At 67.6% G+C, this 54,099-nt stretch carries 59 protein-coding genes, 1 tRNA gene and 1 pseudogene (1 of these 61 only partly in view); 29 read left to right on the top strand and 32 right to left on the bottom strand.

Annotated elements, in window-relative coordinates; translation table 11 throughout:
- Window positions 1–585: the 3' portion of an RDD family protein gene (locus ACFY1U_RS44465; protein ID WP_390699784.1), read on the top strand. 45 nt of this gene lie to the left of the window's left edge; the window shows 585 of its 630 coding nt (coding positions 46–630); its start codon lies beyond the left edge, outside the window; its stop codon occupies window positions 583–585.
- A 25-nt stretch (window positions 586–610) separates the two neighbouring features.
- On the opposite strand, the gene ACFY1U_RS44460 is transcribed toward ACFY1U_RS44465, so the two are convergent.
- Window positions 611–895 carry a hypothetical protein gene (locus ACFY1U_RS44460; protein ID WP_390699783.1) on the bottom strand — a complete coding sequence of 95 codons (285 nt, stop codon included), beginning with the start codon at window positions 893–895 and terminating at the stop codon, window positions 611–613.
- A 334-nt stretch (window positions 896–1,229) separates the two neighbouring features.
- Between ACFY1U_RS44460 and ACFY1U_RS44455 the strand changes: the two genes are divergently transcribed.
- Together ACFY1U_RS44455 and ACFY1U_RS44450 are read left to right on the top strand one after the other, a co-directional pair.
- A complete protein-coding gene (locus ACFY1U_RS44455; RefSeq protein ID WP_390699782.1) occupies window positions 1,230–3,581 on the top strand; it encodes an immune inhibitor A domain-containing protein in 2,352 nt (783 codons plus the stop codon).
- 133 nt (window positions 3,582–3,714) lie between these two features.
- Entirely contained in the window at window positions 3,715–4,059 is a 345-nt protein-coding gene (locus ACFY1U_RS44450; protein WP_099929189.1) for a hypothetical protein, read from the top strand.
- A 127-nt stretch (window positions 4,060–4,186) separates the two neighbouring features.
- Here ACFY1U_RS44450 and ACFY1U_RS44445 read toward each other — a convergent pair whose 3' ends face one another.
- A complete protein-coding gene (locus tag ACFY1U_RS44445; protein WP_390699781.1) occupies window positions 4,187–4,777 on the bottom strand; it encodes an isochorismatase family protein in 591 nt (196 codons plus the stop codon).
- 127 nt (window positions 4,778–4,904) lie between these two features.
- Complete coding sequence (locus ACFY1U_RS44440) at window positions 4,905–6,251, bottom strand: nicotinate phosphoribosyltransferase (protein WP_390699780.1); 1,347 nt, start codon at window positions 6,249–6,251, stop codon at window positions 4,905–4,907.
- A 139-nt stretch (window positions 6,252–6,390) separates the two neighbouring features.
- Here ACFY1U_RS44440 and clpS point away from each other — a divergent pair, with 139 nt between their 5' ends.
- The 7 genes from clpS (at window position 6,391) to ACFY1U_RS44405 (ending at window position 11,103) form a co-directional block, all read left to right on the top strand.
- Window positions 6,391–6,708, top strand: coding sequence for an ATP-dependent Clp protease adapter ClpS (gene clpS, locus ACFY1U_RS44435; RefSeq protein WP_030943626.1), 318 nt, complete (start codon window positions 6,391–6,393; stop codon window positions 6,706–6,708).
- Between the two features lie 12 nt (window positions 6,709–6,720).
- Window positions 6,721–7,323 (top strand): DUF2017 domain-containing protein, encoded by a 603-nt coding sequence (locus tag ACFY1U_RS44430; protein ID WP_365842136.1) that lies wholly within the window; start codon window positions 6,721–6,723, stop codon window positions 7,321–7,323.
- A 322-nt stretch (window positions 7,324–7,645) separates the two neighbouring features.
- Window positions 7,646–9,079 carry an amino acid permease gene (locus tag ACFY1U_RS44425; protein WP_351476019.1) on the top strand — a complete coding sequence of 478 codons (1,434 nt, stop codon included), beginning with the start codon at window positions 7,646–7,648 and terminating at the stop codon, window positions 9,077–9,079.
- 80 nt (window positions 9,080–9,159) lie between these two features.
- Window positions 9,160–9,582, top strand: coding sequence for a Mov34/MPN/PAD-1 family protein (locus ACFY1U_RS44420; RefSeq protein WP_037710631.1), 423 nt, complete (start codon window positions 9,160–9,162; stop codon window positions 9,580–9,582).
- A gap of 79 nt (window positions 9,583–9,661) precedes the next feature.
- Window positions 9,662–9,763: a putative leader peptide gene (locus ACFY1U_RS44415; protein WP_390699779.1), complete on the top strand. Its 102-nt coding sequence runs from the start codon at window positions 9,662–9,664 to the stop codon at window positions 9,761–9,763.
- Between the two features lie 105 nt (window positions 9,764–9,868).
- Window positions 9,869–10,147 (top strand): MoaD/ThiS family protein, encoded by a 279-nt coding sequence (locus ACFY1U_RS44410; RefSeq protein ID WP_115907918.1) that lies wholly within the window; start codon window positions 9,869–9,871, stop codon window positions 10,145–10,147.
- Between the two features lie 5 nt (window positions 10,148–10,152).
- Window positions 10,153–11,103 (top strand): cysteine synthase, encoded by a 951-nt coding sequence (locus ACFY1U_RS44405; RefSeq protein ID WP_115907919.1) that lies wholly within the window; start codon window positions 10,153–10,155, stop codon window positions 11,101–11,103.
- Between the two features lie 25 nt (window positions 11,104–11,128).
- Here ACFY1U_RS44405 and ACFY1U_RS44400 read toward each other — a convergent pair whose 3' ends face one another.
- Entirely contained in the window at window positions 11,129–11,581 is a 453-nt protein-coding gene (locus ACFY1U_RS44400; RefSeq protein WP_390699778.1) for a type II toxin-antitoxin system PemK/MazF family toxin, read from the bottom strand.
- A gap of 267 nt (window positions 11,582–11,848) precedes the next feature.
- Here ACFY1U_RS44400 and ACFY1U_RS44395 point away from each other — a divergent pair, with 267 nt between their 5' ends.
- Window positions 11,849–12,601 carry an MBL fold metallo-hydrolase gene (locus tag ACFY1U_RS44395; protein WP_390699777.1) on the top strand — a complete coding sequence of 251 codons (753 nt, stop codon included), beginning with the start codon at window positions 11,849–11,851 and terminating at the stop codon, window positions 12,599–12,601.
- A gap of 68 nt (window positions 12,602–12,669) precedes the next feature.
- Here ACFY1U_RS44395 and ACFY1U_RS44390 read toward each other — a convergent pair whose 3' ends face one another.
- Window positions 12,670–13,935, bottom strand: coding sequence for a PTS transporter subunit EIIC (locus tag ACFY1U_RS44390; RefSeq protein WP_390699776.1), 1,266 nt, complete (start codon window positions 13,933–13,935; stop codon window positions 12,670–12,672).
- Between the two features lie 256 nt (window positions 13,936–14,191).
- Here ACFY1U_RS44390 and ACFY1U_RS44385 point away from each other — a divergent pair.
- From ACFY1U_RS44385 to rdgB, 4 genes and pseudogenes are all read left to right on the top strand, one after another.
- A pseudogene (locus ACFY1U_RS44385) lies at window positions 14,192–14,431 on the top strand (glucose PTS transporter subunit EIIB); the annotation flags it as partial.
- A gap of 105 nt (window positions 14,432–14,536) precedes the next feature.
- A complete protein-coding gene (rph, locus tag ACFY1U_RS44380) occupies window positions 14,537–15,274 on the top strand; it encodes a ribonuclease PH (RefSeq protein WP_030943652.1) in 738 nt (245 codons plus the stop codon).
- Between the two features lie 142 nt (window positions 15,275–15,416).
- Window positions 15,417–15,818, top strand: coding sequence for a hypothetical protein (locus ACFY1U_RS44375; RefSeq protein ID WP_390699775.1), 402 nt, complete (start codon window positions 15,417–15,419; stop codon window positions 15,816–15,818).
- A gap of 33 nt (window positions 15,819–15,851) precedes the next feature.
- Complete coding sequence (rdgB, locus tag ACFY1U_RS44370; protein WP_390699774.1) at window positions 15,852–16,457, top strand: RdgB/HAM1 family non-canonical purine NTP pyrophosphatase; 606 nt, start codon at window positions 15,852–15,854, stop codon at window positions 16,455–16,457.
- Between the two features lie 44 nt (window positions 16,458–16,501).
- Here rdgB and ACFY1U_RS44365 read toward each other — a convergent pair.
- The 4 genes from ACFY1U_RS44365 to bcp all read right to left on the bottom strand — a co-directional run bounded on the left by ACFY1U_RS44365 (window position 16,502) and on the right by bcp (window position 18,508).
- Window positions 16,502–16,576 (bottom strand) — tRNA-Leu (locus ACFY1U_RS44365).
- A 15-nt stretch (window positions 16,577–16,591) separates the two neighbouring features.
- Window positions 16,592–17,254 (bottom strand): HNH endonuclease signature motif containing protein, encoded by a 663-nt coding sequence (locus tag ACFY1U_RS44360; RefSeq protein WP_390699773.1) that lies wholly within the window; start codon window positions 17,252–17,254, stop codon window positions 16,592–16,594.
- The gene (locus tag ACFY1U_RS44355; protein WP_390699772.1) at window positions 17,251–17,901 is read right to left on the bottom strand and encodes an HNH endonuclease signature motif containing protein; all 651 of its coding nucleotides are present in this window, start codon (window positions 17,899–17,901) and stop codon (window positions 17,251–17,253) included. Before ACFY1U_RS44355 ends, ACFY1U_RS44360 begins: the two co-directional genes overlap by 4 nt.
- Before the next feature lie 139 nt (window positions 17,902–18,040).
- Complete coding sequence (gene bcp / locus ACFY1U_RS44350; protein WP_115907926.1) at window positions 18,041–18,508, bottom strand: thioredoxin-dependent thiol peroxidase; 468 nt, start codon at window positions 18,506–18,508, stop codon at window positions 18,041–18,043.
- A 108-nt stretch (window positions 18,509–18,616) separates the two neighbouring features.
- On the opposite strand from bcp, the gene ACFY1U_RS44345 reads away from it, so the two are divergent.
- Both ACFY1U_RS44345 and ACFY1U_RS44340 read left to right on the top strand, forming a co-directional pair.
- Window positions 18,617–18,946 (top strand): DUF3618 domain-containing protein, encoded by a 330-nt coding sequence (locus ACFY1U_RS44345; protein WP_390699771.1) that lies wholly within the window; start codon window positions 18,617–18,619, stop codon window positions 18,944–18,946.
- Between the two features lie 54 nt (window positions 18,947–19,000).
- Window positions 19,001–19,357, top strand: a complete 357-nt coding sequence (locus ACFY1U_RS44340; protein ID WP_030943670.1) for a co-chaperone GroES — start codon at window positions 19,001–19,003, stop codon at window positions 19,355–19,357.
- Window positions 19,358–19,443: 86 nt separating this feature from the next.
- Here ACFY1U_RS44340 and ACFY1U_RS44335 read toward each other — a convergent pair whose 3' ends face one another.
- Complete coding sequence (locus tag ACFY1U_RS44335) at window positions 19,444–21,855, bottom strand: transglycosylase domain-containing protein (protein ID WP_390699770.1); 2,412 nt, start codon at window positions 21,853–21,855, stop codon at window positions 19,444–19,446.
- A gap of 203 nt (window positions 21,856–22,058) precedes the next feature.
- On the opposite strand from ACFY1U_RS44335, the gene ACFY1U_RS44330 reads away from it, so the two are divergent.
- From ACFY1U_RS44330 to ACFY1U_RS44315, 4 genes are read left to right on the top strand one after another with little or no spacing between them, the layout of a single operon-like run.
- The gene (locus tag ACFY1U_RS44330) at window positions 22,059–22,859 is read left to right on the top strand and encodes an ABC transporter permease (RefSeq protein ID WP_390699769.1); all 801 of its coding nucleotides are present in this window, start codon (window positions 22,059–22,061) and stop codon (window positions 22,857–22,859) included.
- A gap of 49 nt (window positions 22,860–22,908) precedes the next feature.
- Window positions 22,909–23,673 (top strand): ABC transporter permease, encoded by a 765-nt coding sequence (locus ACFY1U_RS44325; protein ID WP_390699892.1) that lies wholly within the window; start codon window positions 22,909–22,911, stop codon window positions 23,671–23,673.
- Window positions 23,674–23,694: 21 nt separating this feature from the next.
- On the top strand, window positions 23,695–24,693 hold the full coding sequence (locus tag ACFY1U_RS44320; RefSeq protein ID WP_390699891.1) for an ATP-binding cassette domain-containing protein: 999 nt from the start codon (window positions 23,695–23,697) through the stop codon (window positions 24,691–24,693).
- 33 nt (window positions 24,694–24,726) lie between these two features.
- Window positions 24,727–25,563, top strand: a complete 837-nt coding sequence (locus ACFY1U_RS44315) for a DUF1707 domain-containing protein (RefSeq protein ID WP_390699768.1) — start codon at window positions 24,727–24,729, stop codon at window positions 25,561–25,563.
- A gap of 124 nt (window positions 25,564–25,687) precedes the next feature.
- Here the strand turns inward: ACFY1U_RS44315 and ACFY1U_RS44310 are convergent, their stop codons facing one another.
- Window positions 25,688–27,022 (bottom strand): SGNH/GDSL hydrolase family protein, encoded by a 1,335-nt coding sequence (locus ACFY1U_RS44310; RefSeq protein ID WP_390699767.1) that lies wholly within the window; start codon window positions 27,020–27,022, stop codon window positions 25,688–25,690.
- Between the two features lie 219 nt (window positions 27,023–27,241).
- Here ACFY1U_RS44310 and ACFY1U_RS44305 point away from each other — a divergent pair, with 219 nt between their 5' ends.
- Together ACFY1U_RS44305 and ACFY1U_RS44300 are read left to right on the top strand one after the other, a co-directional pair.
- Window positions 27,242–28,549 carry a DUF445 domain-containing protein gene (locus tag ACFY1U_RS44305; protein WP_390699766.1) on the top strand — a complete coding sequence of 436 codons (1,308 nt, stop codon included), beginning with the start codon at window positions 27,242–27,244 and terminating at the stop codon, window positions 28,547–28,549.
- Between the two features lie 162 nt (window positions 28,550–28,711).
- Window positions 28,712–30,238 (top strand): MFS transporter, encoded by a 1,527-nt coding sequence (locus ACFY1U_RS44300; RefSeq protein ID WP_390699765.1) that lies wholly within the window; start codon window positions 28,712–28,714, stop codon window positions 30,236–30,238.
- A gap of 24 nt (window positions 30,239–30,262) precedes the next feature.
- Here ACFY1U_RS44300 and ACFY1U_RS44295 read toward each other — a convergent pair whose 3' ends face one another.
- Window positions 30,263–31,756: an alginate lyase family protein gene (locus ACFY1U_RS44295; RefSeq protein WP_390699764.1), complete on the bottom strand. Its 1,494-nt coding sequence runs from the start codon at window positions 31,754–31,756 to the stop codon at window positions 30,263–30,265.
- 222 nt (window positions 31,757–31,978) lie between these two features.
- On the opposite strand from ACFY1U_RS44295, the gene ACFY1U_RS44290 reads away from it, so the two are divergent.
- The gene (locus ACFY1U_RS44290; RefSeq protein ID WP_390699763.1) at window positions 31,979–32,281 is read left to right on the top strand and encodes a hypothetical protein; all 303 of its coding nucleotides are present in this window, start codon (window positions 31,979–31,981) and stop codon (window positions 32,279–32,281) included.
- Window positions 32,282–32,347: 66 nt separating this feature from the next.
- Here ACFY1U_RS44290 and ACFY1U_RS44285 read toward each other — a convergent pair whose 3' ends face one another.
- From ACFY1U_RS44285 to ACFY1U_RS44275, 3 genes are all read right to left on the bottom strand, one after another.
- Window positions 32,348–32,866: a signal peptide protein gene (locus ACFY1U_RS44285; protein ID WP_390699762.1), complete on the bottom strand. Its 519-nt coding sequence runs from the start codon at window positions 32,864–32,866 to the stop codon at window positions 32,348–32,350.
- A gap of 337 nt (window positions 32,867–33,203) precedes the next feature.
- Entirely contained in the window at window positions 33,204–33,980 is a 777-nt protein-coding gene (locus ACFY1U_RS44280; protein ID WP_390699761.1) for a polysaccharide deacetylase family protein, read from the bottom strand.
- A gap of 481 nt (window positions 33,981–34,461) precedes the next feature.
- Entirely contained in the window at window positions 34,462–34,584 is a 123-nt protein-coding gene (locus tag ACFY1U_RS44275; RefSeq protein ID WP_390699760.1) for a hypothetical protein, read from the bottom strand.
- Between the two features lie 123 nt (window positions 34,585–34,707).
- On the opposite strand from ACFY1U_RS44275, the gene ACFY1U_RS44270 reads away from it, so the two are divergent.
- Window positions 34,708–35,346: a dihydrofolate reductase family protein gene (locus tag ACFY1U_RS44270; RefSeq protein WP_390699759.1), complete on the top strand. Its 639-nt coding sequence runs from the start codon at window positions 34,708–34,710 to the stop codon at window positions 35,344–35,346.
- Between the two features lie 227 nt (window positions 35,347–35,573).
- On the opposite strand, the gene ACFY1U_RS44265 is transcribed toward ACFY1U_RS44270, so the two are convergent.
- A complete protein-coding gene (locus ACFY1U_RS44265) occupies window positions 35,574–36,998 on the bottom strand; it encodes a non-reducing end alpha-L-arabinofuranosidase family hydrolase (RefSeq protein WP_390699758.1) in 1,425 nt (474 codons plus the stop codon).
- Between the two features lie 391 nt (window positions 36,999–37,389).
- Here ACFY1U_RS44265 and ACFY1U_RS44260 point away from each other — a divergent pair, with 391 nt between their 5' ends.
- Window positions 37,390–37,884 carry a VOC family protein gene (locus ACFY1U_RS44260; protein ID WP_390699757.1) on the top strand — a complete coding sequence of 165 codons (495 nt, stop codon included), beginning with the start codon at window positions 37,390–37,392 and terminating at the stop codon, window positions 37,882–37,884.
- A 70-nt stretch (window positions 37,885–37,954) separates the two neighbouring features.
- On the opposite strand, the gene ACFY1U_RS44255 is transcribed toward ACFY1U_RS44260, so the two are convergent.
- On the bottom strand, window positions 37,955–38,818 hold the full coding sequence (locus ACFY1U_RS44255) for a helix-turn-helix transcriptional regulator (protein WP_390699756.1): 864 nt from the start codon (window positions 38,816–38,818) through the stop codon (window positions 37,955–37,957).
- 147 nt (window positions 38,819–38,965) lie between these two features.
- Here ACFY1U_RS44255 and ACFY1U_RS44250 point away from each other — a divergent pair, with 147 nt between their 5' ends.
- Window positions 38,966–39,745: an NAD(P)H-dependent oxidoreductase gene (locus tag ACFY1U_RS44250; protein ID WP_390699890.1), complete on the top strand. Its 780-nt coding sequence runs from the start codon at window positions 38,966–38,968 to the stop codon at window positions 39,743–39,745.
- A 132-nt stretch (window positions 39,746–39,877) separates the two neighbouring features.
- Here the strand turns inward: ACFY1U_RS44250 and ACFY1U_RS44245 are convergent, their stop codons facing one another.
- The 10 genes from ACFY1U_RS44245 to ACFY1U_RS44200 form a co-directional block, all read right to left on the bottom strand.
- Window positions 39,878–40,483, bottom strand: a complete 606-nt coding sequence (locus ACFY1U_RS44245; protein WP_390699755.1) for a DUF5753 domain-containing protein — start codon at window positions 40,481–40,483, stop codon at window positions 39,878–39,880.
- 34 nt (window positions 40,484–40,517) lie between these two features.
- Window positions 40,518–40,985, bottom strand: a complete 468-nt coding sequence (locus tag ACFY1U_RS44240) for a hypothetical protein (protein ID WP_390699754.1) — start codon at window positions 40,983–40,985, stop codon at window positions 40,518–40,520.
- Between the two features lie 87 nt (window positions 40,986–41,072).
- The gene (locus ACFY1U_RS44235) at window positions 41,073–41,297 is read right to left on the bottom strand and encodes a DUF397 domain-containing protein (protein WP_390699753.1); all 225 of its coding nucleotides are present in this window, start codon (window positions 41,295–41,297) and stop codon (window positions 41,073–41,075) included.
- A gap of 556 nt (window positions 41,298–41,853) precedes the next feature.
- Window positions 41,854–42,684, bottom strand: coding sequence for a helix-turn-helix domain-containing protein (locus ACFY1U_RS44230; RefSeq protein WP_390699752.1), 831 nt, complete (start codon window positions 42,682–42,684; stop codon window positions 41,854–41,856).
- Window positions 42,668–43,201, bottom strand: coding sequence for a DUF6879 family protein (locus ACFY1U_RS44225; protein WP_390699751.1), 534 nt, complete (start codon window positions 43,199–43,201; stop codon window positions 42,668–42,670). Before ACFY1U_RS44225 ends, ACFY1U_RS44230 begins: the two co-directional genes overlap by 17 nt.
- Window positions 43,185–43,394 carry a hypothetical protein gene (locus ACFY1U_RS44220; protein ID WP_390699750.1) on the bottom strand — a complete coding sequence of 70 codons (210 nt, stop codon included), beginning with the start codon at window positions 43,392–43,394 and terminating at the stop codon, window positions 43,185–43,187. The genes ACFY1U_RS44225 and ACFY1U_RS44220 overlap by 17 nt, the downstream gene beginning before the upstream one ends.
- 154 nt (window positions 43,395–43,548) lie before the next feature.
- Window positions 43,549–44,226, bottom strand: a complete 678-nt coding sequence (locus ACFY1U_RS44215) for a class I SAM-dependent methyltransferase (protein ID WP_390699749.1) — start codon at window positions 44,224–44,226, stop codon at window positions 43,549–43,551.
- Between the two features lie 152 nt (window positions 44,227–44,378).
- Window positions 44,379–44,909 carry a hypothetical protein gene (locus ACFY1U_RS44210; protein WP_390699748.1) on the bottom strand — a complete coding sequence of 177 codons (531 nt, stop codon included), beginning with the start codon at window positions 44,907–44,909 and terminating at the stop codon, window positions 44,379–44,381.
- 7 nt (window positions 44,910–44,916) lie between these two features.
- A complete protein-coding gene (locus ACFY1U_RS44205) occupies window positions 44,917–45,444 on the bottom strand; it encodes a DNA/RNA non-specific endonuclease (RefSeq protein ID WP_390699747.1) in 528 nt (175 codons plus the stop codon).
- Between the two features lie 117 nt (window positions 45,445–45,561).
- Window positions 45,562–46,593 (bottom strand): hypothetical protein, encoded by a 1,032-nt coding sequence (locus ACFY1U_RS44200; protein ID WP_390699746.1) that lies wholly within the window; start codon window positions 46,591–46,593, stop codon window positions 45,562–45,564.
- A 101-nt stretch (window positions 46,594–46,694) separates the two neighbouring features.
- On the opposite strand from ACFY1U_RS44200, the gene ACFY1U_RS44195 reads away from it, so the two are divergent.
- Entirely contained in the window at window positions 46,695–47,270 is a 576-nt protein-coding gene (locus ACFY1U_RS44195) for a hypothetical protein (protein WP_390699745.1), read from the top strand.
- Here the strand turns inward: ACFY1U_RS44195 and ACFY1U_RS44190 are convergent.
- Window positions 47,263–47,463 (bottom strand): DUF397 domain-containing protein, encoded by a 201-nt coding sequence (locus tag ACFY1U_RS44190; RefSeq protein WP_390699889.1) that lies wholly within the window; start codon window positions 47,461–47,463, stop codon window positions 47,263–47,265. The genes ACFY1U_RS44195 and ACFY1U_RS44190 overlap by 8 nt on opposite strands.
- A complete protein-coding gene (locus tag ACFY1U_RS44185) occupies window positions 47,463–48,311 on the bottom strand; it encodes a helix-turn-helix domain-containing protein (RefSeq protein ID WP_390699744.1) in 849 nt (282 codons plus the stop codon). Before ACFY1U_RS44185 ends, ACFY1U_RS44190 begins: the two co-directional genes overlap by 1 nt.
- Before the next feature lie 173 nt (window positions 48,312–48,484).
- On the opposite strand from ACFY1U_RS44185, the gene ACFY1U_RS44180 reads away from it, so the two are divergent.
- A complete protein-coding gene (locus ACFY1U_RS44180) occupies window positions 48,485–49,162 on the top strand; it encodes an ATP-binding protein (protein WP_390699743.1) in 678 nt (225 codons plus the stop codon).
- A gap of 15 nt (window positions 49,163–49,177) precedes the next feature.
- Here ACFY1U_RS44180 and ACFY1U_RS44175 read toward each other — a convergent pair whose 3' ends face one another.
- From ACFY1U_RS44175 to ACFY1U_RS44165, 3 genes are all read right to left on the bottom strand, one after another.
- Complete coding sequence (locus ACFY1U_RS44175; RefSeq protein WP_390699742.1) at window positions 49,178–52,327, bottom strand: DUF3427 domain-containing protein; 3,150 nt, start codon at window positions 52,325–52,327, stop codon at window positions 49,178–49,180.
- 113 nt (window positions 52,328–52,440) lie between these two features.
- Entirely contained in the window at window positions 52,441–52,716 is a 276-nt protein-coding gene (locus ACFY1U_RS44170) for a hypothetical protein (RefSeq protein WP_390699741.1), read from the bottom strand.
- Window positions 52,717–52,799: 83 nt separating this feature from the next.
- Window positions 52,800–53,810, bottom strand: coding sequence for a hypothetical protein (locus ACFY1U_RS44165; protein WP_390699740.1), 1,011 nt, complete (start codon window positions 53,808–53,810; stop codon window positions 52,800–52,802).
- Between the last annotated feature and the right edge of the window lie 289 nt (window positions 53,811–54,099).

The following is a 54,099-nucleotide window of genomic DNA, read 5'->3' as shown; positions in this document are numbered from 1 at the left end:
GACCTCTTCAGGAAGCAGCCCCCTCCCGGCCAGGGATCGGGCTCGCCGTACGACGCCCCTGGTGGCGGCGGGCAGCCCCCGCCGTACGGCGGTGACCCCTACGGCGGCGGCCAGCACCCCACCGACCCCCTCGCCGGTATGCCCCCGCTCGCCGACAGCGGCAGGCGCACCCTCGCCCGGATCATCGACCTGATCCTCGTGGGCATCGTCGTCTGGCTGCTCACCTGGGCGTTCAACGTCCACGAGTACGACGTGAACGGCAACAACCTCTCCTACACCAAGTCCTTCGCGCAGTCGCTGATCGCAGCCGTGCTCTACATCGGCTACGACACGTATCTGATCAGCAGGTCGGGACAGACGCTCGGCAAGAAGTGGCTGGGCATGCGCGTGGCCAACCTCGACAACGGCTCCACACCCTCCGTGCAGACCACACTGATCCGCTCGGCGGTCCTGTGGATCCCGTTCGCGTTCTGCTGCGCCTGTATCTGGACCGCCATCTCGGGTGGCTGGAGCTACTTCGACCGCCCCTACAAACAGGGCCTGCACGACAAGGCCGCGAAGACGGTCGTGGTGAGCATCAGTTGAGTCCGCTCCCCAAAGGGGCGCGGGTTCAGGAAGCGGCGCGCTCCCGCACCGGCTCGGAGGCCGCCGCCGAGGCGACCGCAGCCGGCACGGGCGCCTCCTCCACAACCGCCGGAGGCTGCTGCACCGCAACGACCCTCGGCCTCGGCAGTGGAACCGTCATGGCGACCAGAAGCCCGAGGGCGAGTGCCGCGAAGGCGATGACCGCGATCCCCACGCCCGAACTCGTCTGCGACAGCAGCAGCATGGCGAGCGTCGAGAAGATCACGGTGCACGAACCGTAGACGAACTGGGCGGGCGTCGGACGAGGCATGGCAATCGTGTCCTCGGAAGTGGGGGTCCACGGGTGAGTCGGCCTGGGTTTCTGCCGATTTCCGGGCAGTCCGCCATCCGACTCTAATCGCGTGCATGCCCGAGCGGAACGAACGGTAAGCGTGACCTAACCAACACGTCCGGTGCACAGGGGGCGCACGGAGTCATGGCGTCCATCAAGTGGACGTTCGAACGCGCCGGTCAGGGGTGTCCGTAAAGCGAACCCCAACTCCGCATAGTGCAATTGTTGTGTCCAAGTCAAGATCTGTTTTTTCTTACCGACCTCTAGTCAAATTGCGTCACTTGACTTGCCACCTTGACCAAGAGGAACTCAAGTGACTCCAAAACCCTGGACGTTCAGAGCAACCGCGATCGGCGTCGCGCTCGCGGCGGCCACCGCCACGTTCTCGACGTTCGCCGTGGCCCAGGCCGCCGACCCGGCCGCGACGGCCACCCGTGACCGCCATGACCCGGCGGCGGTCAAGAGCATGGAGCAGGACGACCTCGACGGTCCGCTCTCCAAGACCCAGGATGCCCGGCGCCAGGAGGCCCTGAACCAGGTCATATCCGGCCAGGCCCAGGTCACGGACCGGGGCGGTTCGCAGGTCGTCCAGTTGAAGGGCAAGAAGGGCGACCGCAAGTACGTGGAGCTGGGGCGGGAGAAGACCGACAAGATCTTCACGATCCTGGTCGAGTTCGGCGACAAGACAGACAGCACGTACGGCGGCACGGCGGGCCCCGCGCACAACCAGATAGCCCAGCCCGACCGCACGAAGGACAACTCGACGGCCTGGCAGGCGGACTACAACCAGAAGCACTTCCAGGACCTCTACTTCGGCACCGGCACCGCTTCCATGAAGTCCTTCTACGAGAAGCAGTCCTCGGGCCGCTACTCGGTGGACGGCGAGGTCGCCGACTGGGTCAAGGTCCCCTACAACGAGGCCCGCTACGGCAACAACGCCTGCGGGTCCACCAACTGCCCGAGCGTGTGGAACGTCGTCAGCGACGGCGTGAACGCGTGGGTCGCCCAGCAGAAGGCGGCCGGCAAGTCCGACGCCGACATCAAGACGGACCTGGCGAAGTTCGACCAGTGGGACCGCTACGACTACGACGGCGACGGCAACTTCAACGAGCCCGACGGCTACATAGACCACTTCCAGATCGTGCACGCCGGCGAGGACGAGTCCGCGGGCGGCGGCGTCCAGGGCAAGGACGCGATCTGGGCGCACCGCTGGTACGCCTTCGGCAGCGACGCGGGCAGCACAGGCCCCACGGGCAACAAGCTCGGCGGCGCGCAGATCGGCGACACCGGCGTCTGGGTCGGCGACTACACCATCCAGCCGGAGAACGGCGGACTCGGCGTCTTCGCCCATGAGTACGGCCACGACCTGGGCCTGCCGGACCACTACGACACCACCAACGCCGGTGAGAACTCGACCGGTTTCTGGACGCTGATGTCCAACGGGTCCTGGCTCGGCCGCGGCGAGGACGCCATCGGTGACCTGCCGGGCAACTTCAACGCCTGGGACAAGCTGCAGCTGGGCTGGCTCAACTACGACACGGCGAAGGCCGCGACGAAGTCGAAGCACAAGCTGGGTGTCGCCGAGTACAACACCAAGAACAAGCAGGCGCTGGTGGTCTCGCTGCCCGACAAGGCGGTCACCACCGACGTCGTCACCCCGGCGCAGGGCTCGTCCCAGTGGTGGAGCGGCAGCGGCAACGACCTCAAGAACACGCTGACCCGGTCGGTCGACCTCACCGGCAGGTCCAAGGCCACCCTCACCCTGGACGGCTACTACGACATCGAGGCGAACTACGACTACCTCTACACCGAGGTGTCGACCGACGACGGCGCCAACTGGACCCCGCTCGACGGCACGGTGGACGGCCAGGCCGTCCCGCGCGACGGCAGCGGCAAGCCGGCGCTGACGGGCACGGTCGACGGCTACAAGAAGCTGTCGTACTCGCTGGACGCCTACGCGGGCAAGAAGATCGGCCTGCGCTTCCGCTACCAGACCGACGGCGGTGTGGCGCAGAAGGGCTTCGCGGCCGACGAGATCACGGTGACCGCGGACGGCGCCACGCTGTTCGGCGACAACGCCGAGAGCGCGGACCCGGGTTGGACGGCCACCGGCTTCTCCCGCATCGGCGCGTCCTTCACCAAGGACTACAAGCAGTACTACATCGCGGAGAACCGCCAGTACGTGTCGTACGACAGGACCCTGAAGGTCGGCCCGTACAACTTCGGCTTCTCGGCCAGCCGTCCGGACTGGGTGGAGCACTACCCGTACCAGAACGGCCTGTTGATCTGGAAGTGGGACACCTCGCAGCAGGACAACAACACCAGCCAGCACCCCGGTGTCGGCCTGGTCCTGCCCGTCGACTCGCACCCGACGGCGCTGAAGTGGTCCGACGGCACGCTGATGCGCAGCCGTATCCAGTCCTACGACTCGCCGTTCAGCCTGTACCGCACGGACGGCATCACGCTGCACAACGCGGACGTCGTAACGAAGCTGCCGTCGTCGAAGGGCGTGCCGGTCTTCGACGATCACGCGAGCACGTACTACGACGAGGCGACCCCCTTCGCCGGTGTCAAGATCACTGACACCAACACCAAGATCAAGATCGTGAAGGAGGCCAAGGACGGCTCGACGATCAAGGTCGAGGTCGGTCCCGCGGTGAAGTAGTCGGTATTTCCGCAGGTCAGAGACGTATCGGCGGTGACCCTCTGGCGGGTCGCCGCCGATCGTGTTTAGGTGCGTCCTGTGCTTCCCTTATTGACACCGGTAACGACATCGACTCGCACGGGGGTGTGACTGCATGGCCGCAGGAGGTTTCTGCAAGCTGCCGACAGGCAGCGTGGTGGTGGCGCTGAACCTGCCCAGCCCCACCGCCGACGGCACGGGCTGCATACGCTTCCTCGTGCACGCCCAGAACCGGGCACGCGCCCTGACCAGGCTGCGCAACCTGGGCATGCGGGCGGTCTACCTGCGCGGAAACGCAGCCCCACCGACCCCGGACGAGATCACCGCGGTCCTGCACCACCCCGACGGCCTCATCTGGCGCACGGCGCCTGACATCGGTGTCGTACACGGCCCGGAACTCCCCCAGGAGCTGTGGCACCCGGTCAGGGCCCTGCTAAGACGCCCGACGGCTCCGGCATGACCCTACGGCTTCGTAGCGCCCCGTAAGGGGCGCGGGGCGGTGTTGATTTGCGGCTACCGCCGCGCGGGCGCGACAAGCCACGACGAACCTGTAGCCGCCCGACAACCCATCGCGGCACAGCGAGGCGTCAGGCAACCACGGGCTTCCCGGACAACTCCACACCCGCCGAGCGCAGCTCCTCCAGAGCCCGCTCGGTGGTGTCCTCGGCCACGCCAGCGGTCAGGTCGAGCAGCACCTGGGTGCGAAACCCCTCCCTCGCGGCATCCAGCGCGGTAGCGCGCACGCAGTGGTCGGTGGCGATCCCGACGACGTCGACCTCGCCGACCTCCCGTGCGCGCAGCCAGTCGGCGAGCTTCACGCCGTTCTCGTCGGCCCCCTCGAACCCGCTGTACGCCGCCGCGTACGCCCCCTTGTCGAAGACGGCGTCGACCGCCCCGGAGGCGACGGCGGGCGCGAAGTTCGGGTGGAAGCCGACGCCCTCGGTGCCGGCGACGCAGTGCGCGGGCCAGGAGTGCCGGAAGTCGGGGTTGTCGGCGAAGTGGCCGCCGGGTGCGATGTGGTGGTCGCGGGTGGCCACCACGTGCCGGTAGCCGGAGCCGCCCGCCTGCCCGATCAGCTCGGTGATGGCGGCGGCCACATCGGCACCCCCGGCCACGGCGAGGCTGCCCCCCTCGCAGAAGTCGTTCTGCACGTCAACGACGATCAAGGCGCGGCGCATGGTGGGTGTCCTTCTCGACGATGGGGTCGGGGGAGGGGTGCGGGCCCGGCCATTGAACTTCCGAGCGTATTCAGTTCCCGTCCGGTAGGGGAGGGGTTGTTACGGGGCGTATCCGGCGGCACCTGCTTTAGCTACCCGAGCGCCCGTGTACGTACTCCGTCGGAATGACCGGTTCCCCGCGCGAGAGCTGGGTCGCGGACAGCGGCAGGTTGGCGCGCGCGGCCGCATGCCGGTCGCGTACGGCGTCCAGCGGCTCGCGCGCCACCACGTCACCGCCCTTGACCAGCTCGACCAGCAGCTGCCGGTCCGCCAGCTCGGCCGGGACGATGCCGGTGCCCACGACCTCGGCCTCCGCGACCCCGTCCGCGTCGAGGCGGCGCGCGGCCCACTTGCGGCCGCCGATGGACGTCTTGCCGCCGCTGGACTTCTTCGCCACCGGCTCCAGCGGCGCCTTGGGGTCGGCGGACTCGGCGCGGGCGACCAGCTTGTACACCATCGAGCAGGTAGGATGCCCGGACCCGGTGACCAGCTGCGTTCCGACGCCGTACGCGTCCACGGGCGCCGCCGCCAGCGAGGCGATGGCGTACTCGTCGAGGTCCGAGGTCACGATGATCTTCGTGGCCTTCGCGCCCAGCTCGTCCAGCTGCTGCCGCACCCGGTGCGCGACCAGCAGCAGGTCGCCGGAGTCGATGCGCACGGCGCCCAGCTCGGGTCCGGCGATCTCGACGGCCGTGCGGACGGCCTCGGCGACGTCGTAGGTGTCCACGAGCAGGGTGGTGCCCCGGCCGAGCGAGTTCACCTGGGCCTGGAAGGCGTCCCGCTCCCGGTCGTGCAGGAGGGTGAAGGCGTGCGCGGAGGTGCCGACGGTCGGGATGTTGTAGCGGAAGCCGGCCGCGAGGTCCGAGGTGGAGGCGAAGCCGCCCACGTACGCGGCGCGGGAGGCGGCGACGGCGGCGAGCTCGTGCGTACGCCGGGCGCCCATCTCGATCAGCGGGCGGTGCCCGGCGGCCGAGGACATCCGGGAGGCGGCCGCGGCGATCGCGGAGTCGTGGTTGAGGATGGAGAGGATCACCGTCTCCAGCAGCACGCACTCGGCGAACGAGCCCTCGACGCGCATGATCGGCGAGCCGGGGAAGTACACCTCGCCCTCCGGATAGCCCCACACGTCACCGGAGAAGCGGTAGGAGGCCAGCCACTCGAGGGTCGCCTCGTCGACGATGTTCCGCTCGCGCAGGAAGCCCAGCACGCCCGCGTCGAAACGGAAGTTCTCCACGGCGTCCAGGACCCGCCCGGTGCCGGCCACCACGCCGTAGCGCCGCCCCTCGGGCAGCCGCCGGGTGAAGACCTCGAAGACGCTTCGCCGTTCGGCCGTACCGGCCCTGAGGGCGGCCTGCAGCATCGTGAGCTCGTACTGGTCCGTGAAGAGCGCCGTCGAGGGAACGTCCACCGGCAGCCCAAGGTCCGCTACGTCCACCACAGCTCTCCTAGCTATGACTCTTCGGGTGCCCCCAGGTCGGCCGGGGGTTCGGGGGTTGTCCCCCGATGTGTGCAGCATGGGAAGGGATGCTACACCCCTTTACGTCAGTGTGACGATTTGTGGGGCCCGTGGCAGCATGGGCTGTGTGACGTCACCCGCTCCCCTTGAGATCGAACGCACCGAGTCGGCGGAGGAGGTCTTCGCCGTACCCGAGCCCGACGTCCCCTGGGTCACGATCGTGCACAACGACCCGGTCAACCTCATGAGCTATGTGACGTACGTCTTCCAGACGTACTTCGGCTACACCAAGGACAAAGCCACCAAGCTCATGCTCGATGTCCACCACAAGGGCCGGGCGGTCGTCTCCAGCGGCACTCGCGAGGAGATGGAACGCGACGTGCAGGCCATGCACGGGTACGGACTGTGGGCCACCCTCCAGCAGGACCGGAAGTAGCGACTCAACCTGATGCCAGGAACCTTCGAACCGCTCCCCGGCGGCGGCGCGGCCGTCGCGCTCGACGACGTCGAGATCTCCATCATCCGGTCGCTGGCCGTCCAGCTCCTCGAGCTCGTCGGGCCCGGCCCCGGTGAGGACGCCCCCGACGACCCGCTGGCCGAGCTCTTCGCCGAGGGGCCCAGCGAGCCCCCGAAGGACCCCGTGCTCAGGCGGCTCTTCCCGGACGCCTACAGCGACCCGGAGGGCACCCCCGGGCCCAAGGAGGCGGAGGAGCAGCGGGCGTACTCCGCCGAGTTCCGCCGCTACACGGAGAACGACCTGCGCGCCGGCAAGCGCGAGAGCGCCCTCGCCGTGATCCGCTCCCTGGACGCGCTCACGCCGGCGGGGGACGGCGGGGCGATCCTCAAGCTGTCCGTCGAGGAGTCCCGGCAGTGGCTCGGCGCCCTCAACGACCTGCGCCTGGCGATCGGTTCCCGCCTCGAGATCACCGACGAGGACGACACCGACCTGCTCTACCGCCTCCCGGACGAGGACCCGCGCAAGCCGATGGTGATGGCGTATCTGTGGCTGGGCGGCCTCCAGGAGACGCTCGTCTCGACCCTTATGCCCTGATCCGAGGCGTTCGGTGTTCGCTCAGAGGACGCTCAAATCCGGATAACGATGAGGTCACCAGGGCCGCCTTCTATGCGCCCGTGGGGTGGCCTTTGTCCGGTTCTCCCTGTGGTGTGCGCCACATTCTGCTCGAATGATCAAGGTTGCGGCCGTGATAAATCTTCACGACCGCCCGGCGAACACCACCCATGTTCAGCCGGGTGCGCCACCGAGCCGGCCAATCGCCGGCCAGGCACAACGCTCCATCAATCCGGGGGGATCGAGATCCGATCCGGGGCCGACGAGAGGCCCGGGGTCGGAATGGAGAAAGGCGCACCACCACATGACCTCCGCTCAGGTCGGTACGGACAACGCCCCCGAGGGGGCCGAAGAGGGGTACGAGCGCGGGCTCGGCAGCCGTCAGGTCCAGATGATCGCGATCGGCGGCGCCATCGGCGTCGGCCTCTTCCTGGGTGCCGGGGCGAACATCGCCAAGGCCGGCCCCAGCCTCATCTTCATGTACGCCCTCGCGGGCGTGATCATCTTCTTCATCATGCGGGCGCTCGGCGAGCTGCTCCTCTACCGCCCGGTCTCGGGCTCCTTCGCGGAGTACTCCCGCGAGTTCCTCGGCCCGTTCTTCGGCTACTTCACCGCCTGGACGTACTGGCTGATGTGGGTCGTGACCGGCATGGCCGAGCTGACGGCCGCCGCGATCTACGTCCACTACTGGTTCCCGCACGTTCCGCAATGGACCACCGCCCTGGTCTTCCTGGTGATCCTCTTCGGGGTCAACCTGATCTCCGTGAAGCTCTTCGGCGAGCTGGAGTTCTGGTTCTCGATGGTCAAGGTCACCGCGCTGATCGGCATGATCGTGATCGGCCTGGGCGTCCTCACCTTCGGCTTCAGCGCCGCCGGTGACACCGCCTCCGTCGCCAACCTCTGGCAGTTCGACGGCTTCTTCCCCAAGGGCGTCGGCTCGTCCCTGATGACCCTGCAGGGCGTCATGTTCGCCTACCTCGCCGTCGAGCTGGTCGGCGTCACGGCCGGCGAGTCCGAGAACCCGGAGAAGACCCTCCCCAAGGCGATCAACACCCTGCCCTGGCGCATCGCGCTGTTCTACGTCGGCGCGCTCACCGTCATCCTCTGCGTCGTCAAGTGGACCGAGTTCGCGGACGGCGTCAGCCCCTTCGTGAAGGCGTTCGCGCTGATCGGCATCCCGGCCGGCGCGGGCATCGTCAACTTCGTCGTTCTGACCGCGGCCCTGTCCTCCTGCAACTCGGGCATGTACTCCACGGGCCGCATGCTGCGCACGCTGGCGGACAACGGCGAGGCCCCGCGCGCCTTCGCCAAGCTGTCGGCCTCCAAGACGCCGGCCCTCGGCATCACGGTCTCCGTCGCCTTCATGGGCATCGGTGTGGTCCTCAACTACATCGTTCCGGAGAAGGCCTTCGGCTACGTCACCTCGGTGGCCACCGCGGCCGGCATCTGGACCTGGCTGATGATCCTGATCAGCCACGTCCTCTACCGCCGCGCGGTCGTCGCGGGCCGGCTGCCCGCCTCGTCCTTCCCGGCGCCGGGCGGCGCGGTGTGCTCGTACATCGCGATCGTGTTCCTGCTCTTCGTCACCGGTCTGATCGCCTACGACGCCGACTCCCGCGTCTGCCTCTATGTGATGGCCGGCTGGGCGGTCGTCCTCGGCATCGGCTGGGCGATCCTCAAGGCGAGCAACCCGGAGGTCACCCGGCGGCGCGAGCCCGAGCTGGAGAAGGTCGGCTGATCCCGGCCCCTCCGTTCGGCATCCGGGCCGTCCCGTACCACCCATCGGTACGGGGCGGCCCTCTGCTTATCCTGGCGAGCATGCTGACCATCACCCAGGCCCTGGTCGACCAGATCGTCGCGCACGCGCGCAAGGACCACCCCGACGAGGCGTGCGGCGTCGTCGCGGGCCCGGCCGGTTCGGACCGCCCCGAGCGGTTCATCCCGATGCTGAACGCGGCCATGTCGCCCACGTTCTACGAGTTCGACTCCGGCGACCTGCTCAAGCTCTACCGCGAGATGGACGACCGCGACGAGGAGCCGGTGGTCATCTACCACTCCCACACCGCGACCGAGGCCTACCCCTCCCGCACCGACATCTCCTACGCCAACGAGCCCGGCGCCCACTACGTCCTGGTCTCCACCGCGGACACCGACGGACTCGGCGACTTCCAGTTCCGCTCGTACCGGATCGTGGAGGGCGAGGTCACGGAGGAGGAGGTCACGGTCGTAGAGGCCTACTGATCTCGCACTTCGGTCGGAATTAGTCCAATATCCGAGATCACACTCCGGGACCGGGTCCGGGAATCGATACGATGACCCCATGGTTTTCCACGACGTGAGCGACAAGACGCCGGGCACGCTGCTCGTGGCGCGGCTGCACGTCGACCTGTGCAGGCTGCAGAGCGCCATCTGTACGCGCTGACCCCTGCCGCCGTACGGCCGTGAGCCGCGGCGCCTTGTGCACCACAAGCTCCACTGCGCTGCCGCGCGCCCACCGACTGACTACTCCCGACAGGAGCCCTGAGCCATGGCCATCGAGGTCCGCATCCCTACCATCCTTCGCACCTACACCGCCGGCGAGAAGGCGGTGGAGGGCAACGGGGACACCCTCGCCGAGCTCTTCGCCGACCTCGAGACCCGGCATGCGGGCATCCAGGCTCGCATCGTGGACAACGGCGAGCTGCGCCGCTTCGTCAACGTCTATCTGAACGACGAGGACGTCCGCTTCCTCGAGGGCATCAACACCAAGGTCGCCGACGGCGACAACGTCACGATCCTGCCGGCCGTGGCCGGCGGTATGGCCTGATCCGCATGCGCTACGACTCCCCGCTGGCCGCGGTGGGCAACACCCCTCTGGTGCGCCTGCCGCGGTTGTCGCCGTCCGAGGACGTCCGCATCTGGGCCAAGCTGGAGGACCGCAACCCCACCGGCTCGGTCAAGGACCGCCCCGCCCTGCACATGATCGAACAGGCGGAGAAGGACGGCCGTCTGACCCCGGGCTGCACCATCCTGGAGCCGACCAGCGGCAACACCGGCATCTCGCTCGCCATGGCCGCGAAGCTCAAGGGCTACCGCATGGTCTGCGTGATGCCCGAGAACACCTCGCAGGAGCGCCGCGACCTGCTCGGCATGTGGGGCGCGGAGATCATCTCCTCCCCGGCGGCGGGCGGCTCCAACACCGCGGTCCGGGTGGCCAAGGAACTCTCGGCCGAGCACCCGGACTGGGTGATGCTCTACCAGTACGGCAACCCGGACAACGCGGGCGCGCACTACGCGACGACCGGCCCCGAGATCCTCGCCGACCTCCCCTCGGTCACCCACTTCGTGGCGGGCCTCGGGACGACCGGAACGCTGATGGGCGTCGGCCGCTTCCTGCGCGAGAACAAGCCGGACGTCAAGATCGTCGCCGCGGAACCGCGCTACGACGACCTGGTGTACGGGCTCAGGAACCTCGACGAGGGCTTCGTACCGGAGCTCTACGACGCCTCGGTGCTGACGACCCGCTTCTCCGTCGGCTCGGCGGACGCCGTCACCCGCACCCGTGAACTCCTGCAGCAGGAGGGCATCTTCGCGGGCGTCTCCACCGGCGCGGCCCTGCACGCGGCGATCGGCGTCGGCAACAAGGCCCTCAAGGCCGGCGAGAGCGCGGACATCGTGTTCGTCGTGGCCGACGGCGGCTGGAAGTACCTGTCGACGGGCGTCTACACGGCGGCCACGACGGAGGAAGCCATCGAGACGCTGCAGGGACAGCTCTGGGCCTAGTCCTCGGCGGGCCTGCTCGAAGGGCTCATGTCGCCAGGTGCCGGACCTGGTCCCACAGGACCGGGTCCACCACACCCACCCGGCGCCGGAACTCCCACACCGGCACCTCGCGCAGCTCGTCCGTCTCCAGGAAGCTCGCCCGCCCCTGCGCATCGCCCACGGCCCCCGGGGGCAACGGGATCACCCCGGCCCGCTCGTCGTGGTACTTGCTGGTGATCTTCGCGACGACCGCCCGCTCCCCGTGCACCACCAGCACCAGGCAGGGCCGGTCCTTGTTGCCGGGCCGGTCCTCGTAGGGAACGTTCGCCCACCAGATCTCCGCGGGCTTGGGCCGCCCGCCACCCCGCACACCCGGCCCGCCCGGCGGCCGCGTCCGGCGCCCCGCGGGCCGTCGTCCCCGCCCCCAGCCGTCGACGAGCGTGGCGACCAGCGCGAGCAGTATCACCGCCGCGAGCGCGAGCCACCATGACGTGTCCATACGAAGACGTTACCGGCGCACGATCAGCGCCGCGCGCCCTCCGCGCAACCCGTGCTCCCCCTCACATGCCTCACCCTCCCCCACAGCCCGAAAGGCCTGGGAGACACCCCCGTCGCTTCCAGCCGAACCGGTGACACCACAGGTGAGTTCGCCCACAACAGCCCCTGCCTGAGGAGCGACCGGACGTTTTGCGCCTTACGCTCGACGGACCGCACGACCCCCGTTCTCCTTCCCGGAAAAGTTCCCGCCAGCGGAGGTTTCTGCTTCATGAAGCTCACCGTCGTCGGTTGCTCGGGGTCGTTCCCGTCCGCGGAATCGGCCTGCTCGAGCTACCTCGTAGAGGCCGACGGCTTCCGGCTGCTTCTCGACATGGGCAACGGTGCCCTTGGCGAGCTGCAGCGCCACTGCGGTCTATACGACCTCGACGCGATCTTCCTCAGCCATCTGCACGCCGACCACTGCATCGACATGTGCGCCTACTTCGTGGCGCGCTACTACCGGCACGACGGCGGCCGCTGCGACCCGATTCCCGTCTACGGACCCGAGGGAACGGAACACCGGCTGACCACCGCCTACGCCGACACCCCCACCGCCTCCTCCATGAGCGAGGTCTTCGACTTCCACACGGTCAAGCCGTCCACGTTCGAGATCGGCCCGTTCACGGTGCACACGGAACGCGTGGCCCATCCCGTGGAGGCGTACGGCATCCGCATCGAGCACGGCGGGAAGTCCCTGACGTACTCCGGCGACACGGGCACGACCTCCGTCCTGGACGAACTCGCCCGCGACACGGACCTGTTCCTGTGCGAGGCCGCCTTCACGCACGGCAAGGAGAACATCCCCGACCTGCACCTCAACGGCCGCGAGGCGGGCGAGACGGCGGCCCGGGCGGGCGCCCGGCGCCTGGTCCTGACGCACATCCCGCCGTGGACCGACCCGCAGATCAACCTGGCGGACGCCCAGGCGGTTTTCGACGGTCCCGTGGCCCTGGCGGCACCGAGGCAGACGTACGAGATCTAGCGCGGCGAACACGCGGAAGGCTCCCGGAACCAGGGGTTCCGGGAGCCTTCGTGCGCGGTGGCGTGAGGCTACTTGGCCTCCGCCTTCTGCAGTTCCGCCAGTTCCTCGTCGGACTCGCGGCCCGGCGTCGGCAGGTTGAACTTGATGATCGCGAAGCGGAAGATCACGTAGTAGAGGACGCCGAAGCACAGGCCGACCAGGATCAGACCCAGCGGGTTGGTCGCGATGCCCCAGTTCAGGCCGAAGTCCACCACGCCCGCCGAGAAGCCGAAGCCGTCCTTCATGCCGAGCGCCCAGGTCAGCGCCAGCGAGACACCGGTGAGGACCGCGTGGATGGCGTACAGGACCGGCGCGATGAACATGAACGTGAACTCGATGGGCTCGGTCACACCCGTCACGAACGACGTCAGGGCGATCGAGAACATCATGCCGCCGACGACCTTGCGGCGCTCGGGGCGGGCGCAGTGCACGATCGCGAGACAGGCCGCCGGCAGACCGAACATCATGATCGGGAAGAAGCCGGTCATGAACTGGCCCGCGGTCGGGTCGCCCGCCAGGAAGCGCGCGATGTCACCGCTCTTGCCGTGGTAGTCGCCCGCCTGGAACCACGGGAAGGAGTTCAGCAGGTGGTGCATGCCGATCGGGATCAGCGCGCGGTTGGCCACACCGAAGATGCCCGCGCCGACCGCACCCGACTTGACCAGCCACTCGCCGAAGTTGTGCAGACCCGTGCCGAGGACCGGCCAGATGTAGCCGAAGACGATGCCGATGACCAGGCCCGCGAAGGCCGACAGGATCGGCACCAGGCGCCGGCCGCCGAAGAAGCCCGCCCAGTCCGGCAGCTTGGTGCGGTAGAAGCGCTGGTAGAGCAGCGCGACCACGAGACCCATCACCACACCGCCGAGCACCTTGGCGTCGACCGGCGCGTTCACCATGACGACCTTGCCGTCGACGGCCGTCGCCACCTTCGGCAGGTTCTTGTCCGTGAACGTGGCCAGCACGTTCTTGAAGACCAGGTAGCCGACGACCGCGGCGAGCGCCGTCGAGCCGTCCGACTTCTTGGCGAAGCCGATCGCGATGCCCACGGCGAACAGCAGCGCCATGTTGTCGAGGATCGCGTTGCCGCCCGCCGCCATGAACCCGGCGATCTTCGTGAGGAACGTGGGGAAGGAGGGGCGTCCGAGCATGTCCGTGTTGCCCAGCCGCACCAGGAGGGCGGCGGCGGGCAGGACGGCCACCGGCAGCATCAGGCTGCGCCCGATACGCTGCAGCACAGCCATCGCGCCGGGGCCCTTCTTCTTCTCGGCCGCGGGAGCGGCGCTGGCCGTGGTCACAACTTCCTCCAGGGGGCAGAGCGCCGCCCGGGGACAGGGAAGAGGACGGCGGCGTCGCTGGTCCGAACCATTGTGGAACACTCAGTGGTTTAGACCTGTGGTGTAGACCTGTTGTAGCACGGTGAAGGCCGGATAAGGAACCCACTGTTTTCTGGCGGCCCGTCAGGCCTCGGCGGCGAAGCGCGGCCCCAGGTTGGCGGCCACCTCCCGGGTGGTGTAGACCAGCTACGGGCGATAGCAAACCGCGCGTGAGGAGACTGACATGGCCAGCAAGGCTGAGAAGATCGTTGCCGGGCTCGGCGGCATCGACAACATCGAGGAGATCGAGGGCTGCATCACTCGGCTGCGCACCGAGGTCAGCGACGCCTCGCTGGTCGACGAGACCGCCCTGAAGGCCGCCGGCGCCCACGGCGTCGTCAAGATGGGCACCGCGATCCAGGTCGTCATCGGCACCGACGCCGACCCCATCGCCGCGGAGATCGAAGACATGATGTGAACAGACGTGAGATGAGCCACGGCCGACCCGGCCCGCACTCACTCATGGGGGCCCCTTCCCACCGCGGGAGGGGCCCTTTCGGCTTGTACGGCTAGGCTCGTCGCCATGTCTCGAATCGACGGCCGCACCCCCGAACAACTCCGCCCGATCACCATCGAACGCGGCTGGAGCAAGCACGCCGAGGGCTCCGTCCTCATCGCCTTCGGCGACACCAAGGTCTTCTGCACCGCCTCCGTCACCGAAGGCGTCCCCCGCTGGCGCAAGGGCAGCGGCGAGGGCTGGGTCACCGCGGAGTACTCCATGCTGCCCCGCGCCACCAACACCCGCGGCGACCGCGAGTCCGTACGCGGCAAGATCGGCGGCCGCACCCACGAGATCAGCCGCCTCATCGGCCGCTCCCTGCGCGCGGTCATCGACTACAAGGCGCTCGGCGAGAACACCATCGTCCTCGACTGCGACGTCCTGCAGGCCGACGGCGGCACGCGTACGGCCGCGATCACCGGCGCATACGTGGCCCTGGCCGACGCCGTCGCCTGGGCCCAGGGCAAGAAGCTGATCAAGGCCGGCCGCCAGCCGCTCACCGGCACCGTCTCGGCGGTCTCGGTCGGCATCGTCGGCGGCATCCCCCTGCTCGACCTCTGCTACGAGGAGGACGTGCGGGCCGACACCGACATGAACGTCGTCTGCACCGGCGACGGCCGCTTCGTCGAGGTCCAGGGCACCGCGGAGGCCGAACCGTTCGCCCGTGAGGAGCTCAACTCCCTTCTGGACCTGGCGGTTTCCGGCTGCTCGGAACTCGCTGTCCTGCAGCGCAAGGCGCTTGATACGGTCCTCGAAAAGTAAAGGACGCACCAAGCGGAACGGCGGCCCGGGGCAACCTCGACGCTCCTCCCGGCGTCCCTACGAATGCGGGCGCACGGCACACCACCGTGCGCCCGACCAGTACGGGGGGCCCACGGGCCTGGACAACGGAGGGACCACAGTCATGGCCGCGAGCCGAGGCCGCCGCATCACCGTCACCGTCGCAGCACTGGCAGCCACCGTGCTGACCGCGGGCCTCACCACCGGCTGCGACGCCGTCGACAAGGCCATGGACTGCGTCCAGACCGCCGACACCATCGCCGACAGCGTCACCAACCTCCAGCAGGCCGTGGAAAACGCCTCGAACGACCCGACCCAGCTCGACGAGTCGCTCGCCTCCATCGACAAGAACCTCGACAAGATCGGCGACAAGACCGACAACGCCGACGTCAACAAGGCGGTCGACGACCTGAACAAGGCCGTCTCGAACGTCCGGACCGCCATCAAGAACGGCGACAAGACCCCGGACGTCAGCCCCGTCACGGACGCGGCGGGCGAACTCACGAAGGTCTGCACCTCCTCGTAAGGCCCCCTGCGGGCCGCGCCGTACTGTTGCCCCATGACGACGCGCTTGATCCTCGCCACCCGCAACGCCGGAAAGATCACCGAGCTCAGGGCGATCCTCGCCGAAGCAGGACTCGCTCATGAGCTGGTCGGGGCGGAGGAGTATCCGGATGTCCCCGACGTCAAGGAAACAGGCGTGACGTTCGCCGAGAACGCCCTGCTCAAGGCCCACGCCCTGGCGCAGGCGACGGGCCTGCCCGCGGTCGCCGACGACTCGGGCCTGTGCGTGGACGTGCTGCACGGCGCACCCGGCATCTTCTCCGCCCGCTGGGCCGGCAAGCACGGCGACGACAGGGCCAACCTGGAACTGCTGCTGGCCCAGCTGTCGGACATCGCGGACGAACACCGGGGCGCCCACTTCGCGTGCGCGGCGGCACTGGCACTGCCGGACGGGCGGGAGCGGGTGGTCGAGGGCCAGCTGAGGGGCGTACTGCGGCACACCCCGGTGGGCACGAACGGCTTCGGCTACGACCCGATCCTGCAGCCGGAGGGGGACTCGCGGACGTGCGCGGAGCTGACCGCGGAGGAGAAGAACGCGATCAGCCATCGGGGGAAGGCGTTTCGGGCTCTCGTGCCGGTGGTGCGGGAGCTCCTGGGCTGACACTGAAGGGCGCCTCACCTAGTAGTGGGGCGCCCTCCGCAGGGTGGGCCCGGTGGGACTCGAACCCACGACATACCGGATCTAAACCGGCATCCTCTTGCCAGCTGGGATACGGGCCCGCAGCCCTGCCTACTCTACTGGGAGCTGGGCGCTGCTCGCTGTCTGCCTCCCCTGCACCAGGTGCTGGTGATCGCGTGGCAGTTGGGGCAGAGCAACCGCAGGTTCTCCCGTCGGTCGTCGCTCCAGTCGCCGTTGATGTGGTCGACCTCCAGGGTCATGGGCCTACCGAGCCACTCGGGGCCGGTCCCGCAACGGGCGCATTCTTCGGCAACGCCGACTTGCAGAAGCGCACGACGTAGGCGCTTGGTCGTTGTTCGGTGCGTGCCGCTGTGCTGGACCAGCACCTCCTCCGGGCGCTTGGCGTTCGCTGAAGGTTTGCCTCGTTGGTGGGCCTGCCCTAGAAAGTGCGAGGTCGTGATGTCGTGTTCGGCGATCCACTTGCGAAGCTGGGCGCGTTGCGCGCCGTTGTCTGTGCGATCCAGGCGGCGTAGTACTTCCGCGAGGGAGGTCGACTTGGCGACCGCCGCTCGCAGTTCGCCCTCCGTCGGGCGAGGCCGTCTGCCACAGGGGCGGAAGTGCGAGATGCCGATGTCGAAGTGAGCGAACCGTCTCGTGAGGTAACGGCGGAGGTAGCCGTACGGCTGGGTGCCGAAGAACGCGATGACCTCGTCGATGTCCGAACACTGCGCGGCGGCTTCTGCCAGCCGTTCCCGGGTGTACTGCACGCCGTTGCTCATGAAGCCCTGCCCTTGCCGCGACCCCGGTAACTGTCTGTTGTCGAGTGACAGTTGGGGCACAGGAACCGCAGGTTCTCGATCCGGTTGTTCCGCCAGTTGCCGTCGATGTGGTCAACCTCGAGGGGGAGCGGTTCTCCGAGCCATACCGGCTCGATCCCGCACAGCGCGCAGCGCTCTTCTACGCCCAGCTCACGCATCGCCCGCTTGAGGCGGCCGCTCGCTACGCGTGTGATGTGTGGCGAAGCGTCCTCGACGAGGATTTCTTCGGGCGCCCTGCGGCGCTGGCTGTACCGCTGCCGCTCGGTGCGGGTGACCGGTGAGAAGTGCGAGGTGTCGAGACCGTACGCCCTGATGCGCCGGGAAATGTGCGTGTGGTGCCCGCCGACCATGTCGAGCCCGAGGCGCCGTAGCACCTCGTTCACGCTTGTCGACGCCGCTACCACAGGCTCAAGGATCTCCCTCGTCCACTTGGCCCCCTCGCGCTCGAAGTGCGAAACGTCCACCCCGAGCTTCTTCATCCGCTCACGGACGTACCGCCGCTTCCAGCTCTTCGGATCCACCCCCAACCTCCCCAACGCCTCCGACAAAGTCCGCGCCCCCCGAGCCGCCTCCTCCAGCCGCTCCCTGGTGTACGCACTGGCCCCCATCGAGCCCCCTCCGTTCCGGCCGCGCGTTCGCAGCCCGTACGGAGTAACGAACCGCTAATCGGACAGTCACGCCCGACATGTAAAGCGGCCCGCGCCGGGTCACCCCGGTGCGAGCCGCTCGCTCAGCGGAAGCGGACCATCAGATCCCCAGATCCTTGATGATCTTGGCCACGTGCCCCGTCGCCCGCACGTTGTACAGCGCCCGCTCGACCTTGCCCTCCTCGTCCACGATCACCGTGGAGCGGATGACGCCCATGTACGTCTTGCCGTAGTTCTTCTTCTCGCCGTACGCGCCGTAGGCCTCGGTGACCGTCTTCTCCGGGTCCGCGGCCAGCGTGATCTTCAGGGACTCCTTCTCGCGGAACTTCGCCAGCTTCTCCGGCTTGTCGGGGGAGATGCCGATGACGTCGTAGCCGGCGCCGGCCAGGAGTTCCAGGTTGTCGGTGAAGTCGCAGGCCTGCTTGGTGCAGCCGGGCGTCAGGGCCGCCGGGTAGAAGTAGACGATGACCTTGCGGCCCTTGTGGGCCGAGAGGGACACGTCGTTGCCGTCGGCGTCGGGGAGGGTGAAGTCGGGGGCCACGTCCCCGGGCTGGAGTCGCTCGCTCATCGGACCAGCGTAACCGGGGGTCCTGACAGTGCAGGGGTGGGCGGAACTGACAGACTGTCCCGAACAAGTAGCAGCAGGCAGGCACCAGGCGACTTCGGAGGCCCCACGGTGGCGGACACGTCGGACACCAGAACCCCGGCGCAGATCGAGGCGGACATCAGGCGCCGCCGCGAAGTGCTGGCCGAGACGCTCGACGAGATCGGGGTGCGGGTGCATCCGAAGACGATCGTCGGCGATGCCAAGGCCAAGGTCGTGTCGAACATCGACCAGACCCTCGGGCGGGCCTATGTCGGGGTCAACAGGGTCGTGAGTGATGTGAAGGCGCAGTTCGTGGACGAGGAGGGCGCGCCCCGGCTGGAGCGGATCGTGCCGGTCGCGGTCGTCGCCGTGGGACTTGTCGGGCTGCTTGCGCTCGGGACCCGGCGGCGCAGGGGCTGAGCGAGCGCCGACCCGGCGGCGTACGGACGTGGCAAAGGCAGGTAGGTTCAAGGCGTGAGCGCCAAGAGAAACGAGCACAGCACCCAGCACGACAAGCTGCCCATCCGGATGCTGCACGACCGGGTTCTGGTCAAGCAGGAGAGCGGCGAGGGCGAGCGGCGGTCGGGCGGCGGCATCCTGATCCCCGCCACGGCGGCGGTCGGGCGTCGGCTGGCCTGGGCCGAGGTCGTAGCGGTGGGCCAGAACGTACGGACCGTGGAGCCGGGCGACCGGGTTCTGTACGACCCGGAGGACCGGGCCGAGGTAGAGGTCCGGGGCGTCGCCTATGTGCTCATGCGGGAGCGTGACCTGCATGCCGTGGCCGCGGACCGGTTCGAGGGGTCCGAGGACACGACGGGGCTGTATCTGTAGATCAGAGCTGAAGAGGGCTGGTGACCGTTGTCACCAGCCCTCTTTGTCACTTCTCCTCCGGGCATGAGCCACCCGGTCTGCTTCGGCTACCCGGTCGGGGGTCCGCCCGTGCCCGCCGACGTACCCACGTCCGTGCCGGCCGTCGTGCCGCCGTCGGTCGTGCCCCCGGTGTCCGTGCCGGCCGTGGTCCCGCCGTCCGTCGTGTCGCCGGTCGTTCCGCCCGTCGTGGTGGTTCCGCCGTCCGTCGTGCCGCCGGTGGTGTTGCCGCCCGTCGTACCGCCGGTCGTGGTGTTGCCCGTGGTGTTCGTCCCGCCGTTGGTCGCGCCGCCGTTGTTCTGGCCCTGGGTCTGGCCCTGGTTGTTCTGGCCGTTGGTGGTGGGCGTGGGGCCGGTGGTGCCGCCCGTGCCCGGCTGCTGGGTGGGTTCGGTGGTGGCGGGCGGCTGGGTCTCGTCGGCGCCCGGCTGGAGCTGGAGGTCGAAGTCCGTCGCCGGCTTCCCCTTCAGGGCGTCCTTCGTGTACTGCGCCCAGATGTCCCCGGGCGGGCCGCCGCCGTTGACGCGGGGCAGGCCCAGCGCGCCGTACAGCGGCTTGTGAGCGGCCGTGACCGGGTCCTGGCCCATGACGGAGACGACGGTCGCGAGGTCGGGTGTGTAGCCGGCGAACCAGGCTGCCGTGTCCTCCTCCGCGGTGCCGGTCTTGGCGGCGGCGGGGCGGCCAGCGTCCTGGGCCGCGGTCGCGGTGCCGTTGTCGACGACGCTCTGCAGGATGGACGTGGTGGTGTCGGCGGCCTCGCGGCTGACGGCCTTCGTGGTGGTGTCCTTCGGCAGCTCCACGACGTCCTTGCCGTCCTTGGTGATCGAGTCGATCATCGTGAACGCGCTGTGCTCGCCGTGGTTGGCGAGCGTCGCATAGGCCTCGGCCATGTCGAGGACGCTGGCGGTGTTCACGCCGAGCGCGATGGAGGGCGTCGCGGTGAGGTCGGGGGTGCCGGACGGGATACCGAGGGCGACCGCCGTGTCCTTCACCTTGTCGGGGCCCACGTCCACGGCCATCTGCGCGTACACCGAGTTGACGGACTTGTCGGTGGCGGTGCGCACGGTGATGTCGCCGTACGAGCGGTCGTCCTCGTTCGCGGGGGAGTAGCTGCCGCCGGACCAGCCCTGCACGGGGCGCTTGTCGGTGCCGTCGTAGTAGGTGTTCGGGGTGATGGTCTCGCCGTCCTGCGTCGTGGAGTGGTTCTGGACGGCCGAGGTGAAGACGAAGGGCTTGAAGGTGGAGCCGACCTGGAAGTCGCCGCGGGTCGCGCCGTTCGTGTACTGCTTGACGTAGTCGATGCCGCCGTACATCGCGACGACCTTGCCGGTCTTCGGGTCGACGGAGGCGCCGCCCGCGCGGACGTAGGTGTCGACCTTGTTGTTCTTCTTGTCGAGCTTGGAGATCAACTTGTCGTTGACGGCCTTCACGAAGGCGTTCTGCTTGTTCTTCTGCAGGGTCGTGGTGATGCGGTAGCCGCCGGCCTCGAGGTCGTCCGCGGTGACGATCTTGTTCTTGGTGAGGTAGTCCCTGATCGCGGTGACGATGTAGCCGCGCTGCCCGGACATGCCGGTGGAGGCGGTCTGTTCCTTCGGCATCGGGAACTTGAGGCCGGAGCGGTTTGCCTCGCTCAGCCAGCCCTTCTTGACCATGCCGTCCAGGACGTAGTTCCAGCGGGCCACGGCCGCCGCCTTGTTCTCGGGGTGCGCGATCACGTCGTACTCGCTGGGGGCGTTGACGAGCGCGGCGAGGTAGGCGGCGTGGGCGGGGTCGAGTCTGGTGGCGTTCTGGCCGTAGTAGGCCTGGGCGGCGGCCTGGATGCCGTAGGCGTTGCGGCCGAAGTAGCTGGTGTTGAGATAGCCCTCGAGGATCTTGTCCTTGGGCTGCTCCCGGTCCAGCTTGATCGAGATGAAGAACTCCCTGGCCTTGCGGGTGAGCGTCTGCTCCTGCGCGAGGTAGTAGTTCTTCACATACTGCTGGGTGATCGTCGAGCCCGACTGCTTGCCCTTGCCGGTGGCGGTGTTCCAGGCCGCGCGCAGCATCGCCTTGGGGTCGATGGCGGACTCGGAGTAGAAGTCGCGGTCCTCGGCGGCCAGGACGGCGTGCTGGGCGTCCTTGGAGACCTGGGCGAGCGTCACGTTCTCCCGGTTGATGTCGCCGTCCCGGGCGATCTGGGAGCCGTCCGCGTAGAGGTAGACGTTGGCCTGCTTGGTGGCGAGGGCGTTGGCCGGCGGGATCTTCACCAGCGAGTAGCCGAGGAAGAACAGGCCGATCAGCAGCAGTATGCCGACGACGGAGGTGCCCAGCACCGTCCGCCAGGTCGGGATGAGCCGGCGCCAGCCGGTGCGCCTGGGCCGCTTCGGTTTCGCGCCCCCCGGCACGGGAGCGCCCGGCTCGGCAGCGCCTTGCGGCTCTCTCGGTGCCCAGCCCGGGTTCGGCTGCTGCGGCTGCGGCTCGTCGCTCATCTCGTGCACGGACTCCTGTTTCGCGTCGTACGTTCCCGTACGCCCTCGTACGCCATCTGCGCCCCCACTTGAAGACTCTCGCACCATGCGTTCCGTTCCCGGATCACGGCACGCATCCCCTCGGGAAAATGCGTGGCGTACGTCACTACCAGCGGACTAGGCTCCTGCGCTTCGGTGTCGGGCGGTCCGGGAGGTTGACTGACGTGGGCTCGGGACGGTTGTACGCGGCCGTCGTAGCGGGCGGTTTCAGACGTTACGCGACGTATCGGGCGGCCACTGCGGCAGGGGTGTTCACCAACACCGTCTTCGGGCTGATCCTCGTCTACACGTATCTGGCGCTGTGGGACGAGAAACCGCACCTCGGAGGGTACGACCAGGCGCAGGCCGTCACCTATGTCTGGCTGGGCCAGGCGATCTTCGCGGCGCTCGCGATCGGGGGCAGCGGCGTCGAGGGCGAGTTGATGGAACGGATCCGGACGGGGGACGTCGCGATCGACCTGTACCGGCCCGCCGATCTCCAACTGTGGTGGCTGGCGGCCGACGTGGGGCGCGCGCTGTTCCAACTGCTCGGCCGGGGCGTGATCCCGTTCGCGTTCGGTGCGCTGGTCTTTCCGGTGGCGTTGCCGGGGGACCTGGCGACCTGGGGTGCGTTCCTGGTGACCCTGGTGCTGGCGATGGTCGTCGGTTTCGGTATCCGGTACCTGATCGCCCTGTTGACGTTCTGGCTGATGGACGGCACCGGCATGACGCACCTGACCATGCTCGCCGGGTTCTTCTGTTCGGGGATGATGCTGCCGCTCAATGTGTTCCCGGGCGCGCTCGGCGATGTCGTACGGGAGCTGCCGTGGTCGGCGCTGCTGCAGAAGCCGGCGGACGTGCTGCTCGGGGAGGCCGATCCGTGGGGGACCTTCGCCTTCCAGGGCGCGTGGGCGGTGGTGCTGCTGGGGGCCGGGCGGCTGCTGCAGTCGGTGGCGACGCGGAGGGTGGTCGTTCAGGGTGGCTGAGGTGAGCCGGGTGGCGGACGGGCTGCGGGCCTACCGTCTGATCGGCGGGATGTGGATCCGCTCCACGATGGCGTACCGGGCCTCCTTCGCGATGACCACGTTCGCGAACTTCGCGGTGACCGCGCTGGACTTCGTCGGGATCCTGCTGATGTTCTCTCGGGTGAAGGTGCTGGGCGGCTGGCCGCTGCCCGAAGTCGCCTTCCTGTACGGCCTGTCGAGCGTCGCCTTCGGGTTCGCGGACCTCGCGATCGGCTCGATGGAGCGGCTGGGGCAGCGGGTGCGCGACGGCACGCTGGACACGCTCCTCGTCCGTCCGGCGCCGGTGCTGGCGCAGGTCGCGGCCGACCGGTTCGCGCTGCGCAGGCTCGGGCGGATCATGCAGGGCGCGCTGGTGCTCGGGTATGCGCTGGCCGCCGTCGACATCGACTGGACGCCGCTGAAGGTGCTGTTGATGCCGGTGACGGTGGTCAGCGGTGCGGGGATCTTCTGCGCGGTGTTCGTGGCGGGCGCGGCCTTCCAGTTCGTGGCGCAGGACGCGTCCGAGGTGCAGAACGCGTTCACCTACGGCGGGGCCACGCTGCTGCAGTATCCGCCGACGGTGTTCGGCAGGGAGCTGGTGCGCGGGGTGACGTTCCTGCTGCCGCTGGCCTTCGTCACCTGGCTGCCCGCCGCCTATGTGCTGGGGCGTCCGATGCCGCTCGGGCTGCCGCAGTGGGTGGCCTTCGCGCCGCCGCTGGTGGCGGTGGCGTGCCTTGCGCTGTCCGGTCTGGCGTGGCGAGCCGGGCTCAGGTCCTATCGGAGTACGGGGAGTTAGCAGGTGGGTGGCAGGGTGACGATGGACGCCTTCATTGAACTGGACCGCGTCGAGAAGGTCTTCGACGTCCTCAAGAAGACCGGGTTCCTCAAGCGCGAGCGGCGGCAGGTGCGGGCCGTCGACGGCATCTCCTTCACCGTGGCACGCGGCGAGATGGTCGGCTACATCGGCCCGAACGGCGCCGGGAAGTCGACGACGATCAAGATGCTGACGGGGATCCTCACCCCGTCCGGCGGGCGGCTGCGCGTCGCCGGCATCGACCCCTCGCGCGAGCGGACGCGGCTCGCGCACCGTATCGGGGTGGTGTTCGGGCAGCGTACGACGCTGTGGTGGGACCTGCCGCTGATCGACTCGTACCAGCTGATGCACCGCATGTACCGGATCCCGGACGCCCGCTACCGCGAGAACCTCGACCGCTGCGTCGAACTCCTCGAACTCGCCGACCTGTTGGACGTCCCGGTACGGCAGCTCTCGCTCGGGCAGCGGATGCGCGGGGACATCGCGGCGGCGCTGCTGCACGACCCGGAGGTGCTGTACCTGGACGAGCCGACGATCGGCCTTGACGTCATCTCCAAGGCCAAGGTGCGGGGCTTCCTGCGGGAGTTGAACGCCGAGCGGGGCACCACCGTGCTGCTGACGACTCACGACCTGCAGGACATCGAGCAGTTGTGCTCGCGGGTGATGGTCATCGACCACGGGCGGCTCATGTACGACGGTGCGCTCGCCGGGCTGCACGAGGTGGGGGAGAGCGAACGCACCCTGGTGGTGGACCTGGAGCGGGAGACGGCGCCGATCGACGCGGCGCCCGCGCGGGTGGTGAGGGTGGAGGGGCCCCGGCAGTGGCTGGCGTTCCCGGCGGGGGAGTCGGCCGCGGCGCTGGTGGCGCGGATCGCGGCGGAGTATCCGCTGGCCGATCTGTCGGTGCGGGAGCCGGACATCGAGGATGTGATCGCCAAAATGTATGCAGGTACGCCGCCCTCGGGTGCCACTCCCGGGCACACCGAGAAAGCGGTCTCGTAGCCGCGGGGCGGGGGAACTCGTAGGCTGCCTTGTATGACGGACGACGCCACAGGCCCGGAGCTTCGCGCATCCGACGCCGATCGTGAACGAGTCGCCGAGGTCCTGCGGGACGCCCTCGCGGAGGGGCGTCTCGACATGGAGGAGTTCGAGGAGCGGCTGGAGGCCACCTACAAGGCACGGACGTACGGCGAACTGACGCCGATCACCCGTGATCTGCCGGCCGCCGGCGTCACCCCGCCGCCTCCCGTGTCGCTGGTCAAGGAGCCCGTGCCGAGCGGGGGTTGGGCCGGGCGGATCGCCGGCGGCGAGGGGTCCTCGTCGTGGGCCGTCGCCGTGATGTCGGGGTTCCAGCGCAAGGGGCGCTGGACCGTGCCGAAGGTGTTCAACTGCTTCGCCTTCTGGGGCGGCGGGGAGATCGATCTGCGCGAGGCGAACTTCGCGGACCGCGAGGTCGAGATCAACTGCGTCGCGATCATGGGCGGGGTGAACATCATCGTGCCGCCGGGCGTCGAGGTCGTGGTGCGGGGCATCGGGATCATGGGCGGGTTCGACCACCGCGAGGAGGGTGTGCCGGGGGAGCCCGGGGCGCCGCGGGTGATCGTGAACGGGTTCGCCTTCTGGGGTGGGGTCGGGATCGAGCGGAAGCTGACGCGGGAGGAGCGGCGGCGGCTCAAGGAGGAGCGGCGGCAGGAGAAGCTGGACCGCAAGGGGGCGCAGCCGCTGGGTGAGGGGTTTGGGGATCACCGCCGGATGCTGGAGGAGCATCGGGAGTGGCGGCGGGATCTGCACGAGGAGCGGCGTGAGCGGCATGAGGAGCGGCGGGAGCGGCAGCGGGAGAGGCGGGATCGGCGGCGGGGCGGGGAGTACTGAACCTGCGGCTGCGCTGGGGTGACGGCGGGTTCGCTTGCCGGCGCTTGCCGGGTGCCGCCTCTCTTTGGGTCGGGAGCCGCCCTTAGGCGGCACGATTGCCCGCAGGCTGGGCAGGCTGGGCCGCTCACAGTTCCGCCGGTGCCGAGCCCCTCAGTTCATCCAGATCGAAGGCTTCGGCCATCCTCGCGAAGCCCCTGTCCGTCGGGTGGAGGTGGTCGCCCGAGTCGTAGTCGGAGCGGAGGCGGCGCGGGTTGTACGGGTCCCGTAGGGCCTTGTCGAAGTCGGCCACCGCGTCGTAGACGCGGCCCGAGCGGATTTCGGCGTTGATCTGTTGGCGGACCGACTCGCGGGCCGGGGTGTAGCCGCGGTGGCCCTGGAAGGGCATCAGGGTGGCGCCGACGACCTTGACGCCGTGGGAGTGGGCCTCGCGGACCAGGGTGCGCAGGCCGTCGAGGATCTTGTCCGGGTCCGCGAGGCGGGGGTTGCGCAGGATGTCGTTGACGCCGAGGTCGATGACCACGACCTTGACGTTCGTACGGGCGAGGACGTCACGGGAGAAGCGGCTGAGGCCGCTCTGGTTGTCGGCGGGGCGGCCCAGGCCGCTCGCGAGGACCTGGTTGCCGCTGATGCCCTCGTTGACGACGCTGTAGCGGGGCAGGTCCTGGCCGGACCGGATCGCCATGCGCAGCCGCTCGGAAAGGACGTCCGTCCAGCGGTGGTTGGCGTTCTGCGTGGACGTTATGCCGTCGGTCAGGGAGTCGCCGAAGGCGACGACGGTGCCGTCCGACTCGTTGCTCAGCACGTCCAGCGCGGTGAGGTAGCGCCAGAACGGCGTCTGCTCGGTGAAGCCGGTGCCGGTCACGTCCTCGGTGAGGTCGCCCTCGGCGACGTAGGAGATCTGGCGTGCGTGCGGGTGGTAGGTGACCGGGCCGGACGGGGTGGGGGAGTACGTGGTGACCAGGACGTCACTGCCCTCCGGGACCACGACGCGGACCGCGTCGCTGAGGACCTGCTGTCCGGCCGGGACGACGACCGTGGTGCTGCCGCCGAAGGTCAGCCGCCGCATGGTGTCCGCGGAGGCCGCCGCGGTGTCGGAGGCGAGGGCCACGGCGATCGAGGCGTGCGTGATGGTCAGCGCCGTCTGGCCGTAGAGATTGGAGAGGGTGATACGGGCACTCGTACCGCCCACGCTCGTGTGCACGACGTTGCGGACCGAGCGGCCCGCCATGCCGAACGTCTCGGTGCCGGGCTCGGCGCCGGCCGGGGAGGCCGACCAGGAGCCGACCCAGATGCCGGCGGAGGCGGGGGCGGCGGGGTTGTGCGGGGCGCCTGCCCTGCCGAGGGCGGTCGTGCCGGTGCTGCCGTCGTCGGCTGCGACCCCGGCGTATATGGCGGCGGAAAGGCCCACGATCACGGCGATGATCGCGGAAAGCAGGGCATAACCGTGCTGCTTGGTCATGCGGTGCGGTTCTCCTCGGGCAAGTGGAGCCCCAGGCTCCGAAGTGATCACCCTCATGATGCGGCATGGGGTGAGGGGTGGCCGAACAGGACCCCCCTTTGGGCCACCGGAGTTCAAGAAGAGCCTCCCCCTCCTTTCGGACGCCGGGAACTCTCGTTCCGTTCCAGTAGTCGGTCAGGAAGGGACAATGTGTGCAGGGATCACGAACGGGTGGAGTGTATGGAGCGCACGAATCCGGTGGAGAAGAGTGTCACCGCCCGCACGATGACGACGTTCAGCGCCGCCGACGAGGAGAAGCAGCGCGGGGTGCGCCGCATGAAGCTCACCGCGGCCGGGCTGCTCCTTTTCGTGGCGCTGGTGTACGCCCTCGCCAAGTGGGCGGACAACTCCGGGGCCGGCGCCTGGGCGGGCTATGTCGCCGCGGCCGCCGAGGCGGGCATGGTGGGCGCGCTCGCCGACTGGTTCGCGGTCACCGCCCTCTTCCGGCGCCCGCTGGGCCTGCCGATCCCGCACACGGCGATCATCCCGACCAAGAAGGACCAGCTGGGCATCTCCCTGGGTGAGTTCGTCGGCGAGAACTTCCTCTCCGAGGACGTCGTACGACAGCGTCTGCGCGCCGTCGGCATCGGCAGCCGGCTGGGCGCCTGGCTCGCCGACCCCGAGCACGCGGACCGGGTGACGGCCGAACTGTCGGCGGCGCTGCGGGGCGCGCTGACCGTGCTGCGCGACTCGGACGTGCAGGCGGTGGTCGGCGAGGCCATCACGCGGCGCGCGAACTCTCAGGAGATCGCACCCGGCATCGGAAAGATGCTGGAGAAGGTCGTCATGGACGGCGGCCACAAACGGGTCGTCGACCTGATCGTGACACGGGCGCACGACTGGCTGGTCTGGCACGACACGGAGATCATGGAGGCCGTCCAGGGCGGTGCCCCCGGCTGGACGCCCCGTTTCGTCGACAAGAGGGTCGGCGAGCGCGTCTACAAGGAACTGCTGCGCTTCGTCACCGAGATGCGCGACATGCCCACCCATCCGGCCCGCGGCGCCCTCGACCGCTTCCTCACCGACTTCGCCTCCGACCTGCAGTCGGACACGGACACCCGCGCGCGCGTGGAGCGCCTCAAGGGCGAGGTCCTGGGCCGGGGCGAGGTGCAGGACCTGATCGCGTCCGCCTGGACCGCCGTACGGTCGATGATCGTGTCGGCCGCGGAGGACGAGCGCAGCGAGCTGCGGCTGCGGGTGCGGGCCTCACTGCTGTCGCTGGGGGCCCGGATGGCCGTGGAACCCAAGCTGCAGGCGAAGGTGGACGGCTGGGTGGAGGGCGCGGCGGTCTACGTGGTCACCACCTACCGCAAGGAGATCACCTCCCTCATCACCGACACCGTGGCCGGCTGGGACGCCGAGCACACCACCCGCAAGATCGAGGCCCACATCGGCCGCGACCTGCAGTTCATCCGGATCAACGGCACGGTGGTCGGCTCGCTGGCCGGGTTGTTGATCTACACGGTGTCGAGGGCGCTGGGGGCGTGAGGGCGGGGCCACAGACCGGCAGGACGGGGCCACAGATCGGCAGGGCGGAGCCGCATATCGGCCGGGGTGCGCTGATCCGAGCCGGGTGACGCACCGACCGCCGGGCGTAGTGCCGCCGGTCCGGGATACCCGCCACGGGTTCGCTCGATGAGGAGGGAGCCCATGCCCAGCGCCCAGCCCGGCGGCAGCGTCACCGCCGCAACCGGCCGCACCGTGACCACCGACATCCCCGCCCGTCTCGACCGCCTCCCGTGGTCGCGCTGGCACTGGACGATCGTCATCGGCCTCGGCACCGTCTGGATCCTCGACGGACTGGAGGTCACGGTCGTCGGCAACATCGCCAGCCGGCTGTCCGAGTCCGGCAGCGGCCTGCCGATCTCCTCGGGCCAGGTCACCGGCATCGCGGCCGCCCTGTATGTGGCGGGAGCGTGTGCCGGCGCCCTGTTCTGGGGCCGGCTGACCGACCTGTGGGGCCGGAAGAAGCTCTTCATGATCACCCTGGCCGTGTATCTCGCGGCCACCGCCCTCACCGCCGTCTCCTTCTCGAGCTGGTGGTTCTTCGCCTTCCGCTTCCTGACCGGCTTCGGCATCGGCGGCGAGTACGCGGCGATCAACTCGGCGATCGACGAGCTCATCCCGGCCTTCTACCGCGGCCGCGTCGACCTGATCATCAACGGCAGCTTCTGGCTCGGCGCGGTGGGCGGCTCACTGCTGTCGATTCTCGCGCTGAACACCGACATCCTGCCGAAGGACGTGGGCTGGCGGCTGACGTTCGCCCTCGGCGCGCTCCTGGCGTTCGTGATCCTCCTCGTACGACGGCACGTCCCGGAGAGCCCACGGTGGCTGCTGATCCACGGCAGGGACCGCGAGGCGGAAGAGATCGTGACGTCGATCGAGGAACAGGTGGAGGCGGAGAAGGGCCGGCCGCTGGAGCGCCCCGAGGGCGAGATCACGATCCATCAGCGCCGCAGCGTGACCTTCGTGGAGATCGCCCGCACGGTGTTCTCCGACTACCGCCGGCGCTCGATCCTCGGCTTCTCGCTCTTCATCGGCCAGGCCTTCCTCTACAACGCGATCACCTTCGGCTTCGGCGCGATCCTCACGAAGTTCTTCAACGTCCCGACCGGCGACACCGGTTACTACTTCGCGGTGATCGCGATCGGCAACTTCTGCGGCCCGCTGCTGCTCGGCAAGCTCTTCGACACGCTCGGCCGCCGGGTGATGATCTCGTCGACGTACCTGATCTCGGGTCTGCTGCTGTTCGGCACGGCATGGCTGTTCGACCGGGGCTCGCTGAGTGCGGGCACACTGACGGCCTGCTGGTGCGCGGTCCTGTTCTTCGCGTCGGCCGGCGCGTCCAGCGCCTATCTGACGGTCTCCGAGGTCTTCCCGATGGAGACCCGCGCGATGTCCATCGCCTTCTTCTACGCCCTCGGCACCGCGGCCGGCGGCATCAGCGGGCCGCTGCTGTTCGCCGACCTCACCGGCACGGGCAAGGTCGGCGACACGGTCCTCGCCTTCCAGATCGGCGCGGCCCTGATGTGCGCGGCGGGCCTGGTCGCGGCGTTCCTGGCGGTACGAGCGGAACGCCGCTCCCTGGAGGACATCGCGAAGCCGCTCACGGCGGCGGCCTCCGCGGTGCGGTCGAGGAGGGGACGGGAGCCGGGGTCCCGCCCGGCCACGGCGTAGGGACGGGATCGCCGAGGCCCGGGGTTACTGAGCGCCGTCGCGGCGAACGCGGTCGCGGCGGCGCAGGAACAGCAGACCACCGGCGACAGCGGTGACCCCCGCGGCGGCCGCCCACCCGACGACGTCCCCGGAACCGGTCGCGGCGAGGCCGCCGCCGGCGAAGCCGGCGGACGCGGGGGCCGACGCGGTGGCCGCCGTCCGGGGCCGCGGGCCGGATCCGTCACCGGAAGCCGAAGCCGAAGCCGTGGCCGAGGCCGAGGGTGCCGGGGTGGCCGCGGTGACCGTGGCCCTGTCCCGGGTGAACGCCAGCGTCCCGAAGCCGAGTTGGTCGTACCCCCCACTGTTCGGCCCGTAGTCCCCGCCACCCCCCTCGGGCGCGGCCTTGGCGGCGATCTGCGTGAGGTAGGTGGCGGACAGCCCGCGCCGCTTGGTGTAGTGGTTGGTGACCATGGCCCAGACCGGCCGCATCTGCGCCGGGTCGGCGGGGGCGACCTGGGTGGGGGTCTGGATCCCCGGCCGATGGTCCAGCTCGGCGTAGGGGGTGTACGGCACGTTTCCGCCCAGGCTCCACTTGGCCACGTACTGAGCGCCCTTGAGGAAGCGGTTGTCGTCGTAGCCGTACAGGTCGATGCCCTGGTTCCAGGCCATCTCGCAGAAGGTGCCCATCAGGCCGACGCCCATCAGCGAGTGCCCCTGGTCGCGCCCGGCCTCCATCCACTGGGCGAGCCCGTCGTCGAGCACGACCGGGATGGCGTGCTTGATCGAGCCCATGCCGGCGCCGTGCTTGAAGTACTCGACGGCCCGCTCGACCTTGGTCTGGTCGTCGCAGAAGATCCCCGTGGCCAGCGCGCAGGCCATGTTGCACAGGTCCCAGTTGGGCCAGTAGTGGGGGGCCGGGGTGCCGTTGTTGTGCCTGACGAGAAAGTCCTCACTCACCGAGTAGAAGACGTCGACCAGCATCTTCTGGAATCTCTCGAGCTGGAAGTCCTGGTGGTCGCGGACGAGTTCGGCCGCATTGGCGGCCTGGTACCCGTATATCCCGGCGGCCAGGAACCGGTCGGCGCTGCCGAAGACCTTCGTCAGCTTCGCCGACCAGGCGTTGAGGATCGCGACGGCGGTGTCGGCGTGCGCGCTGTCACCACTGACGTGATAGCGCAGGGCGTTCTGGTACGCGGCGTGGATGTCGTTGTAGAGGGCCCCGTAGTTCTGCGGCCACGTGCTGCGGGGGCGCAGTTCCACGCCCCGGTACACGATGGCCTGCGGATTGGGTGTCCAGTCGCTCTGCGCATGCCGGTTGGCGGTCAGCTTCGCGTACCCGGCGGTGTAGGGGGCGGCACCGGCCTTCACTTTGGCGGCCATACGGGCGAGGTCGGCGCCGGTGTGGAGGAGTCCGGGATGCGCGAAGGCCCCGCCCGCGGCCACCGCGGGGGTGGCGACAGTGGTGAGACCGACGGCTCCGGCTGCGGCGCCCGTGGCCTTGAGCATGGTGCGGCGGCTGATCTGTCGTGTCACATGCATGGTACGGAGACGGCCGGGACGGCGCCCGATAACGAAAAGTGGGCGGGCACGGGGTCGCACCGGGGCCGGGCGGGGCTTTCAGAGGCGCCAGGCTGGTCGTGGCGGGGCCCCGCTCGTCGAGGGGCCAGGTTGTCCCAAGAGGGCGCAACGGCCCCGTAGACGATCAAGGACCGATCAAGAGTTAGCCTCGGGGCACATCAGTCAAAGCGGTAGGAGGCAGGCATGGCCAGGGTTCCCAGTGCGGTGGTCGCCGCGAGCGGGCTCGTCGGTGGATACGGTGTGGCCCGCTGGACCAAGAAGCGGCAGCTGGGCGGGGCCGTGCTCGCCGTCGCAGGGGCCGCGGCCGCGACGCAGTGGCGGCAACAGGCCGGAGGCAAGGCCGCGGGGGCGCTGACCGCTGCCTATGTTGCCGCCTTCGGGGCTTCTCATCCCTTGGCCAGGAAGGTGGGGGCCTGGCCCGCCGTGTTCGGGGTGGCCGGTGCGGTGGCGCTGGCGTCGTGGGCGGTGGCCGACCGGCGCGGGTAGTTCCGCCGGTCGGGCCGGGGTGTCTACGATGACGCGCCGGTTCCCCCAAGGAGTCCGGCGTCGGGCTCAGTTGTAGAGCGCCACCCTCGGGGCCACCGTGCCCTTGGCCTGGGGGTTGGTGACGGTGAGGCGGTAGACCCGGGTGAGGGTCTCGCCCGCGTGCAGGGTGCGCCGGCCGGTCGGCAGGTCGGTGAAGAGTGTGCCGGTCTGGGTGCCGAGCTGGACGGCCTCCCAGCGGCCGTCCGCCGTGCGGCGCTCCAGCCTGATGTCCGACGGCGCCAGGAACGGCCCCGCGTCCGGGGATTCCACCAGCAGCTGGGGAGCGACGGTCCGGTCCGCCGACGAGTCGTTGCGGTAGGTGACCGTGAACTCGTGCTGCGCGCCGGCGGCCGGGAGGGCGCTCGTGGGCAGGTCCACGAAGCCAGTGGGTATGGCGAGCGCCTGCTCCTGCGATCCCGCGGCCGCGGCCGCTCCCGCGACGGTGTGCTGCGTGGCCGCCATGGCCGGGCTCGCCATGGCCAGTCCGGAGACCGCCACGACGAGGGCCACGGAAGCAAGCCTGAGACGACTGTTCTTCAACGACACGTTCGCTGGTCCTTCGAATTCGCTCGGGTGAACTGGTCCACCCGGTGGGGGGTTTCGCCGACGGACGTCCTCAAGACTACGCAGCGCAGCACACGCAGCCGAACGCGCCCCGCGGACCGGTCGAAAGGACGAGGAAGACGGACCGGATTCCGGTCGAGGGGCGGAAGAAGGCGGATCCGGCTGATCCGGCCCCTGACTGGACGAGCGAGGCGGACAGTGCGCCACAGCCCTCGATCGGGTCGGGTGCAGATGTGAAGACCGTTCGCGGGGCGCACCGCTACCGGTACGGAAAGGCTCGCCGCGGCAAGGAGAGGCGGACGCTTCGCGCGTCCGTCGGTCACCTGTAGATCTTGCCGGGCTCGGCCTTGGAGGGAGCGAGCAGCTGGGAGACGGTCACGAAGGTGTAGCCCTGCTTGCTGAGCGCCTTCAGGATGGAAGGCATGGCCGGCACGGTGCCCTTGTGCAGCGGGTGGAGCAGGATGATCCCGTCGCGTTCGGCGCCCGCCAGTACGCGCTTGGTGATCAGCGCGCTGTCGTCCGTCTCGTAGTCCTTCGCCGTCACCGTCCACAGCACCTGCGCCATCCCCAGTTCTTTCGAGACCTTGGAGACGCGGTCGTCGGTGCGGCCCTGGGGCGGGCGCATCAGCGTCGGCTCGCTGCCGGTGAGGCTGGAGATGGCCTTCGCCGTGCGGCGCAGCTCGTCGCGGATCTGCGCGTCGGAGACATCGGTCAGCACCGCGTGCGTCCAGGTGTGGTCCCCGATCTCGTGGCCTTCCTTGGCGATCCGCCGCACCACGTCCGGGAACTTGTGGATGCGCCGGCCCTCGAGGAAGAACGTCGACGGCGCCTTGTACTCCTTCAGGAGGTCCATCAGCCGGTCGGTGGGTTCGCCCGGGTTGCCGTCGAAGGTGAGCGCGATGCACTTGACCTTCCGGCAGTCCACCTGCCCCGACGGTACGACCGCTCCGGACGCGGCCCGGTCCCGCTCCTCGCGCGGGGAGAGCGTCTCCATCTTGTTCGCCTGGATGACCAAGGCGACGGTCACCGTCACGGCCGCCACCACGGCCAGGGTCAGGAGTATGAGCAGGCGAGGTCTTCTCTTCAGGATGTTCACCCCAAGGAGAGTCATTCAGCGCCGGAAGGGTTGCCCAGCGACCTCGATAGTGAGGCAGGACACCAGTGTGCAGCGCGTTCCAGTGAGCTGCGCCGCTACCTCGGCATCCGGTTCCTCGCCACGGGTGGTACGTCACGTACTCACGTACGTCACCTACGTCACCTACGTCACCGCGTCTGGCGGCGCGCCCTTTGCGGCCACTTCACCGCTGCGCGAATCCGCCACCACAGCCTGCGTACCTCAGGAGTCTCAGTGGAGTAGGTGATCGGTGTCCGCGACTCGTAGTCGGGTCCGTGGCCCAGAGACTTGCCCTCGGGCGGATACTTCTCATGCGGGGTTTGCGTCATTCGCCCTCCTACGGACGATACGTGCCGCAGTTCTTGCGCAGGCCGTTGTCGGACCGGGGCGTCGGGCTGGAGCCGAAGCCGACCACAGCCACCATGACAGGTGACGTTCCCGGCGATGGATGGGCTTCGGTGAGCTACTCGCGGACCTGAGCGTTCACCGTGGGATGCGCGTCACCGCTGTGCGCGTCACCGCTGTCCGCGCCCAGGCCCGCGAGCAGGCGCAGCCCGTCCGCGGCGGGGCTGGTGCGGGCGCGCACGTCCGCGCGCGGTGCTGAGTACCGGTACGGCCCACCGAAAGAATCTGCGCGGGGATGTCGATCCGGGCGGGCTCTGTTCGACGCAGGGGTGAGAGAAGGCCATCAACACGAGAGGTGAAGGCCATGCCCAAGGTCCGCGTACACAACGTGACGATCTCCCTCGACGGCTTCGTGGCCGGCTCGAACCAGCGACTGGACGCCCCCTTCGGTGACGGCGTCGGCTGGGGTGACGAACTGCATGGCTGGTTCGTCTCCGCGATGGAAGATGCCGCCGCGGGCAAGACCGGAATCGATGTCGACTACTTCACCCGCGGCGATCAGAACATCGGCGCCACGATCATGGGGCGGAACATGTTCGGGCCGCAGCGCGGGCCGTGGGAGGACGAGTCCTGGAAGGGCTGGTGGGGCGACAACCCGCCCTACCACCACGACGTCTTCGTACACACCCACCATCTGCGCCCGACGCTGGAGATGGCCGGTGGAACGACCTTCCACTTCACCGACGAGCCGCTGGAGACGGTGCTGCAGCGCGCGTGCGACGCCGCGGGTGGCAAAGACGTCCGGATCGGCGGCGGCGCGGCGGTCATCCAGCAGTATCTGCGCGCCAGGCTGATCGACGAGCTCCACCTGGTGATCGCGCCGATGCTCATTGGGCGCGGGGAGCGGCTGCTCGACAATCTGGGCGACGGGATCGACGGCTACCGGGTGTCCGAGCTGGTCGGCTCGTCGACCGTCACGCACGCGGTGCTGGTGCGCCGCTGACGCGCGGGGTCAGGGGGCGCCGGTGGGTGTGTCGCCGCGGCCGCCGGGGGCCTCGGCGGCGGCCGGCGCCAGGGCCAGGCTGAGCGAGAGGAATCCCGGCCGATGCGCGGCCGGGATTCCTCAAGGCGGTGAGTACCGGTCAGCGGGTGGAGTCGCCCACGCCGTAAACCGCTGGTCTACGGCGTCGGCGGACCGCACCGCATCGCGATCACCGTGGATCGGGCGGGTCAGCGCTGCAGAGTAAGGAGACCCGGCCGCCACGGCAGCAGGTTGTAATCAGTGCCCGGCGGGGTGTTGGGGGACAGGCCCTGGTAGAGGAGCTGCAGGTTGCAGGGGTCGATGGTCATGGTCTGGTCGGGGTTGTTGCGGACCAGGTCGCCGTGGCTGATGTCGTTGGTCCAGGTGGCACCGCTGTTGGCCTTGCCCGCGAAGGGGTTGGACTCGGTGGCGGCCTGCGGGGTCCATGAACCGCTCAGGCTGGAGGCAGTGAACGAGCGGAAGAAACGCTGCTCACTCGCCCCGCGCGCCTCGACGATCATCAGGTACTGGTTCTGCCCCTGGACCTTGTAGACCTGCGGCGCCTCGAACAGATTCTTCACCGTGTCGCTCATGACCGTCGTGTACGACGAGCCGAAGCTGCCCGGGAAGTTCCCGATCGGCATGCTCGCCCGGTAGATGCTGCCGTTGTCACCGGCGAAGAACAGGTACATGTTCTGGCCGTCGGCGATCAGGGTCTGGTCGATCGGGGCGGCGCCGCCGGGGAGGCTGCCGGTGAACAGCGCCTGCGGAGCGGACCAGCTGTTGGGGTTGGTGGGGTCGCTGGAGGTGCGGTAGAAGAAGGGCCACTGACCCCACTGGGACGCCAGTACCCAGATGTTCTTGGGCGCGAAGTAGAACAGGGTGGGCGCGACCGTGCCCTGGTTCATCCCGGTCTGGCCGGCCGACGCCATGTCGGACCAGTTCGTGAAGGGAGCGAAGCCCATCGAGCCGTATGACCCGGATTGGTTGACGGTCGAGGCGTAGACCAGGTGCTTGCCGTTGTACGTCACGTTGGTGAAGTCCTTCAGCGAGACCCAGCCGTTCGCCGGCTGCGCGAGCGGACCGGTCGAGCTCCACCGGTACGTCGACGGAAGCGAACACGTGCTGCCCGTCCCGGACAGGCCGGTCCACTTCTGGTTGCTGCCACCGGTGCAGTTCCAGAGCTGCACCGCCGTGCCGTTGGCGGTGGCACCACCCGACACGTCCAGGCACAGCCCGGACTCCACGCCGACGACCGTGCCGTCGGAGTTCACCCGCCATTGCTGGTTCGTGCCGCCGTTGCAGGACCAGATCTCCACCTTGGTCCCGGCCGTGGTGGCGTGGCCCGGGACGTCCAGGCACTTGTTGCCGTAGACGGTCAGCTGGTTGCTGTCCGTCAGCGTCCATTGCTGGTTGGCTGCGCCGTTGCAGTCCCAGATCTGCAGGAGCGTGCCGTCGGTCTGGCTGGCGCCCGGCACATCGAGACACCGCCCGGAACCGACGCCGCGTAAGGCGCCGCTGGTGGCGGCCTGAGCCGGGCCGGCGACGAGCAGCGCCGCCAACGAGACCAGGGCCGCGATCGCGGCGGCGAGCACCGCAGACGGATGCCTGCGGCTGAAATGTCTTGTGCGCATGGAGACCTCGTACTCCTCGTAGTCCTCGAGCAAGCGGTTCCGGTTGGCCCCGACGGGGGCTGTGCGGACTGTCGATGCAGTGCGGGTTTGCATGTTCGCTATATCGAACAAGGATCGAAGTGTCGAGCAACCGGATCATAGGGAACCCGTGAACGGCGTCAATACCTCTCGCACGATTCGCGAGCAGAAACCTTCGCAGGCTGAAACCGGCCGGCTTCAACTTCCCTGGTGCAGCAGGGCCTTGGAGTGAGTTGGCGATGGCGTGCGGGCGGGCCCCGGTGGAGGCCTGTGCTCTCGGGTATCTCCAGCTCGGAGGTGAGGCAGCTCGATCCGGCCGGTCATCAGGACGTTGTGGTTTGCGAAGAGGGCGTCGAGTGCGAAACGTCGGCGAATGTACGGCGCCCATGCGGCGTTTCGGGGGCACCGAAGTGGTGTGGCCGCTGGTTCCGCACAGCCCCGGCTCATGTGCCTCTCCCGGCCACCGCCACGTCACCCGAAGGCAGAAGCTGCCGGAGTAGCGTGTGAGCTGTGGTGCGACGATGTGGAACGCTGCGCTGCGTTCTTCCGCCGCCTCGGGATGCCCGAGCGCTTCCGCTTTCCGCCGGACGGGGAGCCGCGCCAGGTCGAGGTGGATGCCGCAGGAGTGCGGATCGGCTTCAGCTCGGCCCGCGTGGGCGCCGAACTCTTCGGCATCACCACAATTCCCGGGGAGAACACCGAGGTCGTGTTGTGGTGCGACGACGTCGATGGCCTGCACCGGACGGCACTCGACGCAGGAGGCGAACCCGTGACGAGCCCGACCGACTCACCGGACGGACGTCTTCGATACGCCTGGCTGCGCGATCCCGAGGGGCACCGCGTGAAGCTCGTTCAGGAGCGGGGCTGAGGGCCGCCCCGCAAGTTGCTCCACGAGTGCGATGTCGTGACGTTCCCGGCGGTGGATGGACGTCGGTGAGCTACTCGCGGACTCGACCATTCACTGGGGGATGCGGGTCACTGCTGTGCGCGTCACCGCTGTGCTCGCCCAGGCCCGCGAGCAGGCGCAGCCCGTCCGCGGCGGGGCTGCCGGGGGCCGCGGACAGCACCAGCAGCTCCACACCCGACTCGTCCGGTAGTGCGAAGTTCTCCTGGTGCAGTTCGAGCAGTCCGACCAGCGGGTGCCGGTACGCCTTGCGTCCATGTGTGCGGGCGCGCACGTCCGCGCGGGCCCACAGGCGGCGGAAGCGCTCGCTGCCCATCGCCAACTCGCCGATGAGCGAGGCCAGTCGGGAGTCCTCTGGATATTTGCCGGCGGCCAGGCGCAGATGCCCGACCACGTCGAGGGTGCACTGCTCCCAGTCCGCGTACAGGCCGCGCTCGGCCTCCTCGAGGAAGATGTGCCGCGCGGTGTTCAGGCCCGGCATCGGCCGGCCGTAGAGGAGCCCGGCGAGGCGGTTCCCAGCGAGCACGTCCAGGCGGTGGTTCATGATCAGTGCGGGTGCGTCGGCGACCAGGTCGAGGACCCGTAGCAGCTCCGGCCGGATCCGCCCGCCCGGTGCCTTGGCGCGGCGGCGGCGCTGCCGGGCGAGCCGGTAGAGGTGCCCGCGTTCGGTCTCGTCGAGGTTGAGGACGCGGGCGAGCGCGTCGAGAACCTGCTCGGAGGGCTGGGTCGCGCGGCCCTGCTCCAGGCGTACGTAGTAGTCGACGCTGACTCCGGACAGGTGCGCGACCTCCTCGCGGCGCAGCCCTTCGACCCGGCGGCGGCTGTCGGTGGGGATACCGGCGGCGGCCGGGTCGACCCGGGAACGCCGGGTCCGCAGGAAGCCCGCAAGATCGTCCATGTCCCCAGTATGGGCTCGGAGTTGTCCGTGAGGGTGGTCCTGCCGGTACCAGGAAGTCCAGTCCGACGGAAGAGGAGCCCCTGAACGCCGGGCGTCGCGACGCCCAGGATCGAAGGCACCAGATCCGAAGGAGTTCCCATGAAGACCATGAAGACGCTGATCGTCTACGCCCACCCGGAGCCGAAGTCGCTCAACGGCTCGCTGAAGAACCTCGCGGTGTCCACCTTGGAGACCGCCGGGCACGAGGTACGGGTGAGCGATCTGTACGCGATGAACTGGAAGGCGGTCGTGGACGCCGCGGACTACGGCCCCCACGCCTCAAGTCCGCTGAAGGTCGCGCTCGACTCGGGCCGGGCCTTCGACGCCGGAGCGCTCACCCCGGACGTACGCGCCGAGCAGGAGAAGCTGCTGTGGGCCGACACGATCATCTTCCAGTTCCCGCTGTGGTGGTACACGATGCCCGCGATCCTCAAGGGCTGGGTGGACCGGGTGTTCACCTACCACTTCGCGTACGGCGTCGGAGAGCACAGCGACACCAGGTACGGCGAGCGCTTCGGCGAAGGCACCCTCGCCGGCAGGAAGGCTCTGCTGTCGGTGACCGCAGGCGGCCCGGAGTCGCATTACTCCGCCCGCGGCATCAACGGCCCCATCGACGACCTCCTCTTCCCGATCCACCACGGCATCCTCTACTACCCGGGCATCGAGGTGCTGCCGCCGTTCGTGCTGTACGGCGCCGACCGGATGACCGACGAGGACTACCCGGACGTCGCCAAGGCCTGGGAGCAGCGCCTGCTCACCCTGGAGTCGACCGAACCGATCGCGTTCCGGCGGCAGAACTTCGGCGACTACGAGATCCCCTCGCTGCACCTGAAGGAGGGCCTGGAGCCCGCGGGCCGCACGGGGTTCGGGCTGCATGTGCGGGGGTGACCGCCGGGCCGATACCCCGGTCACCGGCGCACTCCCGTGGGCAGATCGCGGACGTCAGGGAAGGAGCCTTTGCTCCACCCCACCCTCCAGCTCATGTGAGCCGCCGTATTCGTCGTCTCGGCGACGGCTGGGTCATTCGTTGTTCCAGAACGCCAGTGCTTTACCGATCAGCTCCTTGGCTGCATCTCCGTAACTCGCGGCGCTGCTGAGGGCGTTGAAGGCCTTGTCGTGGAGGGCGAGTTCGTCCGGGTCGGTGATGTCGACGCCGGAAGAGACGAGTTCGTAGTGGACGCTGTCGTCGCCACGCGTGTTGAAGCCGGGCATGGGGACGACGCTCAGTTCGGCGGTGGCGGCGAGGACGCCGAGGGTGAGTGAGGGCAGATCGATGTCCCGGAGAAGGCGCTCCATCTGCCCGTGCATCACCTCAGGCCCTCCGACGTTCGTGTAGAGGGCCTGCTCGCCGAGGATCACGTCGTAGTGGTGCTCACCGTTGTACAGAACCTGCTGCCGCTCCATCCGCTTTGCCACCCCCGCCGGTACGTCGTCCGGAACCTCGAGGAAGTCGACGACCCGGCGCAGGATGACGGTCGCGTAGGCCTCGGTCTGGAGAGTGCCCCAGATCATGTCGGGGACGTACCCCTTGCCGTGCCGGGTCTGTTGGTACCAGCGGATCACCTCGTCCTGGATGTCCTCCGTGCCGGTGGACAGGCGCTGTTGCCACGGGACCGAGCTCGTCATTCGCATTCCCTTCTGGGCCGCTGCGGTGCGTGGGTCACCGGACAGGACACGTTAGTTCGGGGTTCGAGCGGTTCGGAGAGCATGTCACTACTGCGAGTGACAGATACGAGGGGCGTTCGAGGTAGAAGCCGAGTGAAACGTCAGCTCCTGAATCCAGCCTCGTTGCAAGGGAGTTGACCATCGAGGCGAGCCGGGCCGCGTCTCGGTCGCTCTCCGAGGCGAACCGAGGCGCGTACTGGGCAAGGCGCTCACCGATCCAGGCCGTGGCTTCCTTGGCCTCATCCCACGTGCCACGAACCAAGGCACGCGGTTTGACGAGCCAGTACGCCGTTTCCAGCGGAGGGAGATCCGAGGTGGGGAACTCCGCCGTCACCTCGCGATAGCGCTGGATCAACTCCGCCTTGCTTCCGGCCGGGGGTGGATCTGGATGGGGCGGGCGCCGTAGGGCTTCATTGTCGAAGCGTTGTTTCGGGCCTGTCCACAGATATCCGTGATGGTGCACCAGTCGTCCCCATCTGGTGTCGAAGATCGGGGGAAACCGGTCCCGATTCCTTTGGGAACGGGACCGGTTGTGAGAGGAGAGGGATGGTCAGACAGGCAGCCCGAACTTCGCCGGGTCGATGCCGGCCGAGTCCAGCTCCTCCGTGGTGAACCGGAGCGGTTCCATGTCCGGCCGCTTGCTGTCGCCCAAGGCCCAGGCGTTGTCGCCGATACGAGCCAGGGTCACGCATCCTTCGGTGCAGGGCCCTCCGCATGCCTTCACGAAGGAGGCCCCGTCGATGTCCAGCCCGTACAGATCGGTTCCGTCCAGCATTACTGCACCTTCCTGCTTCGCTGTCGCGGCCATGCAGACCGCCGCCGCCCATGCGGGCGGGAGTTCATGGGTGAGGCGAGCGCCTCAGTCGTTGAAGGACACCTGGCGCTGCGCACAGCGCAGGCACTTGCACGGGGGCCATTCCATGGTGGCCAAGGGGGCCAGATCATCTGTATTGAAGATGGCCCGCTCAGATTCCCAGGTCTGCCCGGAATCACGAGAGACGCGTATCGTCATCAACGGGCGGTCCGCAAATAGACTGGTCTCTCCGTCAGGGATCATTCCCCGTGGGTCTCTGCCTGATGTCGAGCCAGATCCACGTTCGCGTCGGATGCGGCGCTGTAGTCGCCTCTGGAACGGGCATTCTTCCTGCGAACGCAAATGCCGAGACATGTGCCACACGCCTGCACTGCGCTTGGTTCAGCAGGAAGTTCTGTAAGGCCGTAACCTTGCGGCTTCTGTGGACCCGGCATTGTTCCTCCCCGACTTCATGGCGAATCTATGATCCATCGCCATCGCAGGGGATTCGAGCAATATTCCCGTTACGGACTAAAGATCATCGATAGTCGTTGGCCCACTGCTGCAGCAGGGCCCTTGCTTCATCTCTGAAGCAAGCGTGCTGCTCGAAGGAGGAGAACACGGCAAGATACTCGGAGACGTCACGGGAATCTCGAAAGACCATGCGACCGGTGAAGTTCTCGACTGTGGCAAGCCGGTTGTCGTAGACCGTGAAGGTGTTCATCGGCCCGCGTGTCATGACGGTACCCACTGGAATGACGCCGATACGAAGATTCGGAAGGTGGGAAAGTGATATCAGGCGGTCGATCTGCAACGCCATGGCTGGTGCCGGGACGATCGCCCACCGCGCTGCCTGCTCGGTCAGGACGAAGGTGAAGGCCTTCGAGGTGTCATAGAGAACAGCCTGGCGCTCCAGCTTGCGTGCCATCGTCTTTGAAGAGTCGCCAGGTGTGTGGGTCAGGCTGGCGCGAACATAGTCAGGCGTGGCCAGCAGGCCAGTGATCATGGCAGGGAGGAAATATCTCAGCTCCGTGGCCTCGCGCTCCAGCGATGCCAGCTCAGTCTGTCGCTTCTCCATTCCGCGGCGCCAGGACGAACGTTTGTCCTGCCACTCGGTATTCGCGATGCGCGCGAGAGCCGTAACTTCCGCCATTATTTCGGCAGGAGCGTCGAGAGCTCGAAGGATGCGTTCGACATCCACGAGCTTCGGTGTCTTCTTGCCGGTCTCGAACTTGCTGATCTGGCTCTGAGACATGTTGCAACGCCGAGCGAGCCGGTCCCCTGTGAGACCGGCTCGCTTACGCAACTCGCGGAGCGTTTGTGCGAGATCGTTTCTCGACTGCCCCAGCTGCTCAGGTTCGAAGGTCACTGCATTCTTTCACGTACTCGGAGAACGGCACCGAGTGAGCTATCGCAATGCGCTTCCACTCCAAGTACGGCGCAATATCACCGCTGAACACCTCTCGGTTGATCTGCGTTCCGTCCGCTCGAAAGTTCAGCTGCACTATGCGAGTCTCGTCGAACATCCACCAGTCGGTTCCCGACAGGGGAAGTCCGTAGTCATCCTGTGTGACATCCAGGATTCGGATATCCTCGCCGGCCGCTATGTTTCCGGGAATTCCCCATGCGAACTGGTACCGCTGATAGTCCGTCAGCGGCTGTCGCACGATCCGTACTCGCCCAATGGTGCGGCCTGAGGACACGTATCCGCGCACGCGCTCGTGCCAGCGTGCGTTGTGCTGATCGGGCTTCGGCTCACCGCGAAGGAAGCGGGCGACGTTTTCAGCTTCCCTGGGCATGGTGTAGGTGGGCTGGGCTTCGAATCGCCACGCGTCACGCTCGTACGCGTCGAACGTCCTCCGCCACTCGTCACCATCCAAGAGCACGTACGGCCTCCTTGAGCACCGACTCGGGGATCTCCACCAGGGCCTCACCTTCCGGAGTTCGGAAGGCATCTGTCACGTTCCCCTGGACCACGATGGAGCCGCTGGCCGAGCGGTAGACGTTCGGGCAGTCGTCGTCATCGCAGTTGGGCCCGTTGACCGTCCCAGTGAGCCGAGTCAGATCCTCGCGCGCCATGGCGCCCCCTTCTGTGCCATCCCGTCTGGATGGCCCCTGTGGACGACGCTACGGAGGGCATCGTTCCCCGTCCACGCAGACTCCGAAATATTCCCGACCTGGCATAAATGATCTCGAAGACGGTGGTCAGGGCGCGGGACTGGTTTCGCCGTCCCTACGACGGTCCTTGGGGTGTGGTGGGCCTCGTGCCTCGGACGAGCACGGTCTGCACCATGCCTTCCTTGCCGGGCGGCGGCGCGATGATCCAGCTGGCCACGTCTACGAAACCGAAGGCGCGCAGGTGGCTCTCCCATACGGCGTCTGGATAGCACCACCGCATAGCCGGCGCCTCCTCGCCGTGCAGAACGGGTCCGTATTCGCCGTTCTCGGGTGGTCGGTGCGAGAACACCAAGACACCACCGGGCTTGAGCCTCCGCAGGATCTTGGGCAGCAGCACTCCCGGGTCGGTGAACCAGACCGCACCGAAGACGCTGTAGACCGCGTCGAACTCCTCTGGGCAGGTGTCCAAGAACGCGGCTGCGTCTGCTTGGTGCAACTCCATGCGGACACCGGAAAGAGCACGCGCCGCCGTGATCTGATTCCCAGACAGGTCGACGCCGACCGCGCGACCGCCGCGTGCAGCGATGTGGAAGAGATTCCTGCCCTTCCCACAGCCCAGGTCGAGGACGCTTGTGCCAGGGCCTGTCGGCAGCAACTCCAGTTGCGGGCCGTGGTTGGGGTGCCCAGTCCACTGCGTCCAGTGGAAGCGGGTCGGATCACGATCCCACAGTCTGGCTTGGCTGCCGTCGCCGTAGGCGTCCCAGGCATCCTCCTCGGTGGCGTGTTGCGTCACGCTCTCTCCTCTTCCGTGACCAGTGCCCCGACCGGTGGGCGCATGATGGCGCGCCTTCCCTCGGGCAACGAGCACGGAGGGGTACCTGGCACGGCTCGTGATCCATCAGCCGGCAGTGATTGTGCACCGCGGTTTCACGGTCAGCACGTCATTCAGATGCTCGGATTGCGCTCGTAGGAGGGCGCTTCGTCGGGGAAATCGTCCGGGAAGACCTCGCTCACGATGTCCCCCCGCATGACGCTCAGCAGGTAGCTCTCCACGGGGCCTTCGAAGAGGTCGTAGTCGTTGCCGCGGCCTTCCACGACGAGGACGGCCCACATTCCGGGGTCGGGGTGAGGGATCAGGAAGCAGGCGTCCGCGTTGTCCGTGCCGCCCCAGCGGACCAACTGGTCGGGCTGTACGCCGCGTTGTGCCAGGAGTTCGCGGATATGCGGACGGATTTCGAAGAACTTCTCCCCGATTTCTTTCGCCCGGGACACCAGATCGACGTTTTCGTTGTCGGCGCCCGCCCGGTATACGCGGAGGAAGTCGTCGAACTTCGAGCCGCCGAAGACGTCCAGGAAGCGCCTGAAGGCGGCGGGAAAGGTGACACCCAGTGCAGCCTCGGTCCGTTCCCAGTCGTTGACGACCACTCCCGCCTCGCCGGTCGCCGGGAGTGCCGCCAGGAGTTCCAGATCCGTCATGAGCTGCCTACTTGTTGATGATGGTTTGATCGATGTCAAGGCCACCGCCCTTGGCGGTCACGTGAACGCCGGAGGGGATCAGGTCCGTGGGGTTCGCGTAGACGGGCGTCGCCGAGTACTGCACGTCGTGCCCCGCGTCGACCACCCTATAGATCTCCTGCTCCAGGTCCTTCATGACCACGTTGTTTGCCTTGTCGTACATGATCACGATGTTTTCGGGGGCGGCTCCGTCACCGCCCAGGGACTTCGCGAGCAGATGTCCTCGCGTGTGTTTGGCGGAGTCCCCGAGCCAGCCAGGTGGCTTGACCCGCCTGCTGGCCTTACTCCCCGTATCGAGCATCGACTTGGTGATCGTCGTGTCGACACCCTGCGCCCGCCCGAGAGTGTCGAGCGGCTTGGCGTACGGCGGCGGCTGGCGGGCTGCGCCGTAACCACCACCCTGGCCCGTGCGATATGCCGCACCCAGGCCGTCCAGGTCGTCGGCCGCCGCGGTCACGCCGCCGGGCGTGGCCAGTTCGGGGCCGAGTGAGGGCACGCGGACGCCGCCCAGCAGCTCGGTCCAACCGCCGGCGCTCCCGGCGGCCCGGACCGCCGATCCCGGGCTCAGCCAGGAATGCCATCGTCCTGGGCACCGAGACGATGCTCACGCTTACTAGGCGGGCGCGGGACAGTCCAAGCAGCGGAAAGCTCTAGGCGTGCTGCCCGCGGTGGTGCTTGCCTCGAACTCAGAGAAGCCGCCGCTGCTGTTGCGATACACCACGCCAATCCCGTGCTCGGCCAGCAGGTTGCGGAGGTCCTCGCGAGGGAGTTCGGGGGTGAGAACCATCAAGTGGAGCGGCTGGCTGTGGGCAATGCTTCGCAAGTGGTGCCGCGCTAGCAGGAGTTGAGCCATGGCTTCCGCTATCGACTCGCTGGCCGCACTCCCTGTCGGTTCATAGACCGTGTTACTGGTTGGGTTGTAGAGCTCGAGCATGAGTTGAGCCGTTGCGTCGCGCATCGACACCTCTAGCTGGCCGATCGTTTCTCCTGCAGCCAGAGAGCTCTCTTCGAAGGTGTCTGCCAGGTCATCGCGAGTAGCAGCCACATGGTCGACGTCGGACCACTGTCCCCGCTGGCGTTTCTGGCGTCGATAAGCGCGGGGGAGCTTGGCCGCAGTGCGGTTGAACCGGGAGCGGGGATTGGTGGTCCGCGGGAGGGTGTCCTCTTCCCGTCGGATGTATGGGCCGGTGGGGCGTAAGCGGAACACGATTACATTGCGATCTACGCCTAATTCATCCTTAGCTCCCCGTATTTCGAACGGCTTGCGCTCATCGACCTTGAATTCACCTATGTACATATGTGTCCGGGTATCGCTACCGGCGACCTTGCCCACGGCGATGAACAGATGCAGGGTGCGACCCATTTCGGCGTGCTCCAGGATTGACCTGTTGCCGCCCGCGAGGGCCTGATCGCCACGCTTCCCGACGCCGGTATAGGTGAATATGGGGCCGATGTCGTCATTCTCGGCAAGCCATCCGTCGCGATACCCGAAGCCCTCGCCGGCCTTGCTGTCGGAGAAGATGAGGACGTTCCTCTTCTCGACTGCTGGGCAGATTCCGGCGAAGCCGGATCCGCCGAGTACGGGATGTATTTCTGCGCGCGTGAGGATCTGGCCGGGGCGAAACCCGGACGTGTGGGTCGTCATGATCCGAGGCTAGTGGTTTCACTGCGCACAGAGTGGCAGATCTGACGCAGGTCGCGCGTGATGGCATTGTGATGGCGCCCGGCCCAGGTGAGGATGGCGCCATGGGTGACGCGACGGCGACGGTCTTAGCAGGTGGCATCGGGCTCATAGCAGCAGTCATCGGGGCGGTGATCGCGGGGAGGTACGCAGAGCGGGGAGCAAAGGTAGGCGGACGTAAGGCGGTTGAGGCCGCGCTTGCACAGGTTCACGGGGAAGCGGCAGCAGAGCATTGGCAGTGGGTGCGCAGCCAGCGATACCAGTCCTTCGCCTCTCTTCTCGCGGCCTACACGGCTCTTGATGAAGTGCTCGCACGCATCACACCTGAGGTCGGGGGTGGGACCCCACTTGATGCAGCAACGAGAGATGAACTGCGGCGGGCTGCGCTAGAACTGCAAGACAAGACCAGCCTATTGGCGCTGTGGGGGCCGGATGAGGCAAGGGGGCTGGCGTACGCCTTGACACGGACGGCCGTTGCGACGGTCAGCTCCTTGCTTCAAGTGGAGAGAGCAACTTCCGAAGGGCGTAACCCAGACTGGCCGAGCTATGAACAGGCGAGGAGTGGGATGACCGATGCCTATTCGACTTTCCTCCAGAGAGCTGGGGAGATAATTCGCGATCCTATGCAGACCGTCAGTTGACGCGGCTCGCTGTCTGGGCAATGGCGCCTATGAAGTTCTTCCATGTGGCTCTGCTGAGAGTGAGTTGCGGCCCCGAGGTGACCTTCGAGTCGCGCACTGCGATGGCCCCGGCGAGCGCGGCCATTTCCAAACACTCGCCCCCCATGCCATTGCTGTAGCTGCTCTTACGCCATTGGATGCTGGATGGCGGCATCATCGGGAGTGCTCCTCCAGGAGTCTCGAGATCAGCAAGGTCGAACGCTGAGGGCTCAGTGCCAAGGCTCTGAGGTGGTCGAATGCTTTCGTGTAGAGGGCTACGTCCTTGGGCTCTTCGAGGTAGACCGAATCGGTGAGTCCCTCTCGGTAGACCAAGTCTTGGTCCTCCTGCTCTGGGAAGCCGAGGACAGTGAACGACCCGGTGGTGGGGTAGGCGCCCGCGTCGAACGGCAGGACCTGGACGGTCACGTTCTTCAACTTACCGATTTCCAGCATACGTTCGAGCTGGTGGGTCATGACCTGGCGGCTGCCGACCACGTGCTGCAGTGCGCTCTGGTGCACAACGGCCCACAGGTCGGGTGCACTTTCGCCGGTGAGTGGCTCCTGGCGACGCATGCGGACGTCGACCATGCCCTGAATGTCCTCGGCGGTGTGATCGACCCACGCGCGGCACTGCTCGGCTGCGTACTCAGCCGTTTGCAACAAGCCGGGGATGAACTCGGCTTGGTAGCTGCGCAAGTTGGAGGCTGCCTGTTCGAGGCCGACGTACACGGAGAACCAGGCGGGGATCGCGTCGCCGTGAGCGTGCCACCACCCCTTTGTCTTTGACTCCTTGGCCAACGACTTCAGGAGGTCGCGTAGTTCTTCGGCGGTCCCGTAGAGGCGGCAAAGGGCGTCGACGTCCGAGGGTTGGACCCGCCCCTGTCCCGTCTCCATGCGGCTGACCTTGGAGCTGCTCCAGTCCAGCTCCTTCCCCACCTGGCTACAGGTAAGGCTGCTCTCCTCGCGTAGCCGCTTGAGCTCGATCGCAAGTCGGCGACGGCGAGCCGTGGGAGATCCGGCCATGTCAACTCCTCGTGGATTAGCGGAAGGTCCATCCCATCGGAAGGGGCGCGAAAGGCCAATCACCCCAAAGAGGGAATCCCCCCGTGCATGTTGCATGAAGGGACACTCGCTGCGACTCTGTCACTCGGAGTCATCAGGTGATGCACAGTGCGCAACGGAACGTGGGAAGGTGGATGAAGATGATCTACGTGAGCGGTCGCGTCGGACGAGAGCCCTGGCTGCATGTGTTCATTGCCCATCCGAGTGAAGTCGCCCAGTTGAGACGGACGTTGAGGCTGCGGCTCATCCTGTGGGGGCTGCCCGATCACGTGGACGCTGCACAGATCTGTGTATCGGAGCTCGTAACCAACGTCATTCGGCATGTCGGTGAGGGAACGCCCACAACGCTCCGCATGACGCTGAGTGAGTCACATCTACGCCTGGAAGTTGAGGATCCCGATACGCGGGCGTTGCCCACCTTGCTCGCCGCCAGCACCGCTCTGGAGTCCGGGCGGGGGATGGCACTCGTCGATGCGGTAACCGACCACCGGTGGGGTGTGATTCTTCGCAGCAGCTCCAAGGTGGTGTGGTGTGAGCTCGCTGCCGGTGCCTCCGTCACCGGTGGTCAGGCAAATGGCCCCCGGGTCACGCGGGCTGAGGCGATCCTTGATCTGTATGGCTCCTGGCCACTCCCGCACGGCAGGACGATGGCAGAGGGGGGCAGTCTGCTGAGCACCGCAGCGGCAGAGGAGGCTGCCATCGAGGTCATGGCCGACGTGCTGCACTGGCTGAGTGCGCACGGCTATGACCCCGATGACGTGCTCGACCGAGCTCAGACTCACTTTGAGGCTGAGCTCGGTGAGGCCGTCTGAAGGTTGCCGAGCCTTCTAGCCCGCGGTGATACCCGAGTACGACCACACATCCGCAGGCAGCTCTTCATGCAGCTGCCAGGTGATGGCCATGGGCTTGCTGCCCTCGTGGCGGACATACGTCGCCGGGCCGAGCAGCATCCAAGGGTGGGCCTTGCCGATGTCGGTGTCTTTGTAGCGCCGCATGAACAGCAGGACGTGGCTCCCGCGTTGCATGTGCTGCTGGTAGCGCAGGCCTGTGGGAGAGGTGGCAGCGGTTGTGCTCTGTGACTCCCAGTGGAAGAGGGAAGGGCTCAACGCGTAGTCCTTGTACCGGACCGTGGGGGAGAAGTCCTTCTCGTTCTTCTCGAGAGTGATCAGTAGTGCGTCCGTCTGGTTCTGCTCGTCCCACAGGACACCCTGTGCAAAGGATCCCGGCATCTGGCCGCCCAGGCGGGCGACACCAAGCGCGGCCAGGATCTCCGAGCGGTTGTAGGCACTGTGGATCTTCAGAGGGATGTGGGCGTGCGGACCCTCGAGTGGGAGGGGGAAGTGGTCGGCTTGCCGTATCACGTGGTCGAGTACCTGTCGCAGTTCGCTACGGAAGGCTCGCTGCTCGCGGAGCGATTCGAGCCCTTCCGCGTAGGAGTTGAACCCTCCAGCCTTGTCCCAGAGGTTGAAGAACAGCATGCGCGCGTACGTCTGGTACTTCGCGCTCAGCGAGTCGTACGTCGGCGCGTCATCGCTCAACAAGCGCATATACGCCTCAGCGCGTTCGCTGTCGTCGACGTGCAAGAACGCGTGCACACGCTTCAAGAGGTCCTCTTCGCCAGCCTGTTCAGGAAGGTCGGCCAGGCCAGCGCGGCGTAGGACTGTCGTCCATGAGTTGCTCGACTTGTACAACTCCCGGATTTCACGGCGACTCTCCTTGAGGTAGTCGGCGAGGACCGGTGTGTCGAAGGTCCTCACTTCCTTGGCGAGGGTCTGGACGGTTGCCTTGATCTGGGTGCGAATGTTGTCCAGCACCAACTTCTTGGACTTGCCCTCAAGGATGATCTGGCAGCCGGATGGCAGCAGAGGGAAGTCGTGCTCGGCGTGCTCAAGGAGCCGGTTGCGCGACAGGTTGGTCATCGCGCGGAACTGCTCCTCGAAGCGGAACTCGGCACGATGTTGGCCGATGAAGTCGAGCACAGTGAGCACGGGCTTGTCCGGGGTGCGGCGCAGACCTCGACCGAGTTGCTGAAGGAAGACGGTGGCGCTGTTCGTGGGGCGCAGGAGGAGGATCGTATCGACGTCCGGGATGTCCAAGCCCTCGTTGAAGAGGTCGACGGAGAAGATGATTTGGATCTCTCCCGCCTTGAGCTGGGACAGAACGTGGTCACGGACCTCGGGCTTGGACGCGCTGTCCAAGGCTTCAGCTTTGAAGCCTGCGTCTTGGAAACACTTCGCCATGAAGTGAGCATGTTTCCTGCTGACACAGAACCCGAGGGCCCGCATATGCATCGGGTCGGACACTTTGTCCCGTACCTGCTTGATGACGATGCGGGCACGCGCGAGGTCCCCGGAGAACAAGTTGCCGAGCTGGCTCTGGTCGTACGTACCTGAGCGCCAGTTGAGACGAGTGAGGTCCGTTCCATCGGGCACGCCGAAGTAGTGGAACGGGCAGAGGAGGTCGTTGTCGAGCGCCTCCCAGAGCCGCATCTCGGCGGCGATCCGGCCTTCGAAGAACTCGTCCTGCACATTCAGGCCGTCTGCGCGCTCGGGAGTGGCGGTCAGACCAAGGAGCTGTTTCGGCTTGAAGTGATTGAGAACGCGGCGATATGTCGTAGCCGTAGCGTGATGGAACTCGTCGATGACGATGATGTCGAAGTGTTCTGGGTCGAACTGGTCGAGTCGCTGATCGGTGAGTGACTGGACGCTGGCAAAGACGTGCTTCCAGTCACGGGGCAGCTCGCCGCTGTAGAGCTCTTCGCCGAAGGACGCGTCGTCGAGCACTTCGCGGTACATACGGAGCGACTGCCGCAGGATCTCCTTGCGGTGTGCCACGAAGAGCAGCCGTGGGTACTCCTTGGCGCCCCACTCCTTGTGCAGGTTGCGGTAATCGAGGGCGGCCATGACCGTCTTGCCCGTACCGGTCGCAGCGACAAGCAAGTTGTGGTGGTGACCGCGTACCTCACGTTCGACTCGCAGTCGCTCCAGCATGTCGGCCTGGTGTGGGTGGGGGCGAACCTCAAGGCCGGAGAGGCTGATCTTGGCATCTTGGCTGGACGGCGAACCGCCCGCCACGATCAGAGCCTCGTCCAGCTTGCGGGCGTCGCGATCGGGGTCGTACAACTCAAAAGCGATGTCATTCCAGTACGCGTCGAAGGTGGCCTCGAATTTGTTGAGCACGACTGGAGTGGCCACGGATGACAGGCGTACGTTCCACTCCAGGCCGTCGAGCAGTGCGGCCTTCGAGAGGTTGGAACTGCCTACGTACGCCGTGTCGAAACCGCTGTTTCGTCGGAACAGCCAGGCCTTCGCGTGGAGGCGGGTCGAGCGGGTCTCGTAGTTGACCTTTACTTCGGCACCGAAGTCGCGGACGAGCCGGTCGAGTGCGTGGCGGTCTGTTGCGCCGATGTAGGTGGTGGTGATGACTCGGATGGGGACGCCGCGTTCGGCGGCGGCACGAAGAGAGTCTTCGAGCACGCGCAGGCCGTACCACTTCACGAAAGCGCAGAGCAGATCGATGCGGTCTGCTGTTGCCAGCTCAGCGCGGAGCTCGCTGCCGAGGCTTGGATCTTCGGGGGAGTTAGTGATGAGCGCGGTTTCCGATAGTGGCGTGAGAGGCCGTACCGCGTAGACACCGGGAGCCTCCCGCTCGGCGAGTGCCAGCAGCTGCCGGGGGCCATCGGCGATGGTGCCTATGACTTCGTCCGCATCCGGGTCCGGTGCGTGAGTGGCCAGAGACTGCAGGATCTGGTTGGCAACGGTCACCTGTTTGTTCTGGGGCAGTTGACTGAGCCTGCGCCCCACCGCCTCGCTGATGTGGCGTGCCAGCACGTGGGGCGCAGACTCTTCGCTGACCTCTTCGTCGATTGCCTTCCAGCCTGCGGCTTCGAGCCGCTCCATCCGGTCATGCAGAGTCCGCGTGATGAGTTGCTCGTAGACACCTGCGACCGGCTGCGCCGAGTCCCCCGATTCCGCCACGACTGCTCCCTAGATCCTTCGTGCCGATGGATCTGTTCTAACAGCAGTCACTGACAATCGAAGCTCTTCCGCTGAAAAGTGATCGTTTTTGGACAGGTGAAGTGTGGACGCGACTACGTATGACGCATGACCTGGTAGATCGTCTCGGAAGTGGGCGCCGGGTGAGGGACGTCGTGCCAGCCGATTGCCTTCGCTCGCTCCGAGATGGCTTCGCGGGCGGCTGCGGCGGCTGTTTCGTCTTCGAAGAACGCGATGGACAGTCCTTTGCCCGTGGCCGGGTCGACGAGGTGGTACGCGCCATGGACACCCGGTAGGCCTGCCACTGCCTCCAGTACCCAGTCCCGATCGTCGTCGGGCATCGGATCCCAAACGGCTACTCGCGCGATCATTGCGTCCTCCCGTGATGCTTGGTGGCCTCGGGCTCGGTGTACCGGTCAACCGTGATCAGCTCACTGCTACCGCCCCGAAACGATCACGCCCCGTGGCACCCCTCATAAACCCGCCCCGACCCACACCAACACCCAGCCCCCCGCTGCGGCGGCCACTCCACAGCCCGCCCCCGCGCCGCCAGCGTCGTCGCGTACTGCGGCAACAGCTCCGCCTCCCCAGGCGAAGCCATCTCCGAAGCGGCAAATGCCTCATAAGAAGGCACCGTCCCCGTCACAATCCCCAGGTTCGGCGTGCCGGAAGCGGCCAGCTCCCGTAGCGACCCCTCTATCGTCGCCAGGTGCTCCTCATGCGACGGGTACTCCGCCGCCAGCGCCGGGTACGCCTCGACCAGCTCCGACAGCTCCCCCGCCGGCCAATGCAGCACCGCCACCGGGAACGGCCGGGACAGTGCCTCCCGATACGTCCCCAATTCCGCCCGCAGTCGCGAGATCTCCGCCGCCAGTTCCGCAGGGTTGTCCGACCCCAGCGACCACACCCGCTTCGGGTCGTGCAGCTCGTCCAGCGAGACCGGGGACGAGTGGAGCAGGTCCGCAATGGTGTCCCACTCGTCGTGGGCCACGCCCAGCATCCGGCGCACCCGGTGGCGGCCGAACAGCAGCGGGTGCGTCGAGTACGGGGGCTCCTCCACATCCGTCAGGAGCACACGCGCCCCCTCCGTGAAGGTCTCCTCAGCCGCCTCAAGCTCGTCGTGGGCCTCCAAAGCCTCCGCCACGATCACCCACGGGGCCGGGTCGCGCGGAGCCCCGGCGCGGATGCCGTCGATGATCGCTCGGGCCTCGGCCTCGTGGCCGTACTCCCAGAGGTTCGAGGCCTTGAGGGCTCGTACCAGGTAGGGGTTCTCCAGGCCCGCCTGGGACGACAGCAGGCGGTCGTAGAGCGTGGTCGCGGCGGGGCGGTCGCCGGACAGTTCCAGGTGGGCCGCGGCCTGGAGAAGCAGGGCCTCGGCGTCCTCGGGGTACAGGCCGGCGGTTCGCTCCAGGCGGGCCGCTTCGGCGGTGTGGTCGACGTTCTCGGCAGGCGTGTCGGGGCGCATGAGGGAAACCGTACTGCCCATCCGTGGCGAAGAAGAGGTATGTGCTGGTCAAAGGGTGGGGATCACGTGAGCCCTTCGGCACGCCCGGTCGCCGCCCACACCATGGTCACCAGCGCTGTCGCGACGATGCCCGCTCCTACGTACAGCGGAGCCGTGTAGCCCAGGCCCGAGCTCATCGCGACCCCGCTCAGCCACGCCCATTACCTTCCTTGTAGAGCCCGGTTCGGGCTCGTGGCCTCCAGGCCCGGTATGACTCGTTGCCCCTGTCCTTGATGATCCGGGGGGTGCT

This window comes from Streptomyces sp. NPDC001351 (assembly GCF_042896045.1).
In the GTDB taxonomy this organism is placed as follows: domain Bacteria; phylum Actinomycetota; class Actinomycetes; order Streptomycetales; family Streptomycetaceae; genus Streptomyces.
The sequence above is the reverse complement of the archived record's forward strand: the minus strand, read 5'-3'. Positions and strand labels throughout refer to the sequence as shown.

Excerpts from the sequence above, each read along its gene's own strand:
- ACFY1U_RS44315 (WP_390699768.1), top strand. The coding sequence starts at position 24,727 with ATGACGGACGACGCCACAGGCCCGGAGCTTCGCGCATCCGACGCCGAT.
- ACFY1U_RS44265 (WP_390699758.1), bottom strand. The coding sequence starts at position 36,998 with ATGCGCACAAGACATTTCAGCCGCAGGCATCCGTCTGCGGTGCTCGCC.
- ACFY1U_RS44450 (WP_099929189.1), top strand. The coding sequence starts at position 3,715 with ATGGCCGCAGGAGGTTTCTGCAAGCTGCCGACAGGCAGCGTGGTGGTG.
- ACFY1U_RS44425 (WP_351476019.1), top strand. The coding sequence starts at position 7,646 with ATGACCTCCGCTCAGGTCGGTACGGACAACGCCCCCGAGGGGGCCGAA.
- ACFY1U_RS44245 (WP_390699755.1), bottom strand. The coding sequence starts at position 40,483 with ATGACGAGCTCGGTCCCGTGGCAACAGCGCCTGTCCACCGGCACGGAG.
- ACFY1U_RS44185 (WP_390699744.1), bottom strand. The coding sequence starts at position 48,311 with ATGGCCGGATCTCCCACGGCTCGCCGTCGCCGACTTGCGATCGAGCTC.
- ACFY1U_RS44260 (WP_390699757.1), top strand. The coding sequence starts at position 37,390 with ATGTACGGCGCCCATGCGGCGTTTCGGGGGCACCGAAGTGGTGTGGCC.
- ACFY1U_RS44250 (WP_390699890.1), top strand. The coding sequence starts at position 38,966 with ATGAAGACGCTGATCGTCTACGCCCACCCGGAGCCGAAGTCGCTCAAC.
- ACFY1U_RS44210 (WP_390699748.1), bottom strand. The coding sequence starts at position 44,909 with ATGACGGATCTGGAACTCCTGGCGGCACTCCCGGCGACCGGCGAGGCG.
- ACFY1U_RS44375 (WP_390699775.1), top strand. The coding sequence starts at position 15,417 with ATGGCCGCGAGCCGAGGCCGCCGCATCACCGTCACCGTCGCAGCACTG.
- rph (WP_030943652.1), top strand. The coding sequence starts at position 14,537 with ATGTCTCGAATCGACGGCCGCACCCCCGAACAACTCCGCCCGATCACC.
- ACFY1U_RS44355 (WP_390699772.1), bottom strand. The coding sequence starts at position 17,901 with ATGGGGGCCAGTGCGTACACCAGGGAGCGGCTGGAGGAGGCGGCTCGG.
- ACFY1U_RS44165 (WP_390699740.1), bottom strand. The coding sequence starts at position 53,810 with ATGCGCCCCGACACGCCTGCCGAGAACGTCGACCACACCGCCGAAGCG.
- rdgB (WP_390699774.1), top strand. The coding sequence starts at position 15,852 with ATGACGACGCGCTTGATCCTCGCCACCCGCAACGCCGGAAAGATCACC.
- clpS (WP_030943626.1), top strand. The coding sequence starts at position 6,391 with ATGGGCTGTGTGACGTCACCCGCTCCCCTTGAGATCGAACGCACCGAG.
- ACFY1U_RS44290 (WP_390699763.1), top strand. The coding sequence starts at position 31,979 with ATGGCCAGGGTTCCCAGTGCGGTGGTCGCCGCGAGCGGGCTCGTCGGT.
- ACFY1U_RS44310 (WP_390699767.1), bottom strand. The coding sequence starts at position 27,022 with ATGACCAAGCAGCACGGTTATGCCCTGCTTTCCGCGATCATCGCCGTG.
- ACFY1U_RS44200 (WP_390699746.1), bottom strand. The coding sequence starts at position 46,593 with ATGACGACCCACACGTCCGGGTTTCGCCCCGGCCAGATCCTCACGCGC.
- ACFY1U_RS44195 (WP_390699745.1), top strand. The coding sequence starts at position 46,695 with ATGGGTGACGCGACGGCGACGGTCTTAGCAGGTGGCATCGGGCTCATA.
- bcp (WP_115907926.1), bottom strand. The coding sequence starts at position 18,508 with ATGAGCGAGCGACTCCAGCCCGGGGACGTGGCCCCCGACTTCACCCTC.
- ACFY1U_RS44410 (WP_115907918.1), top strand. The coding sequence starts at position 9,869 with ATGGCCATCGAGGTCCGCATCCCTACCATCCTTCGCACCTACACCGCC.
- ACFY1U_RS44190 (WP_390699889.1), bottom strand. The coding sequence starts at position 47,463 with ATGCCGCCATCCAGCATCCAATGGCGTAAGAGCAGCTACAGCAATGGC.
- ACFY1U_RS44270 (WP_390699759.1), top strand. The coding sequence starts at position 34,708 with ATGCCCAAGGTCCGCGTACACAACGTGACGATCTCCCTCGACGGCTTC.
- ACFY1U_RS44235 (WP_390699753.1), bottom strand. The coding sequence starts at position 41,297 with ATGCTGGACGGAACCGATCTGTACGGGCTGGACATCGACGGGGCCTCC.
- ACFY1U_RS44395 (WP_390699777.1), top strand. The coding sequence starts at position 11,849 with ATGAAGCTCACCGTCGTCGGTTGCTCGGGGTCGTTCCCGTCCGCGGAA.
- ACFY1U_RS44405 (WP_115907919.1), top strand. The coding sequence starts at position 10,153 with ATGCGCTACGACTCCCCGCTGGCCGCGGTGGGCAACACCCCTCTGGTG.
- ACFY1U_RS44445 (WP_390699781.1), bottom strand. The coding sequence starts at position 4,777 with ATGCGCCGCGCCTTGATCGTCGTTGACGTGCAGAACGACTTCTGCGAG.
- ACFY1U_RS44255 (WP_390699756.1), bottom strand. The coding sequence starts at position 38,818 with ATGGACGATCTTGCGGGCTTCCTGCGGACCCGGCGTTCCCGGGTCGAC.
- ACFY1U_RS44325 (WP_390699892.1), top strand. The coding sequence starts at position 22,909 with ATGTGGATCCGCTCCACGATGGCGTACCGGGCCTCCTTCGCGATGACC.
- ACFY1U_RS44320 (WP_390699891.1), top strand. The coding sequence starts at position 23,695 with ATGGACGCCTTCATTGAACTGGACCGCGTCGAGAAGGTCTTCGACGTC.
- ACFY1U_RS44295 (WP_390699764.1), bottom strand. The coding sequence starts at position 31,756 with ATGCATGTGACACGACAGATCAGCCGCCGCACCATGCTCAAGGCCACG.
- ACFY1U_RS44180 (WP_390699743.1), top strand. The coding sequence starts at position 48,485 with ATGAAGATGATCTACGTGAGCGGTCGCGTCGGACGAGAGCCCTGGCTG.
- ACFY1U_RS44460 (WP_390699783.1), bottom strand. The coding sequence starts at position 895 with ATGCCTCGTCCGACGCCCGCCCAGTTCGTCTACGGTTCGTGCACCGTG.
- ACFY1U_RS44305 (WP_390699766.1), top strand. The coding sequence starts at position 27,242 with ATGGAGCGCACGAATCCGGTGGAGAAGAGTGTCACCGCCCGCACGATG.
- ACFY1U_RS44400 (WP_390699778.1), bottom strand. The coding sequence starts at position 11,581 with ATGGACACGTCATGGTGGCTCGCGCTCGCGGCGGTGATACTGCTCGCG.
- ACFY1U_RS44220 (WP_390699750.1), bottom strand. The coding sequence starts at position 43,394 with ATGGCGCGCGAGGATCTGACTCGGCTCACTGGGACGGTCAACGGGCCC.
- ACFY1U_RS44420 (WP_037710631.1), top strand. The coding sequence starts at position 9,160 with ATGCTGACCATCACCCAGGCCCTGGTCGACCAGATCGTCGCGCACGCG.
- ACFY1U_RS44335 (WP_390699770.1), bottom strand. The coding sequence starts at position 21,855 with ATGAGCGACGAGCCGCAGCCGCAGCAGCCGAACCCGGGCTGGGCACCG.
- ACFY1U_RS44360 (WP_390699773.1), bottom strand. The coding sequence starts at position 17,254 with ATGAGCAACGGCGTGCAGTACACCCGGGAACGGCTGGCAGAAGCCGCC.
- ACFY1U_RS44170 (WP_390699741.1), bottom strand. The coding sequence starts at position 52,716 with ATGATCGCGCGAGTAGCCGTTTGGGATCCGATGCCCGACGACGATCGG.
- ACFY1U_RS44300 (WP_390699765.1), top strand. The coding sequence starts at position 28,712 with ATGCCCAGCGCCCAGCCCGGCGGCAGCGTCACCGCCGCAACCGGCCGC.
- ACFY1U_RS44415 (WP_390699779.1), top strand. The coding sequence starts at position 9,662 with ATGGTTTTCCACGACGTGAGCGACAAGACGCCGGGCACGCTGCTCGTG.
- ACFY1U_RS44430 (WP_365842136.1), top strand. The coding sequence starts at position 6,721 with ATGCCAGGAACCTTCGAACCGCTCCCCGGCGGCGGCGCGGCCGTCGCG.